The organism is Nocardioides sp., assembly GCF_050699375.1.
GTDB lineage: Bacteria > Actinomycetota > Actinomycetes > Propionibacteriales > Nocardioidaceae > Nocardioides.
Genome location: NZ_JBOHDN010000103.1, coordinates 1 through 51,868 on the forward strand (window position 1 = coordinate 1; position 51,868 = coordinate 51,868).

44 protein-coding genes, 1 pseudogene and 1 riboswitch are annotated in these 51,868 nt (G+C 68.7%); of the genes and pseudogenes, 29 read left to right on the plus strand and 16 right to left on the minus strand.

What is annotated here, in order from left to right:
- The first annotated feature begins 203 nt into the window (after positions 1-203).
- The 3 genes from ACRDPS_RS07145 to ACRDPS_RS07155 all read left to right on the plus strand — a co-directional run bounded on the left by ACRDPS_RS07145 (position 204) and on the right by ACRDPS_RS07155 (position 3,194).
- Positions 204-1,187 (plus strand): carbohydrate kinase family protein, encoded by a 984-nt coding sequence (locus ACRDPS_RS07145; protein WP_431500931.1) that lies wholly within the window; start codon positions 204-206, stop codon positions 1,185-1,187.
- A 120-nt stretch (positions 1,188-1,307) separates the two neighbouring features.
- Positions 1,308-2,300 (plus strand): helix-turn-helix domain-containing protein, encoded by a 993-nt coding sequence (locus tag ACRDPS_RS07150; protein ID WP_431500932.1) that lies wholly within the window; start codon positions 1,308-1,310, stop codon positions 2,298-2,300.
- Positions 2,301-2,381: 81 nt separating this feature from the next.
- Positions 2,382-3,194 carry a class I SAM-dependent methyltransferase gene (locus ACRDPS_RS07155; protein WP_431500933.1) on the plus strand — a complete coding sequence of 271 codons (813 nt, stop codon included), beginning with the start codon at positions 2,382-2,384 and terminating at the stop codon, positions 3,192-3,194.
- On the opposite strand, the gene ACRDPS_RS07160 is transcribed toward ACRDPS_RS07155, so the two are convergent.
- The gene (locus tag ACRDPS_RS07160) at positions 3,191-3,436 is read right to left on the minus strand and encodes a sulfurtransferase TusA family protein (protein ID WP_431500934.1); all 246 of its coding nucleotides are present in this window, start codon (positions 3,434-3,436) and stop codon (positions 3,191-3,193) included. The two genes, ACRDPS_RS07155 and ACRDPS_RS07160, sit on opposite strands and share 4 nt — an antisense overlap.
- Positions 3,433-4,554 carry a cysteine desulfurase family protein gene (locus ACRDPS_RS07165; RefSeq protein ID WP_431500935.1) on the minus strand — a complete coding sequence of 374 codons (1,122 nt, stop codon included), beginning with the start codon at positions 4,552-4,554 and terminating at the stop codon, positions 3,433-3,435. The genes ACRDPS_RS07160 and ACRDPS_RS07165 overlap by 4 nt, the downstream gene beginning before the upstream one ends.
- A 175-nt stretch (positions 4,555-4,729) precedes the next feature.
- On the opposite strand from ACRDPS_RS07165, the gene ctaC reads away from it, so the two are divergent.
- The 10 genes from ctaC (at position 4,730) to ACRDPS_RS07215 (ending at position 14,589) form a co-directional block, all read left to right on the plus strand.
- Positions 4,730-5,623 carry an aa3-type cytochrome oxidase subunit II gene (gene ctaC, locus ACRDPS_RS07170; protein ID WP_431500936.1) on the plus strand — a complete coding sequence of 298 codons (894 nt, stop codon included), beginning with the start codon at positions 4,730-4,732 and terminating at the stop codon, positions 5,621-5,623.
- Positions 5,620-7,302, plus strand: coding sequence for an aa3-type cytochrome oxidase subunit I (ctaD, locus tag ACRDPS_RS07175; RefSeq protein ID WP_431500937.1), 1,683 nt, complete (start codon positions 5,620-5,622; stop codon positions 7,300-7,302). The genes ctaC and ctaD overlap by 4 nt, the downstream gene beginning before the upstream one ends.
- A 5-nt stretch (positions 7,303-7,307) precedes the next feature.
- The gene (locus tag ACRDPS_RS07180; protein ID WP_431500938.1) at positions 7,308-7,724 is read left to right on the plus strand and encodes a cytochrome c oxidase subunit 4; all 417 of its coding nucleotides are present in this window, start codon (positions 7,308-7,310) and stop codon (positions 7,722-7,724) included.
- 137 nt (positions 7,725-7,861) lie between these two features.
- A complete protein-coding gene (locus ACRDPS_RS07185) occupies positions 7,862-9,076 on the plus strand; it encodes an Ig-like domain-containing protein (protein WP_431500939.1) in 1,215 nt (404 codons plus the stop codon).
- A 230-nt stretch (positions 9,077-9,306) separates the two neighbouring features.
- Positions 9,307-10,050: an HAD family hydrolase gene (locus tag ACRDPS_RS07190; RefSeq protein ID WP_431500940.1), complete on the plus strand. Its 744-nt coding sequence runs from the start codon at positions 9,307-9,309 to the stop codon at positions 10,048-10,050.
- The gene (gene phnD, locus ACRDPS_RS07195; RefSeq protein WP_431500941.1) at positions 10,044-11,021 is read left to right on the plus strand and encodes a phosphate/phosphite/phosphonate ABC transporter substrate-binding protein; all 978 of its coding nucleotides are present in this window, start codon (positions 10,044-10,046) and stop codon (positions 11,019-11,021) included. The genes ACRDPS_RS07190 and phnD overlap by 7 nt, the downstream gene beginning before the upstream one ends.
- Positions 11,018-11,956 carry a phosphonate ABC transporter ATP-binding protein gene (gene phnC / locus ACRDPS_RS07200; RefSeq protein ID WP_431500942.1) on the plus strand — a complete coding sequence of 313 codons (939 nt, stop codon included), beginning with the start codon at positions 11,018-11,020 and terminating at the stop codon, positions 11,954-11,956. The genes phnD and phnC overlap by 4 nt, the downstream gene beginning before the upstream one ends.
- Positions 11,953-12,783: a phosphonate ABC transporter, permease protein PhnE gene (phnE, locus tag ACRDPS_RS07205; RefSeq protein WP_431500943.1), complete on the plus strand. Its 831-nt coding sequence runs from the start codon at positions 11,953-11,955 to the stop codon at positions 12,781-12,783. The genes phnC and phnE (ACRDPS_RS07205) overlap by 4 nt, the downstream gene beginning before the upstream one ends.
- Positions 12,780-13,661 carry a phosphonate ABC transporter, permease protein PhnE gene (gene phnE, locus ACRDPS_RS07210; RefSeq protein ID WP_431500944.1) on the plus strand — a complete coding sequence of 294 codons (882 nt, stop codon included), beginning with the start codon at positions 12,780-12,782 and terminating at the stop codon, positions 13,659-13,661. The genes phnE (ACRDPS_RS07205) and phnE (ACRDPS_RS07210) overlap by 4 nt, the downstream gene beginning before the upstream one ends.
- A 76-nt stretch (positions 13,662-13,737) precedes the next feature.
- Complete coding sequence (locus tag ACRDPS_RS07215; protein WP_431500945.1) at positions 13,738-14,589, plus strand: MurR/RpiR family transcriptional regulator; 852 nt, start codon at positions 13,738-13,740, stop codon at positions 14,587-14,589.
- A 143-nt stretch (positions 14,590-14,732) separates the two neighbouring features.
- Here ACRDPS_RS07215 and ACRDPS_RS07220 read toward each other — a convergent pair whose 3' ends face one another.
- From ACRDPS_RS07220 to ctaE, 5 genes are all read right to left on the minus strand, one after another.
- Positions 14,733-15,083 (minus strand): hypothetical protein, encoded by a 351-nt coding sequence (locus ACRDPS_RS07220; RefSeq protein WP_431500946.1) that lies wholly within the window; start codon positions 15,081-15,083, stop codon positions 14,733-14,735.
- Between the two features lie 112 nt (positions 15,084-15,195).
- On the minus strand, positions 15,196-16,923 hold the full coding sequence (gene qcrB, locus ACRDPS_RS07225; RefSeq protein WP_431500947.1) for a cytochrome bc1 complex cytochrome b subunit: 1,728 nt from the start codon (positions 16,921-16,923) through the stop codon (positions 15,196-15,198).
- Positions 16,920-18,083 carry a cytochrome bc1 complex Rieske iron-sulfur subunit gene (qcrA, locus tag ACRDPS_RS07230; protein ID WP_431500948.1) on the minus strand — a complete coding sequence of 388 codons (1,164 nt, stop codon included), beginning with the start codon at positions 18,081-18,083 and terminating at the stop codon, positions 16,920-16,922. Before qcrA ends, qcrB begins: the two co-directional genes overlap by 4 nt.
- Positions 18,080-18,961 (minus strand): cytochrome bc1 complex diheme cytochrome c subunit, encoded by an 882-nt coding sequence (qcrC, locus tag ACRDPS_RS07235; RefSeq protein ID WP_431500949.1) that lies wholly within the window; start codon positions 18,959-18,961, stop codon positions 18,080-18,082. Before qcrC ends, qcrA begins: the two co-directional genes overlap by 4 nt.
- 13 nt (positions 18,962-18,974) lie before the next feature.
- Positions 18,975-19,640 (minus strand): aa3-type cytochrome oxidase subunit III, encoded by a 666-nt coding sequence (ctaE, locus tag ACRDPS_RS07240; protein WP_431500950.1) that lies wholly within the window; start codon positions 19,638-19,640, stop codon positions 18,975-18,977.
- A gap of 139 nt (positions 19,641-19,779) precedes the next feature.
- On the opposite strand from ctaE, the gene ACRDPS_RS07245 reads away from it, so the two are divergent.
- Positions 19,780-20,190, plus strand: a complete 411-nt coding sequence (locus ACRDPS_RS07245; RefSeq protein ID WP_431500951.1) for a hypothetical protein — start codon at positions 19,780-19,782, stop codon at positions 20,188-20,190.
- A complete protein-coding gene (gene trpD / locus ACRDPS_RS07250; protein WP_431500952.1) occupies positions 20,187-21,224 on the plus strand; it encodes an anthranilate phosphoribosyltransferase in 1,038 nt (345 codons plus the stop codon). The genes ACRDPS_RS07245 and trpD overlap by 4 nt, the downstream gene beginning before the upstream one ends.
- Before the next feature lie 127 nt (positions 21,225-21,351).
- Here trpD and ACRDPS_RS07255 read toward each other — a convergent pair whose 3' ends face one another.
- The 3 genes from ACRDPS_RS07255 to ACRDPS_RS07265 form a co-directional block, all read right to left on the minus strand.
- Positions 21,352-21,630: an Lrp/AsnC family transcriptional regulator gene (locus tag ACRDPS_RS07255; protein WP_431500953.1), complete on the minus strand. Its 279-nt coding sequence runs from the start codon at positions 21,628-21,630 to the stop codon at positions 21,352-21,354.
- A gap of 5 nt (positions 21,631-21,635) precedes the next feature.
- Complete coding sequence (locus tag ACRDPS_RS07260; RefSeq protein WP_431500954.1) at positions 21,636-23,417, minus strand: DEDD exonuclease domain-containing protein; 1,782 nt, start codon at positions 23,415-23,417, stop codon at positions 21,636-21,638.
- Positions 23,418-23,517: 100 nt separating this feature from the next.
- Positions 23,518-24,789, minus strand: coding sequence for an NYN domain-containing protein (locus ACRDPS_RS07265; RefSeq protein WP_431500955.1), 1,272 nt, complete (start codon positions 24,787-24,789; stop codon positions 23,518-23,520).
- Positions 24,790-24,912: 123 nt separating this feature from the next.
- Here ACRDPS_RS07265 and ACRDPS_RS07270 point away from each other — a divergent pair, with 123 nt between their 5' ends.
- The 4 genes from ACRDPS_RS07270 (at position 24,913) to ACRDPS_RS07285 (ending at position 29,013) form a co-directional block, all read left to right on the plus strand.
- Positions 24,913-25,173, plus strand: a complete 261-nt coding sequence (locus ACRDPS_RS07270) for a hypothetical protein (protein ID WP_431500956.1) — start codon at positions 24,913-24,915, stop codon at positions 25,171-25,173.
- 119 nt (positions 25,174-25,292) lie between these two features.
- Positions 25,293-25,482, plus strand: a riboswitch (cyclic di-AMP (ydaO/yuaA leader).
- A gap of 15 nt (positions 25,483-25,497) precedes the next feature.
- Entirely contained in the window at positions 25,498-26,484 is a 987-nt protein-coding gene (locus ACRDPS_RS07275; RefSeq protein WP_431500957.1) for an NlpC/P60 family protein, read from the plus strand.
- Between the two features lie 61 nt (positions 26,485-26,545).
- Positions 26,546-27,748 carry a hypothetical protein gene (locus tag ACRDPS_RS07280; RefSeq protein WP_431500958.1) on the plus strand — a complete coding sequence of 401 codons (1,203 nt, stop codon included), beginning with the start codon at positions 26,546-26,548 and terminating at the stop codon, positions 27,746-27,748.
- Complete coding sequence (locus tag ACRDPS_RS07285) at positions 27,745-29,013, plus strand: M48 family metallopeptidase (RefSeq protein WP_431500959.1); 1,269 nt, start codon at positions 27,745-27,747, stop codon at positions 29,011-29,013. Before ACRDPS_RS07280 ends, ACRDPS_RS07285 begins: the two co-directional genes overlap by 4 nt.
- 152 nt (positions 29,014-29,165) lie before the next feature.
- On the opposite strand, the gene aceE is transcribed toward ACRDPS_RS07285, so the two are convergent.
- Entirely contained in the window at positions 29,166-31,901 is a 2,736-nt protein-coding gene (aceE, locus tag ACRDPS_RS07290) for a pyruvate dehydrogenase (acetyl-transferring), homodimeric type (RefSeq protein ID WP_431500973.1), read from the minus strand.
- Between the two features lie 189 nt (positions 31,902-32,090).
- On the opposite strand from aceE, the gene ACRDPS_RS07295 reads away from it, so the two are divergent.
- Positions 32,091-32,990 (plus strand): carbohydrate kinase family protein, encoded by a 900-nt coding sequence (locus ACRDPS_RS07295; RefSeq protein ID WP_431500960.1) that lies wholly within the window; start codon positions 32,091-32,093, stop codon positions 32,988-32,990.
- 9 nt (positions 32,991-32,999) lie between these two features.
- On the opposite strand, the gene ACRDPS_RS07300 is transcribed toward ACRDPS_RS07295, so the two are convergent.
- Both ACRDPS_RS07300 and ACRDPS_RS07305 read right to left on the minus strand, forming a co-directional pair.
- A complete protein-coding gene (locus ACRDPS_RS07300) occupies positions 33,000-33,950 on the minus strand; it encodes an NAD(P)/FAD-dependent oxidoreductase (RefSeq protein WP_431500961.1) in 951 nt (316 codons plus the stop codon).
- Positions 33,947-35,062: a glutamate-cysteine ligase family protein gene (locus ACRDPS_RS07305; protein ID WP_431500962.1), complete on the minus strand. Its 1,116-nt coding sequence runs from the start codon at positions 35,060-35,062 to the stop codon at positions 33,947-33,949. Before ACRDPS_RS07305 ends, ACRDPS_RS07300 begins: the two co-directional genes overlap by 4 nt.
- Positions 35,063-35,130: 68 nt before the next feature.
- Here ACRDPS_RS07305 and ACRDPS_RS07310 point away from each other — a divergent pair, with 68 nt between their 5' ends.
- Complete coding sequence (locus ACRDPS_RS07310; RefSeq protein ID WP_431500963.1) at positions 35,131-35,916, plus strand: siderophore-interacting protein; 786 nt, start codon at positions 35,131-35,133, stop codon at positions 35,914-35,916.
- A 118-nt stretch (positions 35,917-36,034) separates the two neighbouring features.
- Here ACRDPS_RS07310 and ACRDPS_RS07315 read toward each other — a convergent pair whose 3' ends face one another.
- The gene (locus ACRDPS_RS07315) at positions 36,035-37,234 is read right to left on the minus strand and encodes a glycoside hydrolase 5 family protein (RefSeq protein ID WP_431500964.1); all 1,200 of its coding nucleotides are present in this window, start codon (positions 37,232-37,234) and stop codon (positions 36,035-36,037) included.
- A gap of 48 nt (positions 37,235-37,282) precedes the next feature.
- A complete protein-coding gene (locus ACRDPS_RS07320; protein WP_431500965.1) occupies positions 37,283-38,305 on the minus strand; it encodes a LacI family DNA-binding transcriptional regulator in 1,023 nt (340 codons plus the stop codon).
- A gap of 151 nt (positions 38,306-38,456) precedes the next feature.
- Between ACRDPS_RS07320 and ACRDPS_RS07325 the strand changes: the two genes are divergently transcribed.
- The 8 genes from ACRDPS_RS07325 (at position 38,457) to ACRDPS_RS07360 (ending at position 51,603) form a co-directional block, all read left to right on the plus strand.
- Complete coding sequence (locus tag ACRDPS_RS07325; RefSeq protein ID WP_431500966.1) at positions 38,457-39,728, plus strand: ABC transporter substrate-binding protein; 1,272 nt, start codon at positions 38,457-38,459, stop codon at positions 39,726-39,728.
- Positions 39,728-40,669, plus strand: a complete 942-nt coding sequence (locus ACRDPS_RS07330) for a carbohydrate ABC transporter permease (RefSeq protein ID WP_431500967.1) — start codon at positions 39,728-39,730, stop codon at positions 40,667-40,669. The genes ACRDPS_RS07325 and ACRDPS_RS07330 overlap by 1 nt, the downstream gene beginning before the upstream one ends.
- Positions 40,669-41,532: a carbohydrate ABC transporter permease gene (locus ACRDPS_RS07335; RefSeq protein ID WP_431500968.1), complete on the plus strand. Its 864-nt coding sequence runs from the start codon at positions 40,669-40,671 to the stop codon at positions 41,530-41,532. Before ACRDPS_RS07330 ends, ACRDPS_RS07335 begins: the two co-directional genes overlap by 1 nt.
- Positions 41,529-42,797 (plus strand): AGE family epimerase/isomerase, encoded by a 1,269-nt coding sequence (locus tag ACRDPS_RS07340; RefSeq protein ID WP_431500969.1) that lies wholly within the window; start codon positions 41,529-41,531, stop codon positions 42,795-42,797. Before ACRDPS_RS07335 ends, ACRDPS_RS07340 begins: the two co-directional genes overlap by 4 nt.
- Positions 42,794-45,955, plus strand: a complete 3,162-nt coding sequence (locus ACRDPS_RS07345; RefSeq protein WP_431500970.1) for a GH92 family glycosyl hydrolase — start codon at positions 42,794-42,796, stop codon at positions 45,953-45,955. Before ACRDPS_RS07340 ends, ACRDPS_RS07345 begins: the two co-directional genes overlap by 4 nt.
- Entirely contained in the window at positions 45,955-48,915 is a 2,961-nt protein-coding gene (locus ACRDPS_RS07350; protein ID WP_431500971.1) for an alpha-mannosidase, read from the plus strand. The genes ACRDPS_RS07345 and ACRDPS_RS07350 overlap by 1 nt, the downstream gene beginning before the upstream one ends.
- Positions 48,916-49,079: 164 nt before the next feature.
- A complete protein-coding gene (locus tag ACRDPS_RS07355; RefSeq protein WP_431500974.1) occupies positions 49,080-49,859 on the plus strand; it encodes an endo-beta-N-acetylglucosaminidase H in 780 nt (259 codons plus the stop codon).
- Positions 49,860-50,244: 385 nt separating this feature from the next.
- Positions 50,245-51,603 (plus strand): hypothetical protein, encoded by a 1,359-nt coding sequence (locus tag ACRDPS_RS07360; protein WP_431500972.1) that lies wholly within the window; start codon positions 50,245-50,247, stop codon positions 51,601-51,603.
- A 10-nt stretch (positions 51,604-51,613) separates the two neighbouring features.
- On the opposite strand, the pseudogene ACRDPS_RS07365 reads toward ACRDPS_RS07360, so the two are convergent.
- Positions 51,614-51,868: pseudogene (locus tag ACRDPS_RS07365) on the minus strand (NADPH:quinone oxidoreductase family protein); the annotation flags it as partial.

Consider the following 51,868-nt stretch of genomic DNA (forward strand, 5'->3'; position numbering starts at 1 on the left):
CAGCGCGCTGTCGGCGGCGGCGCAGTCGGCGCAGAGCTGTGCCGGGCTGTCGGGGTCGTCGTAAGGCACGCGCAGTTCGGTCATGCAAACGACGCTAAGCACTACCAACCAGTAGCAGAAGGCCGACTCAGCGGTAATATTTCATCTGTTGTCCATGGCCGGTGCTTAGCCGTGCCCGACGTCTCGCCGGTAGGGTTCCGCGCATGTCCGGTTCACTCCTGATCGCAGGCTCCATCGCCACTGACCACCTGATGAGCTTCGGCGGCAAGTTCGCCGACTCGCTGGTCGCCGACCAGCTCGACAAGCTCTCGGTGAGCTTCCTGGTCAACGACCTCGAGATCCGTCGCGGAGGCGTCGGCGCCAACATCTCCTTCGGCCTCGCAAACCTCGGCCTCGCCCCGGTGCTCGTGGGTGCGGTCGGCGAGGACTTCGCCGACTACCGCTCCTGGCTCGAGCGCCACGGCGTCAACTGTGACCACCTTCGGGTCTCAGAGACGCTGCACACCGCGCGGTTCGTGTGCACCACCGACACCGCGATGGCCCAGTTCGCGAGCTTCTACCCGGGTGCGATGGCCGAGGCGCGCGAGATCGAGCTCGGCCCGATCGCGGAGAAGGTCGGCGACCCGTCCTTCGTGCTGATCGCGCCGGACGACCCCGACGCGATGAGGCGCCACACCGCAGAGGCCCGCCAGCGCGGCTACACCTTCATCTCCGACCCCAGCCAGCAGCTCGCCTTCGGCGACGGAGACCTGATCCGTGATCTCGTCGACGGCGCCGCCTACCTGTTCACCAACGAGTACGAGTCCCACGTGCTCGAGCAGAAGACCGGCTGGTCCGCGGACGAGGTCCTCGCCCGCGTCGGCACCCAGATCACCACCCTCGGCAAGGACGGTGCCCGCATCCAGCGCAAGGGTGAGGACCCGATCGAGCTGCCGGCGGCGAAGAACGTGAACGCCGTCGAGCCCACTGGTGTCGGTGACGCCTTCCGCGCCGGCTTCCTGGCCGCGCTGGCCTGGGGCTGCGAGCTGGAGCAGGCCGCCGAGGTCGGCTGCGTCCTGGCCGCCTACTGTGTCGAGACCGTCGGCCCGCAGGAATACTCCTTCACCGCCGAGGAGTTCGTCGCCCGGGTCCGCGAGTCCTACGGCGACACCGCAGCAGACCAGATCGCGCCGCACATCAAGAACTGAAGCAGCGGTCGAGGACGGCCTCCCCGAACCATCGGCAAGTCGTCCTCGACCATTCGCATCGCCGGGGTCTGCCGCTATCGGTACAGTGACGGAGATGCCAACGGGGCCGCGGGACTCGTGATGGGCGAGATCATCGACAGTGCGATGGTCCCGCCATCGGTTCGTCGTGATTTCGTACGTGAGGTCGCAGCAGCCCACTGGGTGACGATGGACGTCACGACAGACAGCGGCGAGGACTGTCTGCGGGCACACCGCGGCGACCTTGGTGTGATGAGTTTGGCGATGTTGAGCGCCGGTGAGCCGGTCAGCTCTCACCGTCCCCAACGGCTGATCGATCAGGACGACCGTGACCTCGTCGAGGTCCTGCTCCCGTGCGGGCCGGCAACCTCCGCGTACGTCGAGCAGTGTGGGAAGCAGACGAGCCTGTCCCCTGGGGACATGACTGTGGTCGACCTCCGGAGGCCCAGCTCGATCCGGGTCGCCGCGGGAGCGGGGCGCTCGACGGTCTTCTTGACGCTGATGATCCCGGCATCACTGCTTCCTGTCGCACGGTCGCGACATGAAGGTCTCTTCGGCGCCCGGATCCCTGCCTCGGCAGGGATCGGAGACCTGACGACGCAGTTCCTGATGCGGCTGGTCGGGAGCATGGACCATATTACCCGGCCGGAGTCGGTGCGCCTGTCGACCGTCGCGCTCGAGGTTCTTGGCACACGGCTGGCCCGGATTCCGGATCGCCCGGACCGCGGGGCGGGGGAGAGCCACCGGTACGCCGATCTCACCGCCGCGCAGAGCTTCATCCTGAAGCACCTGGGCAGCGCCGACCTGACGCCGTCGGCGATCGCAGCTGTCTGCCATGTGTCGCTGCGACACCTCCAACAGGTGTTCCACGACGAAGGTCTGACCGTGGCGGGATGGATCAGGGACAGGCGCTTGGCGGCGTGCCGTGACGAGCTCGCCGACCCGGACCAGACACAGCGGCCGATCTCCGCCGTGGCCGCGCGCTGGGGATTCGTTGACCGGAGCCACTTCAGTCGCGCGTTCCGGGCTGCGTACGGTCTGGCGCCCGGAGAGTTCCGCCGGTCAGCGCTGCTGGACAACAGGACTGCGCGCTGAGTCACCCGCTCAGGTCCTCGCGCGGTGCAGGCTCGGACCGGGCGTCGGCAGGCGCTCGATCCCGCCGATCGGAGGACGCAGATGACGTACGTATTCGAGGATCGAGAGACCGAGCACCAGCGTCTTCTCGCGCAAGGCCAGTTCCTGGACCCGCTGACCCGCCGCCTGCTTCACGAGGCGGGGCTGGAGAGTGGGATGTCCGTGCTAGACCTCGGCAGTGGAGCCGGTAACGTCAGTCGCCTGGCCGCCGAGGTGGTTGGACCGACAGGCACCGTGGTTGGGGTCGACGCCAGTGCGGAGGCGGTCGAGCTCGCCACCTGCCAGACCGATGCCACGAATGTGGTCTATCGCGTCGGGGACGTTCAGGAGTTGGCAACGATCACCGAGCGCTTTGACGCAGTCGTCGGCAGGCTGGTCCTCGCGTATGTGCCAGATCCGGTAGCGGTGCTGCGCGAAGCCGCATCTTTGGTGCGGCCCGGAGGCCTGGTCTGTCTGCACGAGGGCGACTTCTCCTACCGCTGGACCGATCCGCCGGCGATGCCGCTGTTCGCGCAGTCGAGGGAGTGGGCCCTGGAGGCGATGCGGAAGGCGGGAGTTGAGCTCGATATGGGTGCTCGCCTCCACTCCACCTTCTGCGCGGCGGGGCTTCACTCGCCGCACATGGCGGTCGAGGCGGCCGTAGAGAGCGGTCCGGACCTACGCGTGTGGGCATGGGCCAACGTCGTCCTGGGCGCCGTCCCGCTGATGGATCGCATGGGAGTCGTTTCCCCGGCGGAGGTGGTGCCGGCGACCCTCGAGGATCGGCTGTCTGCAGAGGTGAGGACCCATGGCGCATGTTTGATCGGCCCACTGATGACGCGGGCCTGGGCGAGGGTCCCCGAGCGGAGCGTCTAGCTCAGACGGCGTATCCGATAGACGGGTACGCCGTCTTCTGCTGCCACCTCGCCGACGAACTCCTGTCCGCGCATCCGGGCCCAGGCGGGCACGTCATGGTGGGCCGCGACGTCGTCGGCGGCGACGGCGATGACCTCGCCGACCTCGACGTCGACCAGATGTCTGCCGAGCTCGATGATCGGCCTCGGGCAGGCCTGGCCTCGGCAGTCGAGGGTGACGCTCGGCCCGCTCGGCGCGCTCACAGCCCCGCCTCGGCTCGCAGGTCCTTGACGATCCCGGGCAATGCGTCGAGCACGCGCTCCACATCCTCTCGCGTCGTGTCGCGGGTCACAGAGAGACGTACGTTACCGTGCGTCAGCGCTCCCATGGCAGCAAGCACCCGAGACGGTTCGCGGGTGTCGGAGGTGCACGCCGAGCCGCTCGCCACACCGGCGCCGAGACGGTCCAGGGCGGTCACCAGAGCCTCCCCGTCGACGTACAGGGCCGAGAACGTCACCAGGTGGGGAAGTCGTTCCTCGGCGGGCCCGGCCACGTCCACGTCCGGGATCTCGGCCCTGACCCGTTCCCTGACCAGGGAGATCAGCTCGTGCTGGCGCGGGTTGACCTCGGCGCGCTCGGCGACGACGGCCTGCAGGGCCGCGGCGGCGGCCAGGGCACCCGCGATGTTGGTGAACCCCAGGTCGGTGCGCGCCCACGGGTCGCCCGGGAACGGGTTGCGCCACGACGCCCGCTTCCGGACGACGAGCACGCCGACACCACCCGGGCCGCCCCACTTGCGCGCGGAGCCCGCGATCACGTCCCCGGCCGCCGGGAGCGGCAGCCGCCCCATCGATGCGCCGGCGTCGATGAAGAGACGTACGTCGCCACCGCTCCCGTCGACGGCGGCCTGGACGTCCTGGAGCGGCTGAAGGGTGCCGACCTCGTGGTTGGCCTGCTGCACGGCGACGACGTCGACCGCGCCGCCGCGGACGGCGTCACGGACGGCTTCGGGGACGACCCGCGCGTCGCTGTCGACCGTCAGCTCGAGCACGGGGGAGCGCGCCGCCCACAGGACGGCGTCGATGACCGCCTGGTGCTCGACCGCGCTGTAAGCGATGCCACCGGAGCCGAGCCCCAGCAGGCCGGCGTGCACGGCGGCGGTCCCCGAGGATGTGAAAAGCACCTCATCGCGGCGTACGCCCAACGCCTCCGCGGCCACCTCGCGGGCGTTCTCGAGCAGCAGCCCCGCGTTTCGGGCGGGCCGGTGGAGACGGCGCGGGTCGGCGTACCCCTGCTCCGCCGCGGAAAGCAGCACATCCCGGGCGGCGGGATGGAGCGGTTCGGCCGATGCGGCGTCGAGGTAGGTGAAGCGGTCGGTCACAGAACCCAACGTTAGCCACACGCGACATGAGGAACCCCTGAAGATGAATCCGGAGCCGCTCGCGATAGTCTGCCGACATCTGAGTGTTCGCATGAGAGAGAGGCTCGTAGTGGGTCTGCACTTGCCAAGGGCCGGATCGACTCCGTCCCACGCCCGCGCCCGACGTGGTGCGCTGGTGGCGACGCTGACGGCCGGCGCCCTCCTGCTGAGTGGCTGTTCGGACGAGGCGGCGCGTTTCGGCTTCCCCGAGCCACGTTCTGAGCAGGGGGAGCACAACCTTGCTCTGTGGCAGGGTGCGTGGATCGCCGCGTTGATCACGGGGGTCCTGACCTGGGGGCTCATCTTCTGGGCGATCTGGCGCTACCGGCGGCGCAGCGACGCCGACGTCCCCGTCCAGACGCGTTACAACCTGCCGTTGGAGATCTTCTACACGATCGCCCCGGTCCTGATGGTGATCGTCTTCTTCGACCACACCGTCAAGGTGCAGAACGAGATGCTGGACGACGGCAACCCGACCAACGTGATCGAGGTGACCGGCCAGCAGTGGCAGTGGACCTTCAACCACGGCATCGGTGAGCCCGACGTGAGCGCGGACGAGGACCTCGTCGACGACGAGTATCCCTACGACAAGTACGGCTACGTCGTCGGCACCGGGTCGCACATCCCGACGCTGGTCCTCCCCGAGAAGACCACGACGCGGTTCAACCTGCGCTCTGCCGACGTCATCCACAACTTCGGTGTCCCGGAGTTCGGTATGAAGATGGACGTCGTCCCGGGTCGGGTGAACCACTACTCGATCACCACGAAGGAGGCCACGGCCACCTTCGACGCGAACGGCGAGGACCTCATCGAGGGCAAGACGTTCCGCGGGGCCTGCTACGAGCTGTGCGGCGTCTACCACGCCCGGATGATCTTCAAGGTCGCGATCCTCTCCGAGGGCGACTACAAGTCCTATGTCGACACGTTGGCGCAGAAGGGCTTCGAGGCCGAGCGCCCGCTGCTCGGTGGTGGCAAGTCCACCCGCAACGCTGACGACACCGGCACTCACAACGAGGAGGAGGGCGAGTGACCGCCACCGCTGCGCGCCCGGTCACCGGGGGCCCCAAGCCGCTCGGCAAGCAGATCTACCAGCTGCTGACCACGACCGATCACAAGCTGATCGGCAAGATGTACCTGGTCACGTCCTTCTTCTGGTTCCTCGTCGGTGGCCTGATGGCGCTGTTGATGCGCTCGGAGCTGGCGTTCCCCGGACAGCAGGTCGTCAACGACGAGCTGTTCAACCAGCTGTTCACGATGCACGGCACGATCATGCTGCTGCTGTTCGCGACGCCGCTGTTCTTCGGCTTCTCCAACGTGATCATGCCGCTGCAGATCGGCGCGCCCGACGTCGCCTTCCCGCGGCTGAACATGTTCAGCTACTGGCTCTACCTCTTCGGCAGCCTGATCGCGGCCAGCGGGTTCCTCACCCCGACCGGTGCGGCCGACTTCGGCTGGTTCGCCTACACCCCGCTCTCCAGCGCGCAGTACTCGCCGGGTGCTGGTGGCGATCTGTGGATCATGGGCCTCTACATGGCGGGTCTGGGCACGATCCTCGGATCGGTCAACTTCATCACCACGATCATCTGCATGCGTGCGCCGGGCATGACCATGTTCCGGATGCCGATCTTCACGTGGAACACCCTGATCACCGCACTGCTCGCGCTGATCGCGTTCCCGATCCTCGCCGCCGCGCTGCTGATGCTCGAGTCCGACCGGCAGTTCGGGTCTCATGTCTTCGACGCCGCCCACGGCGGTCCGATCCTGTGGCAGCACCTGTTCTGGTTCTTCGGTCACCCCGAGGTCTACATCATCGCGCTGCCGTTCTTCGGCATCATCTCCGAGATCCTCCCGGTCTTCAGCCGCAAGCCGATCTTCGGCTACGTCGGCCTGGTGGCCGCCACGCTGGGCATCGCGATCCTCTCGGTGGCCGTCTGGGCGCACCACATGTTCGTCACCGGAGCGGTGAACCTACCGTTCTTCTCCGGCATGACGTTCCTGATCGCGGTCCCGACAGGTGTGAAGTTCTTCAACTGGATCGGCACGATGTGGGGCGGGTCGGTCAGTTTCGACACCCCGATGCTGTGGTCGATCGGCTTCTTGACGACCTTCCTCTTCGGTGGTCTGACCGGCATCATCCTGGCCAGCCCGCCGCTCGACTTCCAGGTCTCCGACTCCTACTTCGTGGTCGCCCACTTCCACTACGTGGTCTTCGGCACCGTCGTGTTCGCGATGTTCGCCGGCTTCTACTTCTGGTGGCCGAAGATGACCGGACGGATGCTCGACGAGCGCCTCGGCAAGGTCCACTTCTGGCTGCTGTTCGTCGGCTTCCACGCGACCTTCCTGGTCCAGCACTGGCTCGGTGTCGAGGGCATGCAGCGGCGTATCGCCGACTACCTGCCCAGCGATGGGTTCACCTTCCTCAACCAGTTCTCGACGGTGGGCGCGTTCCTGCTGAGCCTGTCGATGCTGCCGTTCTTCTACAACCTGTACGTCTCCCGCAAGGCGCCGCTCGTCGAGGTCGATGACCCCTGGGGCTGGGGCCGCTCGCTGGAGTGGGCGACCGCCTGCCCGGCGCCGCGCCACAACTTCGTCTCCATCCCGAGGATCCGCTCGGAGTCCCCGGCCTTCGACCTCCACCACCCGGAGATCGCGGCGCTGGAGCACGATGAGGACGCTCTTGTCTCCACCAGCTCGAACAAGGAGGGCTGAGCCCGATGAAGTCTGAAGCCTGGATCTTCGTGGTCTGCAGTGTCTTCATGGTGCTGGTCACTCCGGCCTACTGGTTCATCACCGCGGCCTCCGAGGAGGGCGGCGACTGGACCGGCACCTCGGCGCTGGTGATGTGCACGCTGCTGTTCTTGATGATCACCGTCTACCTCGGCTTCCACGCCGCGAAGATGGACCCGAGGCCCGAGGACCGGGAGGATGGGGAGATCGCGGAGGGCGCCGGCGAGTACGGCTTCTTCCCTCCGTTCTCCTGGTGGCCGCTGTGGGCCGGTTTGACCTTCGGCCTCGTCGTCCTCGCTGTTGCGATGGCCGCCTGGTGGCTGCTCATCATCGCCGCCGTCCTCGGCATGCTCGCCACCGCCGGCTGGAACTTTGAGTACTACCGAGGCGAGTTCAAGCACTAGGCCCACCTAGTCAGCAGGGCCCGATCCACAAAGGACCGGGCTCTGCTGCGTCTGTTGGGGATGCCCGGTAGGGTTATGGCGCTTCCGTCCGCGACCCGGGTGGACGCCTAATCCTTCAGGTCTGGAGCAGCGCAACCGTGTCAACGCAGTCACAGTCTCACCGCAACCGCTCGTCCGTACGCCGCAGGATGCCGTTGACCGCCGTCGCGGCCGTCGTCGCGCTCGTCCTCAGCGCCTGCGGCGGTGGCGGCGGCACCGACCCCGAGGCGAAGAAGGCCGAGGAGAAGCCGGTCGTCCAGATCACGCCCAACATCGAGAACGACGCCACCGACGTCGCCATCGACAAGGTCGTCAAGGTCAACGTCGCCAAGGGTCGCCTGGACGAGGTGATGCTGACCGGTGCCAAGGGCACCAAGGTGCGCGGCACCATGTCCGAGGACGGCCTGGTGTGGAGCGCCGGCGATGTGCTCGAGCCGACCGCCGCGTACACGCTCTCGGTCACCGCCACCGGCAACGACGGCAAGCAGCTCGAGAGCCAGACGAAGTTCTCCACCGAGGACCTCGGCCTGGACCGCCAGACCTACCCCTCGATCGCACCGCTGGACGGTGAGACCGTCGGCGTGGGGATGCCGATCATCGTGACGTACGACCTGCCGGTGAAGAACAAGGCCGCCTTCGAGAAGAAGATGAAGGTCAACGCGACCCCGAAGCAGGAGGGGTCGTGGTACTGGGTGAACGACAAGGAAGCGCACTACCGCCCGCGCACCTACTGGCAGGCCAACTCCACGATCGACGTGAAGCTCAACATCAACTCCGTCCCCGCCGGCGGTGGCATCTTCGGCCAGAAGAACCGCCAGATCACCTTCAAGACCGGCGACAAGCACGTCTACCGTGCCAACACCCAGACCCACCAGATGGACGTCTTCAAGAACGATCAGAAGATCAAGACGATCCCGATCACCACCGGCAAGGAAGGGTTCATCACCCGAAGCGGCGTCAAGGTGATCATCGAGAAGTTCGAGCGCAAGACCATGAACTCCGAGACCATCGGGATCAACGAGGGCGACCGGGAGTACTACAACATGGAGGGGGTGAAGTGGGCCATGCGCCTGACGTTCTCCGGCGAGTTCATCCACGGTGCCCCGTGGTCGGTCTCACAGCAGGGCAACGCCAACGTCTCCCACGGATGCACCGGGATGAGCGACGCGAACGCCAAGTTCCTCTACGACATGACCCGCCGCGGTGACGTTGTCGAGACCGTCGGCTCCGACCGAGGGATGACCTTCAGCAACGGCTGGGGCGACTGGAACACCTCCTACGACGAGTATCAGGCGGGCTCCGCGCTCGCTTGAGCGTGTTGTACGACCCGAGCCGACGTCTCGCGTTGCAGACTGAGCCCATCACCTGCGATGCAGGCCGAACCCATTCCCTGCAGTGCAGGCTGAACCCATTCCCTGCACTGCAGGAAATACCGCGTGACATTCGGCGGTTGCTGCTTGCTTCCGGAAGTCGCGTTACCTACGTTCCCCCTATCACGTAATCGCGTTGCGCAGTCCGTGCGGACGGCGCAACGCCTGGAAGGGTGGATCCGTTGTCTCGGCCGGTGCTGGTCCTCGACCTCGACGGCACGGTGTGTCTGGGAGACACACCTGCCCTGCTGTACGCCGAGGGGGTGGCGAGCTTCACGGACGCCCCTGAGGCGCTCCTGGAGCTCAGTGAGGGCTTCCTGGCCAGACGGCTGCCCGAGAGTGCGCCGAAGGCGCTCACGGGCGCTCAGGACGGCTATGAGGCCGTCAGGATCCTGGGTGTCGCGGCCGGAGTCACCGACGAGCAGCTCAGCGCTGCGTACCTCTCGAGCAGGGCCGCGATCGGGGAGCACCCCGGCGACATCCGCACTCCTGAGGGGCTGGTCGACCTGCTCGGTGGGATCGACGCGCACCGGGTGATCCTCACCAACTCGCCCCGCGACGGCCTGGACGCGATCCTCGACCACCTCGGCGTACGTGACGTGATCGATGAGGTGCTCACCGACGCGCTCAAGCCGAGCCGGATGACGGCGCACCTCGACGGTTTCCTGGCGACGGCCGACGCCATCGACACGCCCGAGCGGCTGATGTCGGTCGGCGACATCTGGCGCAACGACCTTGCCCCCGCGGTTGAGCGTGGTTGTGTTGCTGCGTACGTTGACGTCTTCGACCGCCGGCAAGGGCCGGCCCATATTCGTGCAGAATCGCTCGTCGACCTGTACACCGCCATTTCGCAATGGTCACGTGACCCGTCGTCCTTCATCGAAGCCAACCCCTGCAAGGAGCCCGTCCGATGTTGAGAACCCCCAGGACCCAGCTGCTGGCCGTTGCCGCCGCCGCCTCGCTCGCCCTCTCGCTGGCCGCCTGCGGCGGCGGTGAGGATGGCGCCGCACCCGCGGAGGATCCCGAGGAGATCGTGCTGTCGCTGGTTCCCTCTGGCGACGTCGACTCGATCACCGAGAGCGCGAAGGGACTGGAGTCGTTCCTCAGCGAAAAGATCGGGATCCCCGTACGCGCCGAGGTGACCGAGAGCTATGCCGCAGCGATCGTGGCGATGAAGGCCGAGCAGGCCCAGGTCGCGATGCTCGGCCCGGTGGGCATGGTGCAGGCCCAGGACCAGGCCAGAGCGGTGCCGGTCCTGCAGTCGGTGCGTTTCGGCTCGGGGACCTACCACACCCAGTGGTTCACCAACGACCCCGAGACCTACTGCGCCGACGAGGTGAAGGTGGTCGAGGAGTTCAAGTACTGCAACGGCACCGATGCCGCCAAGACCGGTCCCGCCGGTGAGGAGGCGCTCGCCAAGCTCAAGCCGGGCACGTCGATCGCCTTCGTCGACCAGGGTTCGGCCTCGGGCTACTACTACCCGGCGACCCAGTGGGGCCGGGCCTCCGGCGGCGATCCGCTGGTCGACCTGGACGCGCAGTTCGCCGGCGATCACGACGCCGCGGTCCTGGCCGTGGCCCGCGGTGACTACCCGGTCGGGGTGAGCTTCGACGACGCTCGCGAGGAGGTCGCGGCCGACGAGCCGAAGGTCGCCTCCGACGTGGTGGTGTTCGCCTACTCGACCGAGATCCCCAACGACGGCATCGTCGTCTCCAGCGGCATCTCCAAGGACCTGCGTAGCAAGATCACCGACGCCTTCACCGCGATGGCGAAGGACCCCAAGGGACTCAAGACGCTCGAGGCGGTCTACGAGATCGAGGGCCTCGAGCCGGTCGACATGGCCGCCCTGAAGAAGGCGAAGGCCGTGGAGGAGAAGTTCGGCGAATGAGCCCCTCGGATCCAGACGCGCCCGATGACGCGCCCGATGACGCGCCCGATGACGGGCCCGAGGACGGTCCCAGAGGCGGTCGAAGCATCGTCTTCGACGAGGTCTCCGTGGTCTACCCGAACGGGACCCGCGGCCTCGACCAGGTCTCCCTGAACATCCCGGCAGGGGAGTTCGTCGTCGTCGTCGGGCTCTCGGGCGCCGGTAAGTCGACGCTCATCCGCACGATCAACGGTCTGGTTCCGGTCTCCGCGGGGAAGCTGTCGGTGGGTGAGGCCGATGTGACCTCGGCGCGCGGCCGCCGGCTGCGGCGGCTGCGCGCCGAGATCGGGATGATCTTCCAGGGGTTCAACCTGGTGACCCGTCGCTCGGTCATGGGCAACGTGCTCACCGGTCGGCTGCACGCTCAGTCGGTGTGGCGGTCGGCCTTCGGCGTACACACGAAGGCCGACAAGGAGATCGCCTTCGAGGCGCTGGAGCGGGTCGGGATCGTCGAGAAGGCGTGGGTACGCGCGGCCGAGCTCTCCGGCGGACAGCAGCAGCGAGTGGCGATCGCCCGTGCCCTCGCGCAGCAGCCCTCCGTCGTGCTCGCCGACGAGCCGGTCGCCTCGCTCGACCCGCCCACGGCAAACTTGGTCATGCGTGACCTGCAACGGATCAACCGCGATCTCGGTATCACTACCGTGGTCAACCTGCATTTCCTCGATCTCGCTCGGCGCTACGCCGACCGGATCATCGGCATGCGCGCGGGACAGGTGGTCTTCGACGGCACCGCGGCCGAGGCCGACGACGCCGTCTTCGAGCGGATCTACGGACGCTCGCTGACCGCCGAGGACGTCTCGGACGACGCTCGCGTCTCCGTCACCCGGGCCGCCGCTGGGGAGAGCGCTGATGAGAGCGCGGGGGAGACCCCCGCCGAAGAGGCCGCCTCGGAATGACCCAGGCCACCCTCGAACGCCACCCCGACGGTCCGTACGGGAGCCCACCTCGTCCTGCTCAGCCGCCACCGAGCCCGCTGCTCATCGGCGGGATCATCGGCGCGGTCGCCGTCACCGTCGTCGCCGGCTGGACGATCGACTTCTCGCTCGCGCCGGTCCTCGACCAGTGGCCGATGCTGACGATGATCCTCGAAGAGGTGGTCCATCCCGAGTGGGCGGAGATCACCGACCCGTCCTCGCGGCTGTGGGTCGCGCTGAAGGAGACCGCGGCCATCGCGGTCATCGCGACCTTCGTCGGCTCCATGATCGCCCTCGGGGTGGCCCTGCTGGGGTCCAAGGTGAGCGCTCCGCCCGCGATCTACCGGGTGACCAAGTCGGTGATGTCGGCGATCCGGTCGCTGCCCGACATGGCCTACGCGCTGGTCTTCGTCGCCGTCGTCACCGGTCCGCTCCCGGGGATCCTGGCGCTCACGATCTTCAACATCGGCATCGTCGCCAAGCTGACCGCGGAGAGCATCGACGCCGTCGATCCCGGCCCGCTGGAGGCGCTCGATGCCGCCGGGGCCACCCGCTGGCAGCGGGCCCGGGCGGCGATCGTGCCGCAGGTGCTGCCCAACTACGCCTCGTACGTCCTCTATGTCTTCGAGCTCAACATCCGCGCCTCGGTCGTGCTGGGCGCGGTCGGGGCCGGCGGCGTCGGGCAGCTGATCATGCTCTACTTCAACCGGGCCGACTATCCCCGGCTCGCCTCGGTCGTGATCGTGATCTTCGTGGTCGTCATCGCGATCGACCTGTTCTCCCAGTTTCTGCGCAGGAGGCTGGTATGACCTCCGACGCCGCGCCGCGGCCCGAGCAGCCGCCGAAGTGGCCCTACACCGCGGCCGGCCTGGCGCTGGTCGGGGTCGTGCTGTTCGCCGGTTGGTCGCTGGAGGACGCCAGGTGGGAGCGGCTGCCGCAGTTCCCCGGCGAGATCCTGCAGTACGCCGGCCAGATGCTCGACGGCGTGCTCACCTGGCCGGGAGCGCATCCCGACGGTCAGGCCGATCCCGGTCTCACCTACGGCGACTGGTGGTTGCAGGCCCTGGAGCTGATGGGGGAGTCGGTGGCGCTGGCCTGGATAGGCACCTGCGTCGGGGCGCTGTTCTCCTTCCCGCTGGCCTTCCTGGCCGCCTCCAACACCGCACCCTGGTTCGTACGCGTGCCGGTGCGCACCTTCTTCAACGCCATCCGCGCCGTGCCGGAGATCCTGCTCGCGGTGATCGTGATGCTGCCGCTGTTCGGGCTCAACCCGATGGCCGGCGCGATGGCTATCGGCATCCACTCGATCGGCTCGCTCGGCAAGCTGACGCTGGAGAACATCGAGGCGGTCGATCAGCGCCCCGTCGAAGCGGTCACGGCGGCCGGTGCGTCGTGGTGGCAACGCGTCCGTACGGCGGTGGTGCCGCAGATGCTGCCGGAGACGGTGGCGTTCTGGCTCTACCGCTTCGAGGTGAACATCAGGGCAAGCGCAATTCTCGGCGTCGTGAGCGCCGGTGGAATTGGTGCCCTTCTAAACCGTGTCCTTCGAGGGCGAGAATGGGAATGGGGTGGAATCATGCTCGCTGTGATCATCATCGTGACGATCCTGGTAGACCAGATCTCCGCAGGTCTGCGTCACCGGATCCTGCACGGCACCGAGACTCCCATGGTGGAGGCGGCGGCATGAGCGAGCGCAAGCGAGCGACCATGAGGGTCAGGCCGCCGGTTCCGTATTCTCTGAACTTCGTGACGGAGGCGGCGGCATGACGAGTGCGCCTGTACTCCCAGCCATCCGAGCGGCGATGCCGCGGCTCAATCCGTCCGAGCGTGCCGTGGCCGAGGTGGTGCTGACCCGCTCGGAGTGGGCGATCGAGGCCACCACGGCCGAGGTCGCCGCCGAGGCGTCCGTCTCGACCGCGACGGTGGTCAGAGCCTCACAGAGACTCGGGTTCCGAGGCTTCCCGCACCTGAAGGTGCTGCTGGCGCGTGACCTCGGCACCGCGAAGGCGGAGACGGCGGTGGGCACCAGCCCGTTGACGGTCGTACGCTCCTTCTTCGCCGACGTCGCCGACTCGGCCTCCGACATGGTCGGGCTGCTCTCCGAGGAGCAGGTCACCCGTGCGGTCGAGCTGCTCGCCGGGGCCGGCGCGATCCTGGTGGCGGGCACCGGCGTCTCCTCGCCGGTGGCCAAGGACATCGCCATGCGGCTCGCCTCTCAGGGGCTGATCACGGTCGCTCCCGGCGACCACCTCGACCAGCTCATCCGCGCCCGTCTGCTTCGGCAGGGAGACGTGTGCGTGGTCGTCAGCGGCACCGGTGCCACCGCGCCCACGATCCAGGTCGCACAGGCCGCCGTCGCCGCGGGTGCGGCCGTCATCGCGCTGACCTCGTTCACCGGGACCCAGCTGACCAAGCTCGCCGAGGTCGAGCTGATCACCCCGCAGGGTGGCCGCGCCGGGTTCCGGCAGGAGCTCGACTCGATCAGCCGGATCCCACAGATCATCCTCGGCAACGCCCTGGTCGCCGCGGTCGCCGCCCGGGACCCCGAGGCCGCCGCCAACGTGCGTGCCCGGGTGCTCGAGGTCGTAGGCGGAGAGCTCGACCCGCAGGGTTAGGGCGTGTCTCCTAAAGACACGGCGGCCGCGAGCGGCGTTTCGGGCCGATCTGGCAAGGCGGCGCCGCGAAGGCGTCCTGGATGTTGTCGAGCGACGTCAACGCAGCCAGATCGGATGCGAAACGTCGCGCAGCGGGCGTGGATTTAGACGTACGCAGCGAGCAGCTCCGCCTCGGCGCGGAGCTGTGCTGCCTTCTCGGTGGCGCCGTGGGACTCCAGGTCCGCTGCCGCGGCGTGCCGCTCGCTCTGCTCACCGGAGATGATCGTGCGGACGTCGTCGTCGGTGAGCTCGCGCCGGGTCGCCTCGGTCGCGCCGACGCCGATCGCGGCACCCGCGATCGGACCCTCGGCGGCGAGCGAGGCCTCCTCCACCGGCTGGGCCTCGGCGTTCGAGACCGCGGCCAGGGTCGAGCGCAGCACCGCTGTCGCTGCGGTGTCGCGGGCCTTGCGGGCGGTGAGGAGGTCGGCTCGGAGGCGAGCCTGGAGGTCGGTCATGTGCTGGACCCTAGGTGTCGGCGTGGTCGGCGACAACCAGGTTTCGGCCGGGCAGAACGCACGTGGCGCCGTCCCCCGGAGGGAACGGCGCCACGCGCGTACTTGCTGTGGATCAGTGGCTGAGGGGCTCCTCGACCGCCGAGTGACGGTGGTCGTCGAAGTCGTGCCCGTCTACGGCGTGACCCTCGTGGGCGGCCAGCTCGTGAGCCTCGTGCTCGGCGTGGTGGTGTGCCTCGCTGAGCTCCTCGGTGGTCGGCTTGTCCACGTCGTGGTCGTAGTAGAAGGCCCGCAGCTTCGCGCGGAACGACTGCTTGCCGTTCTTCTTCAGCTCCGGCTCCTCGCCGGCCCGCCCGCGGTCGCGGACGCCCATGGCGTAGGCCTCGTCCTGGTGAACCGGCAGGTGCTTCTCGTGGTAGGCACCCTCCGGCGTACGGATGACCGTGCCGGTCTCGTAGCCGTGCAGCATCTTCTCGTTGTCCTTGCGCTGCAGCGAGATGCACCAACGACGCGTGATCATGAACGCCGCGATCGGCCCCAGGAACACGAACGCCCGAAGGAAGTAGGTGATCTGGTTGATCGAGAGGTCGAACTTGATCGCGATGATGTCGTTGCCGCCCGCGGCCCAGAAGCCCGCGTAGAACGTCATCAGCGCGACGAACGTGGCGGTGCGGGTCGGAGCGTTGCGCGGGCGCTGGAGCAGGTGGTGCTCGCGCTTGTCCCCGGTGATCCAGGCCTCGATGAACGGGAGGACCAGCACGACCATCCAGGCCGCCATCGGCAGCACGATGACCGGGAAGAAGATGTTCCAGGACCAGGTCGAGCCCCAGAAGTGCGACTCCCAGCCCGGCATGATCCGCAGCGCGCCGTCGGGCCAGCCCATGTACCAGTCGGGCTGGGATCCGGCGGTGACCTTGGTCGGGTCGTACGGCCCGAACTTCCACACCGGGTTGAGCGAGAAGAACGCGCCGAGCAGGGCGGTCACACCGAAGGTGATGAAGAAGAAGCCGGTCATCTTGGAGATGTAGTTCGGCACCATCGGGTAGCCGACGACGTTCTTCTCGGTGCGTCCGGGCCCAGGCCACTGGGTGTGCTTGTGGTAGATCAGCAGGATCAGGTGGGCCCCGATCAGCGCCAGCAGCAGCGCCGGGATCAACAGCACGTGGATCGTGAACAGGCGTGGAATGATGTCATCGCCTGGGAACTCCCCGCCGAACAGGAAGAACGAGACGTACGTCCCCACGATGGGGATCGCCATCATGAACCCGTCCGCGGCCCGGACGCCGGTGCCGGAGAGCAGGTCGTCGGGCAGCGAGTATCCGGTGAAGCCCTCGAGCGTGCCGAGCAGCAGCAGCGTGGCGCCGATGACCCAGTTGATCTCGCGCGGCTTGCGGTGCGCGCCGGTGAAGAAGACGCGCATCATGTGGATCATCATCGAGGCGATGAACAGCATCGCCGACCAGTGGTGGACCTGGCGCAGCAGCAGGCCGCCGCGTACGTCGAAGGAGATGTCCAGCGTCGAGGCCATCGCCTCGGACATGTCGATGCCGCGCAGCGGCGCGTAGGAGCCCTGGTAGGTGATCTCGGCCATCGAGGGCTTGAACCACAGGGTGAGGAACGTGCCGGTGACCAGCAGGACCACGAAGCTCCACAGCGCGATCTCACCCAGCATGAACGACCAGTGGTCGGGGAAGATCTTTCGGGAGAGGAACTTGCTCAGGCCGCCGACGCCGAGGCGCTCGTCGGCCCAGTTGGCGGCCGCTCCGGCCTTGGTCGGCTTGCCCGCCGGGGCAGCGGCTTCGGTGCCGTTGCTGGCGGCAACCTTGGACGTGTCGGTGCTCACTGGCCGCCCTCCTTGTAGCCGTACTGCTCAGCGTCGGCGGCGTGGTCCTTGGACCAGTCGTCGAAGATCTCGTCGATGTCGTAGGTGTTGCGCTCCCAGTAGCTGACGCCCACGGGCTCAGGGTAGTCCGAGAGGGCAACGAGGAAGCCGTCGGAGTCGACGCCCAGGGGCAGCTGCGGGAGGTGCCGGCCGGCCGGGCCGAAGAGGACCTTGCCGTGGTCGGCCAGGTCGAAGGTCGACTGGTGGCAGGGGCACAGCAGGTGATGCGTGGTGCGCTCGTTCAGCGAGATCGGGCAACCGACGTGGGTGCAGATCTTGGAGTAGGCCACGATCCCCTCGACGGACCAGTTGCGGGTCACGTCGTGGGCGATGTCGGTCGGGTCCATGCGGAGCAGGACAGTCGCTGCCTTCGACTTGGCGATCTGCAGCGGCGCGCCGTGGAGGCTGCCGTCGAAGATCGTCGAGGGCTCGGCGTTGACCAGGTCACCGATCTCCAGGTCGCCCGGGCGGATCGGGGTGCCGACCACGTCGCGTACGACCCTGACGCCCGCGTCCCAGACCGTGTGCTCGAGGCCGGCGCCGGGGTAGGGCTGCTCCTCGGTGATCTGGGCGTTGGTCTGGCCCAGGTCCTTGAGCATGACGATCGCGGGCAGACCGAGCAGGGCGGCCGAGCCGATCATCGCGTTGCGGATGAAGGGGCGCCGAGCCATTCCGGACTCGTGGAGCGCGGCCTTGAGCTCGGCGACGGCGACCTCGCGAGTGGCGGGGGAGGAAGCGGCCGAGTGGCGCTCCTCGGAGACCTCGACGTCGATGACGAGCTTGCGGGCCCACTGGATGACGCCGATGCCGAGGAAGAGGAGGGCGAAGCCCAGGGTCGTTCCCAGCGCCAGGTTGGAGGCGCCGTAGCCGGCCCAGACGTCACCGTCGTAGCCCGGCTTGACCGTGAAGTAGGCCACCACGAACAGCACCGAGCAGAGCGCGGAGAGACCGAGGAACAGGCTCACCTGCCGCTCGGCCCGCTTCTCCGCCTTGGGATCGACGTCGGTAGGACGCCAGTGATGCTCGTGCATGCCCGGATCGGGCAGCAGCGCGTCGGTGTGCGCGTTGAGCTCGGTGTGCGAGTCGTCGTGCTTCTCGATCTCGCTCAGGTCGCTGCTCACTTGGCAGATCCCTTCTTGGTCTGGTTGGTGCGCGTGCTGTGCGCGGCGATCCACACGGCGAAGGCCACCAGGACGCCGAGACCGACGACCCAGGCGACGATGCCCTCGGTCACCGGACCGAGCGAGCCGTTGTTGAAGCCGCCGTAGTCGGGCTGCTCCTTCATCGACTCGACGTAGGCGATGACCGCCTTCTTCTCCTCCGGGCTGATGTTGCCGTCGGAGAAGGTGTCCATGGACTGCGGACCGGTCAGCATCGCCTGGTAGATGTGCTTCGGGTCGGTCTCGAGGATGCTGGGCGCCTCGCCGCCGCGCGGCATGGCGCCGCCGGCACCGGTGAAGTTGTGGCAGGCGGTGCAGTTGGTCAGGAAGATCTGGCCACCGAGGGCGACCGCCTCCTCCTTCTCCTTCTCGGAGCCATAGGTCTCGGGGTCGTACTGCTCACGGTCCGGGACGGCAGGGCCGGGGGCGAGACTGGCGACGTACGCGGCCAGGGCGTCGATCTCGTCCTGGTTGAAGCTCGGGTCCTTGGCCTCGACCTGCGCGCCCGGCTGGGCCATCGGCATCCGGCCGGTGCCGACCTGGAAGTCGACGGAGGCGGCGCCGACACCGATCAGGGACGGGCCGTAGAGCTTGCCGTTCTGGGTCGTGATGCCCTCACCGTTGGAGCCGTGGCAGGTGGAGCAGTTGACCATGAAGAGCTTTTTGCCCTCGGCGACGAGAGCGGCGTTGTCCTTCTCCACCTCGGCCTGGGAGGCAGGAGAGAAGGCGGCGTAGAGCCCGCCGGTGCTCAGCAGAGCGACCAGGAGCACAGCGGCACCGGCCAACGGGCGGCGACGGTGCCGCGACAGTCGACCGACGGAGCGGTTCAGGAGACGCACATTCAGTCCTTGGTCACTTGAGGAGGTAGATGGTCGCGAACAGGCCGATCCACACCACGTCGACGAAGTGCCAGTAGTAGGACACGACGATCGCGGAGACGGCCTGCTCGTGGGTGAATCGCTTGGCGACGTACGTCCGGCCGAGCACGAACAGGAAGGCGATCAGGCCACCGGTGACGTGCAGGCCGTGGAAGCCCGTGGTCAGGTAGAAGACCGAGCCGTAGGGGTCGTCGGGGCCGGTGATGCCGCGGTTGAGGGCGATGCCCTCCTGGACCAGGGCGGCGTACTCCGTCGCCTGACCGGCGATGAAGACCGCGCCCATGAGGTAGGTGAGGATGAACCACTCACGCAGGCCCCACAGTCGCACCGCGAGCAGGGATCCCTTGCGTCCGACCTGGCCACGCTCGGCGGCGAACACACCGAACTGGCAGGTGAACGACGACAGCACGAGGATCGTCGTGTTCACCGCCGCGAACGGGATGTTGAGCCCCGCGGTGTTGGCCTCCCACACCTCAGGACTGACCGCCCGGATCGTGAAGTAGGCCGCGAACAGCGCCGCGAAGAACATCAGCTCGCTGGAGAGCCAGATGATGGTCCCCACGCTGACCATGCTCGGACGGTCGTGATGCCCGTGCAGGCGGGCTGTTGGAAGAGTCGATACTGTCGCCACGCCCGCCATTATGTCCTGCCCCTTTCCCGGAGTCTTCTTGGGACCCTGTGTGTCGTGTTTGAGGCTGGTGTTACAAGCATGAGACACCGCTCAGCTTCGGTGTGTGACATGTGGCCGGGGGCCATGGTGATGGCGCTAGCATCAGGGTGTGACCGACACCACCTCGAACCCTTTGAAGATCCTCGTCTACAGCGATGACGTCGACGTACGCAAGCAGGTGATCCTCGCTCTGGGGCGCCGTCCGCACCCATCTCTTCCGGAGGTGGAGTACGTCGAGGTGGCCACCGAGCCCGCCGTCCGGGCCCAGCTCGACGCCGGTGGTCTCGCGCTCGCCGTGCTCGACGGGGAGACCGCCCCGGCCGGTGGGCTGGGGATCGCGAAGGCGGTCAAGGACGAGGTCGAGGACGCTCCGCCGATCGTGGTCCTCATCGGTCGGCCGCAGGATGCGTGGCTGGGCACCTGGTCGCGTGCGGAAGCCACCGTGGCGCACCCGGTCGACCCGTTCGACCTGGCCCGGACGGTGGTCGGGCTGTTGCGCCCCGTTAACGTTGGCCCATGACTTCCGCCCCGCACTCCTGGCCTGAGGTCCTCACCACGCTGGTCGCGCGGCAGTCGCTGTCCGCGCACCAGGCGGCGTGGGCGATGGGCCAGATCCTGGCCGGCGAGGCGGCCGACTCGCAGATCGCCGCGTTCGCGGTCGCGCTGCGTGCCAAGGGCGAGACCGTCGACGAGCTCGCCGGTGTCGCCGACGGCATGCTCGCCAAGGCCAACCCGATCTTCGTGCCCGGGCGCGTCCTGGACATCGTCGGCACCGGCGGCGACCGCTCCTTCTCGGTCAACATCTCCACGATGTCGGCGATCGTCGCGGCCGGGGCCGGGGCGAAGGTCGTCAAGCACGGAAACCGGTCGGCCTCCTCCAAGTCGGGCTCGGCCGACGTGCTCGAGGCGCTCGGCATCCGGCTCGACCTCGATGTCGAGCGCGTACGTGTCGTGGCCGAGGAGGCGGGGATCACCTTCCTGTTCGCCGCGGCCTTCCACCCCGCGATGCGTCATGCCGCCGCCGCGCGGCGTGAGATCGGCATCGCGACCGTCTTCAACCTGCTCGGGCCGCTGACCAACCCGGCGCGTCCCGCGGCCTCCGCGATCGGCTGTGCCGATGTGGCCGCCGCTCCGGTCATGGCCGGCGTCTTCGCCCGCCGCGGTGCGGACGCCTGGGTCTTCCGGGGCGACGACGGCCTCGACGAGCTCACCACCACCACGACCTCCCACGTGTGGACCGTCTCGCGCGGAGTCGTCACCGAGGCCACCATCGAGCCCTTGGACCACGGCATCGCCCGGGCCACCACCGAGGACCTGCGCGGCGGCGACGCCGCCTACAACGCAGAGGTCGTCCGGCGCCTGCTCGCCGGGGAGAAGGGCGCCGTACGCGACGCGGTCGTGCTCAACGCCGGCGCCGCCCTAGCGGTCCACGACGGCGGCTCCGGCACCATCGACGAGTCTCTGTCCGGCGGCATGGCCCGTGCCGCTGAGGCCATCGACTCGGGCGCGGCGCAGCGCGTCCTCGACCTGTGGGTGGCGGCTACCGCTCGCTGAGGCTGCTTGCTCGGGGCGATCTAGATGATTACGCGCCGAGTCGGCGCAACCGCACGCCTCGCTCGCTTCGCTCCAAAGCGTGCAGTTGCGCCGACTCGGCTACACCAGGACTCGGCTACGCCGAGTCTCAGTCCAGGCCGATGGAGAAGGCGGCTTCCAGGTCGACCTGGGAGTAGGTGCGGAAGGCGATGTGGGTCTCGGTCTCGAGCACGCCGGGGACCTTGTTGACCTTGTCGGCCACGACCGCGGCCACATCCTCGTGGGCCTGGACGCGCACCAGGGCGATGAGGTCGATCTGGCCGGTGACGGAGTAGACCTCGCTGACCCCGTCGATGGCGGCGACGGCCTCGGCCACCTCGGGGATCTGGGAGACCTCGGCATTGATGAAGACGATCGCTGTGATCACGCAGGTCACGTTAGCCGATCGACCTGAAGGTGCGATGCCTGCCGGCCCGCACCGGCGATCGGGCAGGTCCACTCGCCCTCGACGTGGGCGAGGCGTACGCCTGGGGACTCCAGCCAGCGCAGCACCAGCTCGGTCTCCTCGGCGGTGGCGGCCGGCACCGGACCGGGCGCGTCGAGGACGGTCTCGGCGCTGAGCTGGAGATCGGCGACGTACGCATGTGCGTTGGCCTCCCGCGGGATCACCCCGGCCGCGGCGAGCCGCCCGTGACGGACCACGTGGACCGCCCAGCGGCCGCTGTCCTCGCGCCGGATCGCGGTGAGGTCGGACAGTCGCGCAATCGAGGTGAGCCGCTGGGTGCGGGCGGCGGCGCGCAGGTAGGAGGTCAGCCGGTCGCGGTGGACCGCCGCCTCCTCGAAGCGTTCCTGCTCGGCCAGGCCGGTGAGGCGCTCGGTGACCGCGTCGACCACCTCGTGGGGCCGGTGTCGCAGCGCCTCACGCACCCGGCCGACGAGGTCGGCGTACGTCTCGGTGGTGATGCTCTGGTCGCACGGGCTCAGACAGCGGTGCAGCTCGGCGAGGACGCACGGTGTCTTCGTGGGGAGCAGCGGGAGGCGGTCGGCGCACTGCCGGATCGGGAAGGTGTCGTGCAGCGCCTGGAGTGCCTTCTCGGCGACCTTCTTGGAGCCGAACGGGCCGAGATAGTCCGCGTCGTCGTCGAGCACCCGCTTGACCAGCGACAGCCTCGGCCACGGCTCCCGGGTGAGCTTGATGAAGTGCATCTTCTCCGGGCGTCGCGAGCGGCGGTTGTAGGGCGGCTTGTGCTCGGCGATCAGGCGCAGCTCGCGTACGCCGGCCTCCAGCGCGGTCGCGCACTCGATGCCCTGCACGGTCGCGGCCAACCCGACCATCTCGCCCATCCTGGAGCGGGTCTCGGAGGCGGTGAAGTAGGTGCGGACGCGGGTGCGCAGATCCTTGGAGGTGCCGATGTAGAGCACCCGGTCCTGGGCGTCCTTGAACAGGTAGACGCCGGGGGCGTGGGGGAGATCCTCGGCGAGGTGGCGCTTCTTGCGCTGGGCGGTGGTGACCTTGGCCGAGAAGGCGGCCAGGTCCTCGATGGTGAGCACGCCGAGGTTGCCGAGGCGCTCCATCATTCCGTGGAGCACGTCGACGGTCGCGCGGGCGTCGTGGAGGGCGCGGTGGTCGGGGGTCGTGGGGGAGCCGAAGACGCGGGCGAGCGAGCCGAGCTTGTGGTTGGGCGTCTCGTCGCGGGTGATCACCCGGCGGGCGACCTTGACGGTGTCGAGCACCTCGAAGCGCGGCCACGGCCGCTCCTGCTTGGCGGCGAAGTGCTTGAGGAAGCCGACGTCGAAGGGCGCGTTGTGCGCGACCAGCACGCAGCCCTCGGCGAACTCCAGGAACGCCGGCAGCACCGACTCGATCGTGGGGGAGGAGGCGACCATCGAGTTGGTGATGCCGGTCAGCACCGCGATCTGCGGCGGGATCCCGGTGTGTGGGTTGACCAGCGTCTGGAACTCGCCCAGGACCTCGCCGCCGCGCACCTTCACCGCGCCGACCTCGGTGATCATGCCGCCGTTGTCGGGGCTGTTGCCGGTGGTCTCCAGGTCGACCACGCAGAAGGTGAGGTCCCGCAGCGGTCTGCCGAGCTCGTCGAAGCCCCGCTGAGCCTCCCAGGGTCCGTCGGTGGTCGAGACGGCGGCCTGGTGCCGCCGGGCCACGGCACGGGCGCGCATCTCCTTGCGCGCCTCGCGCACCGCCGCAGTGCTCATGTCGGCTCCGTAGGGCAGGGCGACCTGAGGCCCACGGTCACTCGCCGGCGCTCGCTCATGTTCGAACACACTAGCGGAGAGGTCCGACAACCAGACCTGTCTACGCGAGCAGCGGCGAGAGCGAGGAGAGCGGGACGGTGCGGGCGCCGGCGCGGCGTACGTCCTTGACGATCTCGGCGTCGTCGGTGGCCACCAGGATGACCCGGCCGGCGGGCTCGGCGTCGACGAGGTCGCGGATGACGTCGTCGGCGATGACGCCTTCGGGCGAGAAGAGGACCTTGACGCCGCGAGGAGGCACGGCGGTGGGGCGTACGGAGGCCGAGTGGGCGTCGAAGACGACGGTCGTCTCGGCGCCGGTGCGAGCCGCGATCGGGGCGACCGCGCGGAGCAGGCGCAGCCGCTGGGCGTCGAGTGCCGAGTCGGGCCACAGCGCCTTCGAGACGTTGTAGCCGTCCACGATCAGCCGGACCCGGGGCATGGCCAGGAACTGCTCGAGGTGAGCGCTGCTGGTGACCCCGGTGCCGGCCGCGGTGGCAGCGGAGGCGAGCTCGGCCTCGATCCGCTCGCCCGGGGTGCCGGTGACCGGTGGCAGCGCCAGCTCGCGACGGAGCCCTCCGGCCGCGTCGAGCAGCGTGTCGAGCAGGAACCGGGCGCGCAGCGAGACCTCGTCACGGTCCGCCTTCGACGTACGCCGCTCGGCGGCCGCCTCACGCTCCAGCTTGTCGATCTGGCTGCGGAGCTGGCGCAGCTGTCGGTCGCGGGAGGCGATCTCGTCCTCGGCGCGCGCAAGGGCGTCACGGGCCGCGGTCAGTGCCTCGTCCAGGCCCGTGCCGGCATCGCGCGCGGCGGCCCGGGCCTCGCCGAGCTTGCGTCGCAGGGTGGCGTTGTCGGCCTTGAGGTCGTCGAGGCGGGCCTTGCGGTCGGCGCGCACATCGCGAACGTCCTCCTCGGCCGCGGCGAGCTTGCCTCGCAGCCGGGCGACCTCGGCGTCGACGGCCGGCGCCGCGGCGGCCTCCAGCCTGTCCAGAGCCTCCTTGAGCGAGACCTCCCAGCCGTCCGGGCGGACCAGCCAGGAGACGGCAGCGGCCTCGGCCGGGTCCTCGGGCAGGACGATGTCGTCGGTGGTCTCGGCCGCCTCGTCGACGTACGCCCGGCGCAGCTGGTTCCCGACCGATCCGCGCACCTCGTCGTCGTTCTCGAGCACCGAGGCGATCATCGCGCCGCCGGCCTTGGCGCGCCGGGCGGGGGCGAAGTCGGCGATCCGCTTGAGGGAGGGAGGCAGGCGTACGACGTCGGGAAGCACCCCGGCCGTGAGCGCGACGATGCGTCCCCGGACGGTGTCGGGGAGCGTCGCGTACGCGGAGAACTCCATGCCTCAAGTGTAGGGACCCGGGGAGCGATCTCCTCCTCGAATACCGCCGTGCGATGGTGGTGACACGCCGGAGGCATCCGTACGGAAGCAAAATTGTCGGTGCTCGGTGAGACCGTCGCAGACATGACGACGAGAATCGACTGTGACACCTGCCTCGTGCGGGGACTGGCGTGCCACGACTGCGTGGTCACCGTGCTCCTGGGCCCACCCCCGGAGCTGATCATCGAGGACGAGGAGCGCCGTGCGCTCGACGTCCTGTCGGATGGCGGGCTGGTCCCGCCGCTGCGGATGGTCGAGGTGACCGATCCGGTCCCGGTCGGCGACGACCTGTCCGCGGGTTCACCCACGCGTTCAGGGCACGGCGACGGCCTCGCTTTCGGGTAACCGGACTTGTAGACCAACTTTTGGGCGTGGGTGGTTGGCAGTGGGGGGATCGCGTCGGTTAGTGTGCGCTGGAACCTGACATTCGTGACAGTGGGTCAACCGGCTCACGCGGGTGTCGCGCTTAGTCCGGGCCCGCTTCGGGGTGGGCCAGGAACCGGGGAACCACACCGGTCGTACGCCTCCATCGGGTGCGATCACTGGGGTGAATCCGCCGCGAGAGCGACCTGGGAGACCAGGTCGGGGAGCGGTGGTAGGGCAGGTCGTGCCCGAATCCGTCAGCTCACCCGGTAGGCGTCAACGACTACACAAGGAGACCGTCCGCTCGTGACACGCGACCGGAAGCGACTCATTGCCGGAGCAGCCGGCATCGCCGCCATCGGAATCGCCGGGATCATTCCCGCCGCGACACCCGCCCAGGCAGACCCGGACATCGACGACGTTCGCAAGAAGGTCGACAAGCTCTACACGCAGGCCGAGGCTGCCAACGAGGACTACAGCAACGCCAAGCTGCGGCTGCAGGACCTCAAGGACCAGCTCAAGGACCTCAACGCCGACGAGAAGCGGCAGGGCAAGGACCTGGACAAGGTCCGTGCCGAGCTCCGTGACTCGGTGCTGCGCCAGTTCGAGGGCTCCGACGTCTCTGCCGTCGGCCAGGTGATCACCTCCGAGGACCCCCAGGAGTTCCTCGCCGGTCTGGCCACCGTCTCGTCCTACAACACGCTCCAGGCCGACCTGCTCGCCCGGTACAACACCGAGGCGGAGGCCCTCCACGTGCGCCGCGAGGCGACCGAGGAGCGCAAGGCCGAGATGGCCAAGGTCAAGACGACCATGCAGCAGAAGAAGAGCGAGATCGACGAGAAGTTCGACGCGGCCCAGGCCGAGCTCGACGAGCTCGAGGCCGATGAGCTGGAGGCCATCCAGTCCACCGACACCAGCATCCCGGGCAACCTGCCGCCGCCCTCGGGCCGCGCCAAGGCGGCGGTCGACTACGCCCTCGCCCAGGTCGGCGACGCCTACGTCTACGGCGCCACCGGCACCGAGTCGTGGGACTGCTCCGGTCTCACCATGGGTGCGTGGGGCCAGGCCGGCGTCTCGCTGCCGCACTCCTCCTCAGCGCAGTACAGCAGCGGGCCCCAGGTCTCGCGCGACCAGCTCGCCCCCGGTGACCTGGTCTTCTACTACAGCCCGATCAGCCACGTCGGTATGTACATCGGCAACGGCCAGATCGTGCACGCCTCCAACCCGAGCACCGGTGTGAAGGTCTCGCCGATGGACGAGATGCCCTACACGGGCGCCGTCCGCCCCGGCTGAGCCCCTCGACAGGCTCGGGAACCACTTGACCCAGCACCCCGAAGAGGCCGATCGTTCGCAGGTGCGAACGATCGGCTCTCTTCTATCTCGCCCGGTCCTGATCGGGGCCGCGCTCGTGCTGGTGATGCTGCTCGCCGGGTTCGTCGGGTGGCGGCTGACCGGCGGAGGCGAGTACGTCGCGCCGACCCCGACCACGGCACCTGTCGTGCGCGCCGACACCGCGGGTGCCCGCGCCTCCCTGGAGGAGCTGGTCGCCGGCGTACGAGAAGGTGCGGAGCCGGACGGCGAGGACGCCGCCTCGCTGGCGCTGCGCAACGCGCACGCCATCGGCATCGGGGAGGTCACCGCGAGGTACGTCGCCGAGGCCGGCAACGTCGATCCGGACGGCTCCTGGACGGCCGACGTCGAGATGTCGTGGCGTACCCCCGGCGACCCGGTGCTGAGCGAGGAGCTCAAGGTCGGCTTCGGACCCGAGGGAGAGATCACCGGCTTCTCGGCGGCTCAGGGCACCCGCATGCCGCTGTGGCTCAGCGGCCCGGTCGAGGTGCGCCGTACCAGTTCCACCCTGGTGGTCGTCCAGGCCTCCGCGGAGCAGGCCGATCGCTATGGCGAGCTGGCCACGACCGCCGTGGCGGAGGTCCGCAAGGTCGTCGACTGGAAGAATCCGCGCCTGGTCCTCGAGGTGCCCGCGACGGGGCTCGACGCCGCGCTCGGCGCCCAGCAGGGGACCTACTCCTCGGTCGCCGCGGTGACCGCGACCGTCGACGGCTCCACTAAGACAGGGACACCGCTGCACGTGTGGGTCAACCAGGGCGTCATCGGCAACCTGGACGCACCCGGCGCCCAGGTGGTCATCACCCACGAGGCCGCGCACGCGGCCACCGACGCTCCGACCAACCCCAACCGGCCGATGTGGCTGGTCGAGGGCTTCGCCGACTACGTCGCGCTGCGTGACACGAAGCTTCCGCTGAGCAAGACCGCCGGCCAGATCCTCGCCCAGGTGCGCGAGAACGGCGCCCCTGAGCACCTGCCGGGCAAGACCGAGTTCAACTCCCGCTCCGAGCACTTCGGGGCCGAGTACGAAGCGGCCTGGCTGGCCTGTGAGGTGCTGGCCGAGGCCGGCGGCGAGAAGGCCCTGGTCGATCTCTACGAGGAGACCGGGCGCGGCGTACCTCTCGAGAAGGCGCTCCAGGCGAGCTTCGGGTTCGGCGAGGACGAGCTGACCGCCCGGTGGCGTACGCATCTGTCAGACTCTGCTCGATGACTGGGGCGGAAGTGAGCACGCGGCGCGATGTCCCGAGCTTGTCGAGGGGTACGTCCTGGGTGGTTCTCGGCCTGGGGGCGATCGCCCTCGTGGTGCTCGCCTGGCTGCTGATCCCATGGCATCCCTTCCCGGGCGGGGCGCTGGACCTGCCCGACGAGCGTGAGGTCTTCGCGCCGCGGGAGCTGGAGCGAATGCTCGCCTACTCCGGTGCCGCGCGGTGGATCAGCCGGGCCGCGCTCCTCGTCTCGCTCGTGGTCGCCTGCCTGCTCGGGTTCACCTCGCTCGGCCGGCGCCTGGTGGCACGGCTGCGTGGGCCGTGGCTGCTGCGGGTGGTGCTCGCGGTCGCCGCGGTCACGCTCATCGGCTGGCTCGCGACGTTGCCGTTCTCGGTCGCGGCTCACCACCTGCGGATGCGCTACGGGCTCTCGAGGCAGGCGTGGATGCCCTGGCTGGGGGACTCGCTGCTGAACCAGGCCGTCGGGATCGTGATCACCTCCCTCGCGCTGCTCGCCCTCTTCGGCTGCATCCGCCTGAGCCGCCGCTGGTGGCCCGCCGTCGCCGGCGGCCTCGTCGCGGCGCTGGTGGTGCTCGGCTCCTTCGTCTACCCGGTCCTCGTCGAGCCGGTCTTCAACGACTTCGAGCCGCTGCCGCGCGGTCAGTTCCGCACGGAGGTGATGGCGATCGCCGAGCGCGAGGGGGTCGCGCTCGACGACGTCTTGGTGATCGACGCCTCGCGACGTACGACCTCCCTCAACGCATACGTCACCGGCTTCGGCTCCACCCGCCGAGTCGTCCTCTACGACAACCTCGTCGACGCACAGCGTGGTGCCGGTGCGCACGGGGCGGTCCTCTCCGTCGTCGCCCACGAGCTCGCCCACGCCAAGCACGACGACGTGCTCGTCGGCACCCTCATCGGCGCCTCCGGGGCCGTCGCGGCCATCGGCGCGCTGGGTCTCCTGCTCTCCTACCGGCGACAGGACCAGTACGCCACCCCCGAGGGCATCCCGATGCTGTTAGCCGTCTTCGCGCTGGCGAGCCTGCTCGCCATGCCCGTCGAGAACGGGCTGAGCCGTCAGGTCGAGACCCGCGCCGACGTCGACGCGCTCCATGCCACCGGCGACCTGAAGGCGTTCATCAGGCTTCAGCACGACCTCGGCGTACGCTCCCTCTCCGACCCGTCCCCGCAGACCTGGTCCCAGTGGTGGTTCGGCTCCCACCCCACCACCCTCCAGCGCATCGCGGTCGCCAACCGCATCCTCGACTGACGCCGAGTCGGCTCGTCTGCCCCAGAAAACCGGGCCGAGCCGGCGCAACTGTCTCAAGAACACAGGCCGAGTCGGCGCATCCGACCCCTCTCGCTCGCTTCGCTTCGCGAGGCACGGGGTCAGATGCGCCGACTCGGCGCCACGAGTTTTGCTCAGGCGTCTCCGCCCTCTTGCAGGATGCCCTTGGTCGCGGTCGGGTCGTCGATGCGGTAGGTGTCGAAGGCCTTCTTCACCAGCGCGGCGTCGATCTCGCCGGCCTCGGCCAGGGCCTGGAGGGCCTGGACGACGACGGACTCGGCGTCGATCTGGAAGAAGCGACGCGCGGCCGGGCGGGTGTCGGCGAAGCCGAACCCGTCGGCGCCGAGGACGCGGTAGTCGTCGGGCACCCAGCGGGCGATCTGCAGCGGGACGGCCCGCATGTAGTCCGAGACCGCGATGACGGGGCCGTTGGACGCCGAGAGCTTCTCGGTGACGTACGGCGTGCGCGGGGTCTCACCGGGGTGGTTGAGGCTCCACTGCTCGGCGTCGATGGCGTCGCGGGCGAGCTCGTTCCACGAGGTGACAGACCATGTGTCGGCCTTGACGCCCCAGTCCTCCTCGAGCAGGCGGGCAGCCTCCTCGACCCACGGGAACCCGACGCCGGAGGCGAGCAGGCGGACCTTCGGACCCTCGCCCTGGGCGGTGGAGACCTGGTGGATGCCCTTCAGGATGCCCTCGACGTCGACGCCCTCGGGCTCCTTCGGCTGGCTGACCGGCTCGTTGTAGACGGTCAGGTAGAAGATGACGTCCTCGCCGTGCGGGTGCTCCTCGGTCGAGCCGTACATCCGCTCGAGGCCGCTCTGCATGATGTGGGAGACCTCGTAGGCGAACGCCGGGTCGTAGTGCACGACCGCCGGGTTGGTCGCCGCGAGCAGCGGGGAGTGACCGTCGGCGTGCTGCAGGCCCTCACCGGTCAGCGTGGTGCGACCGGCGGTGGCACCGATCAGGAAGCCGCGGCCCATCATGTCGGCCATCGCCCAGATCGAGTCACCGGTGCGCTGGAACCCGAACATCGAGTAGAAGATGTAGAACGGGATCATCGGCTCGCCGTGGGTGGCGTACGCAGTGCCGGCAGCGGTCGCGGACGCCATCGCCCCCGCCTCGGAGATGCCCTCGTGCAGCAGCTGCCCCTGGACGGACTCCTTGTAGGAGAGCAACAACTTCCGGTCGACGCTCTCGTACTGCTGACCGCCGGGGTTGTAGACCTTCGCGCTCGGGAACATCGCGTCCATGCCGAAGGTGCGGTATTCATCAGGAGCGATCGGCACGATGCGCTTGCCGATCTCCGGGTCGCGCATCCAGTCCTTGAGGAGCCGGACGGTCGCCTGCGTGGAGGCGACCTTGTTCTTGCCCGAGCCCTGCTTGAGCTCGGAGTAGACCTTCTCGCCCGGCAGGGTGAGCTGCTTGAACTCGACCTTGCGCTGGGGGAGAGGACCACCGAGCTGCTTGCGGCGCTCCATCATGTATTCGATCTCGGCCGACTCCGGCCCCGGGTTGAAGAACGGCGCGGCACCGGTCTGCTCGTAGGTCGCCTCGAGCTCCTTGTCGGAGATCGGCAGCAGCAGCCGGTCGCGGAACTTCTTCAGGTCCGCCATCGTCAGCTTCTTCATCTGGTGGGTGGCGTTCTTGCCCTCCAGAGCGTCGATCGTCCAGCCCTTGATGGTGTGGGCCAGGATCACGGTCGGCTGCCCGGCGGTCTTGGTGGCCGCGTCGAAGGCTGCGTACACCTTCCGGTAGTCGTGGCCGCCGCGGGGGAGCTTGCGGATCTGCTCGTCGCTCATCTGCTCGACCATCTTGCGCAGGCGCGGGTCGGAGCCGAAGAAGTTCTCCCGGACGTACGCACCGGTCTCGACAGAGTAGGTCTGGAACTGGCCGTCGGGGGTGGAGTTCATCTTGTTGACGAGGGTGCCGTCGACGTCCTTGGCGAGCAGCTGGTCCCACTCGCGGCCCCAGATGACCTTGATGACGTTCCAGCCGGCACCGCGGAAGTTGGACTCCAGCTCCTGGATGACCTTGCCGTTGCCGGTCACCGGGCCGTCGAGCTGCTGCAGGTTGCAGTTGATCACCCAGACCAGGTTGTCGAGCTCCTCGCGGGCGGCGACCCGGATGGCGCCGAGCGACTCGGGCTCGCCCATCTCGCCGTCGCCGAGGAAGGCCCACACGCGCTGGTCGGAGGTGTCCTTGATGCCGCGGTTCTGCATGTAGCGGTTGAACCGCGCCTGGTAGATCGAATTGATCCCGGTCAGGCCCATCGAGACCGTCGGGAACTCCCAGAAGTCGGGCATCAGCCGCGGGTGCGGGTAGGACGAGATGCCCTTCCGTACGCCGTGCTGCACCTCCTGGCGGAAGCGGAACAGCTGCTCCTCGCTCATCCGGCCCTCGAGGAAGGCGCGTGCGTAGATGCCGGGGGAGGCGTGGCCCTGGATGAAGATCTGGTCGCCGCCGCCGGGGGCGTCCCTGCCGCGGAAGAAGTGGTTGAAGCCGACCTCGTAGAGGCTCGCGGAGGACTGGTAGGTGGCGATGTGGCCGCCCACCTCGAGGCCCTTGCGGTTGGCGGAGGAGACCATGACAGCGGCATTCCAGCGGATGAAGGCGCGGATGCGTCGCTCGATGTCCTCATCGCCCGGGAACCACGGCTCGCGGTCGGAGGGGATGGTGTTGATGTAGTCGGTGCTGCGCAGGGCCGGCACGCCGACGGACTTCTCCCGGGCTCGCTCCAGCAGACGCAGCATCATGTAGCGGGCCCGGTCGCGCCCGCTCGACTCGAGCATCGCGTCGAACGAGCCGAGCCACTCACTGGTCTCTTCGGGATCGATGTCCGGAAGCTGGGTCGGTAGACCCTCGTGGATAACGGTCGGCTGGGCGGGGGTACGGCCCTGCGGACCACCAGACGTCTCGGTGGATTCTTCGGTCACGCCCTCCATGTTCGCACGCGGTTCGAAGGGGTAGGACAATCGCGGTCGGTTACCCACGAGTAGCGGTTTACGCAGGTCAACCCGTAAGAAACAGTCGTACGCCGCGCTGCTAGCCTGCACGCCGTGGCTGGTCTCGATGTCAATGGTGTCGACGGTGTCGATGATGTCCTGGTGGTCGGAGAGGCGCTGGTGGATGTGGTCACCACCGCCGACGGGGAGACCCGCGACCACCCTGGTGGGAGCGGTGCCAACGTGGCCGTCGCGCTGGGTCGGCTGGGTCGTCCGGTGAGGTACGTCGCGTCCTACGCCGACGACGCCCGCGGTCGTGCGCTCGCCACCCACCTGAGCGATTCCGGGGTGCGGATGGCCTGCGACCCGCACGTGCTCTCACGGACCTCGACGGCACAGGCCACCATCGGGGCCGACGGATCGGCGACGTACGTCTTCGACCTGGAGTGGCGCCTCGGCGAGATCTCGGTCGGGACGCCCCGGTTCGTGCACGTCGGATCTCTCGCGCCGGTGCTCTCGCCCGGCGCCGAGACCGTCTTCGCGCTGCTCGACGGGCTCCCGGACGGCGTGCGCGTGCTCTACGACATCAACATGCGGCCCTCGCTGACCGGCACCGGCGAGGCCGTCACCGCGAACATCGAGCGGGCCGCTGCGTACGCCGACGTCGTGAAGGCGAGCGACGAGGACCTGGAGACGCTCTATCCCGGCGTCGGCCTGGAGAAGGCGGCCGCGCGGCTGCTCGAGATCGGTGCCGGCGCGGTCGCGGTGACCCGCGGTGGCGACGGTGCCAGCTGGATCACCGCTGACGGGCGCGTCGATGTGGGCGCCGCCTCGGTGACCGTCGTGGACACCATCGGAGCCGGTGACACCTTCTCCGCGGGCCTCGTCGACGCGCTCTGGGACGACTTCGACCGCGACCCCCGCGAGGTGCTCGCCCACGGCGTCAAGGCCGCGGCCATCACCGTCTCGAGGGCCGGGGCCAACCCGCCGACCCGGGCCGAGCTGGAGGGCTGAGCTGGAGGGCTAGGCGGCGAGGCGCTCGGCGAGCGTACGTCCCAGCCAGGCCGCGGAGCGGATGGCGCTCCCGCAGCTCGCGACGAGGACGCCAGGGCTCGGCTCGTCGACCACCAGGGTCTTCTGCGCCGTGTCTACGCCCCAGAGGATGTCGTCGACACCGGCATCGCGGAGCCAGGGGAGGGTCTCGGCGAGCCCGCGGTCGAGGATGGTCTTCCAGTGGTCGACGGGCCCCGAGGTGTCGGTGTCCTCGACGATGTCCTCCTGGCCGACCAGTACCTTCAGGCGGCCGTCGATGAGCTTGACGAAGACATAGCCGAAACCGTCGCCGACCGGCACGATCGTGTGGGGCATCTGCTCGCGTTCGGGTGGGACGGGAAGATCGAGCACGAAGAGCTGACGCTTCTCGGCTCCAGCGCTGACCTGGGGAAACACGGATGCGTTCGCAGCGCCCATCGCTCCGAGGACCCGGTTGGCGCGGATCGTGCCACGGGAGGTCTCGACGATGTGTCCGACGCCGTTCGGGCGGACGCCGGTGACGGCGGTGTCGTTGACGAGTCGCACCCCGACCTCCTGCGCCTGTTCGCGCAGCAGGCCGACCAGCCGTGTCGCGGAGACGTTGAGCGCGGGAATGAGCTCGCCTGTGTGCAGGAGGTGATAGCTGTTCTGGAGCATCGCCAGATCGGCGTCGGGCGCGAGGCCACGGATGAACTGCTCCGTCTGGGTCGTCATCTCGCGCTTGACCGGGTCGGGCCAGGTCCACCGGATGCTGCCCCCGGAGTAGCGGTAGGTCGCGAGGTGGGCGGGATCGTCGTCGGGCTCGAAGTTGATGACGACCACGCGTAGGTCTGTTCTGGCCAGGAAGTAGGCCGTCGCGGCGCCGATCGGGCCGGCCCCACAGATCACCACATCAGCCTCGGGGGGAAGGTCGGCGGTCAGGTCGGTGGGCAGGTCGGTCAACGAAGTCCTTCCGGGTGGAACATCAGGCCTGTGCGCGAATATGCGTCGAGAAGGCTATCGGCAGGGGTACGTCCCGCGCTGAGCAATGTGTCGAGAACCTCGAGGTGGCCGGCCTCGGGGCGCCCGGCGAGAGCCCGTCGCGCGGCGGCGAGCACATCGCGGGCGCCGGCGGCGATCTCCGGGTCGGTGAAGGCGGAGGTGGCCGCTCGCTGGTGCAGGTCGCGGCTGGGAGTGTCGGCGAGGCCGGGCAGGTCGTCGGCGAGGCAGACGCCGAGCGTCAGCGCCGCGCCGGCCAGCAGCAGGTCACGTGAGAGGAAGGCGTCAAAGGCCTTGAACTCGATGCGTCCCTCCTCGCGCGGGATCCGCGGCGGGTGGACGAGGGTCGTCTCGGCGCCGGCTGGCGGCGAGGAGACGAAGCAGCGCGTCGCCACCCGCCGCCAGGTGCGCTCGTAGGTGCGTTTGCTCGGGCCGCGCCACGGGCGGCCGGCGTGGAAGGGCGAGCTGAAGCTGAACGGGACCAGGAAGGGGCTGTAGTAGGTCAGCCTCTGCGCCAGCGCGACGACCTCGGCCGCCTCCAGGTCCGGGAAGGACAGGTTGATGTCGGGGCCATAGCTCAGGTTGGAGACCTCGGCGTGGTCGTACTCACGATGCTCGGTCCGCATCGCCTGCTCCCACTCGTTGAGCGGCGGGTCCAGGACGTACGCCTCGCGAACCGGGTTGAAGCCGACGATCCCCAGCCGCAGACCGAGCGGTGCGAGGCGCTTGGCGATGAGCTCCTGCAGGTCGAGGAGCCGGTCGGCGGCCTCGGTCGTGCTCGAGCAGATCGGGGTGCGGATCTCGACGCCCTTGACCAGCATGGTGTCGAAGGTGCCGTCGGGGGTGAACCGCTCGTCGCCCTCCAGATACCAGTAGCCGCTCTTGATACCGAGGTCACCGCGTACGAGATCCTCGTCGGAGGAACCGGAGCCGTCGGCGAGTGCCGCCTGCAGGGTCGTGAAGTCGAGGTCCCCGAAGTCGTGGAAGGTGCCGGCGTCGTGGGCGGTTCCCGTGCCGTCGGGGGAGGGCAGGGTCACCAGGGCATACTCGAACTCGAACCCGGCGGAGTAGAGCACGGGCCAACCCTAGGGGAGTCCGCGCGGCTGCATCTGGATTTCTGGAGAATTAGGTTAGGCTCCCCTTCATGTTTCGCGCGGTGAAGCCGGAGTCCAAGCCGGAGACGCGGGTCGTGGTCACCTCGACCCAGCGCCTCAGCGCTGGGATGACCCGTGTGCACTTTCGTGCCGAGGACCTCTCCGCGTTCGATGGCAGCGTGTGCACCGACCGGTTCGTGCGTCTGGAGATCCCGGTCGGCGACGGCTCGACCGTCTGCCGCACCTACACCGCGCTGGACCCCTCGGTCGCCGAGGGGACCCTGGCCGTCGATTTCGTGCACCACGGCGACGAGGGCTTCGCCGGCCGGTGGGCGACGTCGGCCGGTCCGGGTGACGTGCTCACCGTGCGTGGGCCGGGTGGGACGTACGCTCCGGACCCTGCCGCCGACTGGCACCTGCTCGTCGGTGACGAGTCCGGCCTGCCCGCGATCCGGGCGGCGCTGGCAGCGCTGGCGGCTGATGCCGTCGGCTACGCGGTGATCGAGGTGCCCTCCGCGGAGCATCTCCAGCAGGTCGAGGCGCCGGCCGGGGTCGAGGTGCGCTGGCTCGATGCCACCGTCGACCCGCCCCTGGAGGTCGTCGTCCGCGAGCTGCCCTGGCTGCTCGGCCGGGTGCACGCCTTCGTGCACGGCGAGGCCGAGGTCACGATGCAGCGGATCCGTCCCTACCTGCTGCGCGATCGCGGGGTGCCGCGCGGCGACCTGTCGATCTCCGGCTACTGGCGCCGTGGGAACACCGAGGAGAGCTTCCGTACGTGGAAGCGCAGCCAGGCTGCCGACCGCCAGGTGGCGTACGTCGGCCGGGCGCTGCGGTAACGCTTCGCCTTCGCCCGCGCCGGGGGAGCGGCGCTCGGCGGATACGACGGGACGTTCTTGTCGCTCTACCTGTCGGTAACGGACAGAAACGTCCCGCCGTATCGCCGGGGGACGCCGGTCACCTCGTGACCGACGGCGGGACGATCTCGACCGGCCCGTCGGCCCGGGCGGCGACCCAGGCGCGGTGGAAGTCGCTGCCGGGAGCGACCTCGGCGCGGCGCTCGGGTTCGCGGATCAGGTCGACGGGGCACTCGAGCCGCTGTCGTGGCGTGGGTGTGGGGCGGGGGCCGCGGTGCTCGGCGATCGCGGCCGCGAGTGCTTCGGCGACGGGCTTGCGCTGGTGGTCGACGGTGAAGAGGCCGAGGTCGTACTCGCGCTCGGGGAAGTCGACCAGGGACCTGTCCAGGTCGTGCGAGCACCACCAGGTGATGCCGAACAGCGCCGGGTTCTCCACGACGTGGCCGACGGTGCCCGCGACGAACTCGCGCACGCTCTCCGGACCGATCTCCGGCAGCGGCGCGCCGATCTCCTGGAGCCAGACCGGGCGGCCCGGGTCGACGGCGTACGCGGCGGCGAGCTCGACCAGGTAGTCGGCATGGGTCAACGTGGCCGGCCCCAGCGGCGCGTCGATCGCGCCGACGCCGTTGAAGACCCAGGAGTGGACGGTGCTGAGGTCGCCGAGCGTGGTGACGTCGGCGACGCCGAAGGGGTGGTCGGGGGCGTAGAAGGCGTCGTCGAAGAGCGAGTGGAGACTGAGCAGGCCGGGGGCGGCCTTGTGGGCGGTCTCGATGAGCTCCTGGGCCCAGGAGCGGGAGTCGGCGATGGTGGTCGGGTTGGACGGCCACAGATTGTTGACCTCGTTGCCGAGGGTCAGTGCGAAGACATTGTCCCGGGTCGCGACCGCGCCGGCGAGGGTGTCGACGTAGGTGCGTAGCCCGTCGCGCACCTCCGGGTGGCTGAACAGCGAGCGCTGATGGTGGGTGAGCACCCACGAGGGCAGGAAGTCGAAGCTGGAGAGGTGGCCCTGGACCAGGTCGACGCACACCTCGAGGCCGCGGGCCGCGGCCAGATCGATGGTGGTGAGCACGTCGTCGACCGCCGAGGAGCGGATCAGCGAGCGGTTGGGCTGGATCCAGGGCCAGACCGGGAAGATGCGTACGTGGTCGAGACCGAGCCCGGCGAGATCGTCGAAGTCACGCGCGATCTGGTCGGCATCGAAGTCGAGCCAGGAGTAGAACCAGCCCGATGAGGGCACATGGTTGGCGCCGAAGCGCAACGGAGGCCGAACGGTGGTCGAAGGTGTGGGGATTGCTGGCACTCGCGCAATCTAAACCGTTTCAGTAAAACTGGCAATCAGCCTCGGGGATCAACGCCCGATGGGCCGGGCGGTGCTTTCCCGGGGCACGAGCACCGGGGTGCTCGACTGGTGGCGCAGCGGCTGCGTCGGGTCCGCGATCAGCCGGAGCAGCTCGCGGGCGGCCTCGGCGGCCCAGCCCTGGGTGTCGCGCGTCAGCGCGGTCAGCGCCGGGTGCGTCAGCCGGGCCAGGAGCGAGTCGTCGAAGGAGAGGATCGAGAGCTCCTGCGGCACTCGTACGCCCATCTCCAGGGCGACACCCAGGCCGGCGACGGCCATCACGTCGCTGTCGTAGACGATCGCGGTCGGACGCTCGCGCCTGGACAGGACGCGGCGGGTGATCACGGCACCCTCCGAGTCGCTGTAGTCGGTCGGGATCGAGGTGACCTCGGCCAGCTCATGGCGTGCCTTGGCCTCGGCCAGCACCTTCATCCGGCGCTGGGTGTGCAGGAACTGGGGCATACCGGCGACATGGACGACATGGCGGTGGCCGAGGGCGGCGAGGTAGTCGACCGCCTCGTGCATGGCCTCAATGTCGTCGGCCCAGCTGAAGCTCAGCGACGTGCCTTCCAGCGGTCCGCCCATCACCATCACGGGCACGCCGAGCCGCTCGAGCTCAGGTAGCCGGGGGTCCTCGGCGAGTGGGTCGAGCAGCACGAAACCATCGACCCGCTGCTCCGCGGACCAGGTGCGATAGGCCGCCATCTCGGCCTCCGTGTCCCCGACCACGAGCAGCTGGAGGGCAGTGCCGTCCTCCGCGAGGCCGGCCTGCAGGCCGGACACGATCTGCCCGAAGAACGGCTCGACCCCGAGCGTACGTGCGGGGCGGGACAGGATCAGGCCGACAGCTCCGGCGCGGGAGTTGCCGAGCGACCTCGCCGCGCGGTGGGGGCGCCAGTTCATCTCGTCGGCCACGGCCAGGATGCGACGCCGCGTCTCCTCGCTGACCCCTGGACGCCCGTTGAGCGCGAACGAGACGGCGCCCTTGGAGACGCCGGAGCGCTCTGCGATGTCGGCGATCGTGGGTCGTGTCACCCGTGGTCCTTCCTCGGCGTGGATCAGGATCGTCCCGGCGATGAGGACATGTGGCGTCTCTCACACGGATGCCTTGACGACGAACCTGGTTCAGTGAATAGTACGGCCACAACTTAACCGCTTTATACAGGTTATCAACAAGGAGTCGAAGATGAGCGCACGTCGGTTGGTGGGAGTCGCCGCGGGGCTGGCCATGGGCATCACTGCGATGACGGGCTGCGGGGCCGGTGACGAGGCGTCCGCCGGCGACCTGGACGGCAAGATCGAGGGCAAGGTCTCGATCCAGACCTGGGCGCTGAAACCGAAGTTCACCGACTACGTCGAGGGTGTCATCGCCGACTTCGAGAAGGAGCACCCCGACGTCGAGGTGACCTGGCTCGACCAGCCGGGCGACGGCTATGACCAGAAGGTGCTCACCCAGGCGTCCTCGGGCGACCTCCCCGATGTCACCAACCTGCCCCCGGACTTCGCCCTCCCGCTCGCCCAGCAGGAGCAGCTCCTCGACCTCGAGGAGACCGACGTCGATCTGGAGAAGACCTTCGTCCCGGGTGGCCTGCAGGGCTACCAGTACGACGGCATCGAGGGCACCTACGGCTACCCGTGGTACCTCGGCACCGATGTGAACTACTGGAACAAGGACATGCTCGCCAAGAGCGGACTCGACCCGGCGAACCTGCCGACCGACCTCGACTCGCTGATCGAACAGGCCACGACGCTCGAGGAGAAGTCCGGCGGCAAGCTCTACCTGATGACCCGCAAGCCCGGGCTCAACGACCTGCAGCAGGCCGACGTCCCGATCTTCAACGAGGACGGCACCGAGCTGGCCTTCAACACCCCCGAGGCCGCCGCGCTGGTGCAGAAGTACGCCGACGCGTACAAGAAGGGGCTGCTGCCGAAGGACATCCTCACCGACAGCTTCCAGGGCAACGCCGAGCTCTACAACCAGGAGAAGGCCGCCTGGACCACCGGCAGCTCCAACATCTCCGGTCTCGAGGAGGCAAACCCGGCCCTCGCCGAGGGCACCGAGATCTCGCCGGCCTTCGGCGACGGCCCGCTGTACGTCCAGGGCCTCTCGGTCAACGCCAAGAGCAAGAACCTCGCGGCCGCGAACGCGCTGGCCCAGTTCGTGACCAACCCGGACAACCAGCGCGAGTTCGCGAAGCTGGCTCCCGGTGTCTACCCGAGCACCATCGCCTCCCAGGACGATCCCTACTTCACCGAGGACGACGGCTCCGTGGCCGCCAAGGCCAAGGTCACCGGTCTGAAGACCCTCACCACCGCCATCCCGAACAACCCGAAGGTCTCGCCGGCGATGACGACCATCCTCGATCAGCAGATCGCTCTGGCCATCAGCGGTGATGCCACACCGCAGGAAGCCCTCGACAAGGCCGTCGAGGAGTGCAACAAGCTGCTCGCGCAGTGATGAGCACTGACGTCCGAGACGCGCCCCCCGCAGCGATGACGCCGCCCGAGACGAAGACGAGCGGCCGGGTGCGTGAGCACAGATGGTTCACCCCGTGGCTGCTCGTCGCGCCCGCGACCCTGTGGCTGTGCGTGTTCAACCTCTACCCGGCGTTGAACACGGTCTACATGGCCTTCACGAACAAGAAGCCGCTCGGAGGAGGAGAGCTGGTCGGCCTCGTCAACTTCGAGCGGATGCTCGATGACGACCAGCTCGTCTACGCGCTGACCAACTCGATCCTCTACATGCTGGTCTGCGTACCCCTGCTGGCCATGCTGCCGCTGCTGCTGGCCGTTCTGGTGGAGAAGAAGCTGCCCGGTCTGACCTTCTTCCGGGTGGCCTTCTACACGCCGGTCGTCGCCTCGGCCGTGGTCGTCGCGCTGATCTGGAACTGGATGCTCGACGACCGCGGTGCCATCAACGCGATCCTGCAGGCCCTGCAGGTCATCACCGAGCCGGTGCCGTTCCTTACCGACCGCTGGCTGCTGCTCTTCAGCGCGATCAGCCTGACGGTCTGGAAGGGCCTGGGCTACTACATGATCATCTACCTCTCCGCGCTCGGGAACGTCGGCAAGGAGCTGCACGAGGCAGCCGCCGTCGACGGGGCCGGCCCGGTCCGCCGGTTCTGGAGCATCACCGTGCCCGGCGTACGCGGCACGATGCTGCTGATCACGATCCTGATCACCGTCTCGTCGCTGCGGATCTTCTCCGAGCTCTTCGTGATGACCGGTGGCACCGGCGGGCCCGGCGGACGGGTGAGCTCGGTGGTCATGCTGATCCAGATGTACTCCACCGGCTTCACCGGCCACCTCGGCTACGCCTCGGCGCTGAGCCTGCTGCTCTTCGCGCTCACGCTGGTGCCGATGGTGCTCCTGGCCCGCCTCAACAGGAAGGACGGCTGATGTCGGCGAAACGAAAACAGAGGTCGTACGCCTTCCACCGGATGTCCGTGGGCGAGATGGTGGTGCGCTACGCGCTGCTGGCGCTCGTGCTCGTGATCACGGTCCTGCCCTTCGTCTGGCAGCTGTCGACCTCGCTGAAGGGGATCGACGAGAACATCTACACCGCGACCCCGCGGTTCGTCCCGGAGGACCCGACCTTCGCCAACTACACCAAGGTCGCCGAGGTCGTTCCGGTCGTCGACTACGCGATGAACTCGGTCATCGTGGCGATCCTGGTCGTGGGCGGCAACATCATCGGGGCCACGTTGGCGGGCTATGCGCTGGCGAAGCTGCGCTTCCGAGGCGGCACGCTGGTGCTCGGCGCACTGCTGGCCACGTTGATCCTGCCGGGCGAGGCGACGATCATCGCCCAGTACGTCACCGTGCGCTCCCTCGGGCTCACCGACACCCTGCTGGGCGTCGCGCTTCCCGGGATGATCGGGATGATCAACGTCCTGCTGATGCGGGCCGCCTTCACCGCGATCCCGGACGAGCTGGAGATGGCGGCCAAGGTCGACGGCGCCAATGCCTGGCAGCGCCTGATCCACGTCAATCTCCCCGGCGTACGTGGCATGTTGAGCGTGATCTGCATCTTCGCCTTCATCGGCGCCTGGGATGACTTCCTGTGGCCGCTGATCGTGCTGACCGACCCGCAGAATCTGACGCTGACCGTCGGTCTGCAGTACCTGTCGGGCACATTCACCAACAACCCCCGCCTGATCGCGGCAGGCACGATGATCTCGTTCATCCCGATCGTGATCGTCTTCGCCGTCCTGCAGCGCTACTTCTTCCGCGGGGTCGAGGAAGGGGCGATCAAGGGATGACCGATGCCGACCTGACCGATGCCGAACTGACCGACGGACGGATCGAGGAGCTGACCGACGCGGAGACCGCTCGTTTCGAGGAGGAGGCGGCCCGGCTGCTCGCCTTCGCGCGCGCCTCCCGCCATGACAACGGCGGCTTCGGCTGGCTCGACGAGCGCGGGGTGCTCGATCCGTCGCGCCCCGTCGAGACCTGGATCACCTGCCGGATGACGCACGTCTTCGGGCTCGCCCAGCTGCGTGGTGACGCCTCGGCGGCGGCGTACGTCGACCATGGGGTCCAGGCACTGTCGGGCCTGCTCCACGACGCCGAGAACGGCGGCTGGCACTCCGCGGTCTCACCGGCCACCGGCGAGGTGGTGGGCGCCGTGAAGGAGGGTTATGCCCATGCCTTCGTCGTGCTCGCCGCCACCACGGCGTACGCCGCCGGCCACCCCGGCGCGAAGGCGCTGCTCGCCGACGCACTGAGCGTGATGGAGGAGCAGGTCTGGCTCGAGGAGGACGGGATGATCCTCGACGTGTGGAGCGCCGACTGGAGCCTGCCCGACTCCTACCGGGGCGTCAACGCGAACATGCATGCCGTGGAGGCGTTCCTCGCGGTTGCCGAGGTGACCGGGCGGCGGGTCTGGCTGGACCGGGCCATGCGGATCCTGGAGCGGGTCGTGCATGGTTTCGCGCGCGAGCACGACTGGCGTCTGCCGGAGCACTTCGACGTGGCGTGGACGGTCGAGCTGGACTACAACGTCGACGATCCGGGGCACCCGTTCCGGCCCTATGGCGTCACCATCGGGCATCTCTTCGAGTGGTCCCGGCTGGCGCTGCACGCCCGCACCCTGCTCGGTCCACAGGCGCCTTCGTGGCTGCTCGACGACGCTCGCTCGCTGTTCGTCGCGGCGACCGAGCGCGGCTGGGCGGTCGACGGCGCGGACGGGTTCGTCTACACCACCGACTTCGAGGATCGGCCGGTGGTCCGTGAGCGGATGCACTGGGTCGCCGCCGAGGCGGTCGGCGCTGCATGGACGCTATTTCGCGACACCGGATCGGCGGAGGCGCTGGCGGACGTACGCCGCTGGTGGGCCTACTGCGAGGAGAACCTGGTCGACCGTGAGAACGGCTCGTGGCACCACGAGCTCGACGCGGACAACCGGCCCTCGGCCACGGTCTGGCCCGGCAAGCCGGACGCCTATCACGCCTACCAGACGGTGATCCTGCCGTTGTTGCCCGCCGGTGCCAGCTTCGCCGGAGCCGCGGTGAAGGCGCGCGCGTGAGCCATCTACTCGGGAGCGGCCCCGCGGACCCGGTCAACGCCCGGGCCGGTGTCGGCTACTCGTCGCCGGAGGCCTGGTGCCTCGAGGTGGGTCCCGGATCCGGGATGGTCGAGGAGGACCTCCCGCTCCGTCAGCCGGTCGAGGTGAGAGAGGGGGACGAGCTGTCGTACGTGCTCCTTCCCGAGTCGGCCTGTTCCGACGAGAGGCGGTGGGACTCGACGTACGTCTGTCTCGACGCGGTCCTCGACGACGGCAGCCGGCTGAGCGGGCGGGGCCTCGTCGACCAGTACGGGCAGTCGCTCACCCCCGCCGCGCAGGGAGATGGCAAGCGGGCCTGGGTGGATCAGTGGAACCTGCGCCGCGTCGCCCTGACCGGACTGGCCGGGCGCCGGATCGAGCGGATCCTGGTCGTCGCCAGGGCCGGCGAGGTGCCGCTGCGGGTGTGGGGCGACGAGGTGGACGTACGTCCCGCGCGGCCGTTCCCGACGACGGCGCTCGACCAGGTCGACATTCGCCGTGGGACACATTCCAGCGACCGGTTCTCTCGCGGCAACAACGCGCCGCTCGTCGGTCTCCCGCACGGTGGCGTCTTCGGGCTGCCGATGACCGATGCCGCGGCCGGGAACTGGCCGTACGCCTGGCATGCGCACAACCGGGACACCGCCGGAGGGCCGAACCGGCCCGCGATCGAGGGGTTCGCGACATCGCACATACCGAGCCCGTGGATGGGCGACCATGGCGTGTTCCAGGTGATGCCGAGCGCGCAGGCCGAGCCGGACGAGGATCGCCGAGCCCGAGCGCTGGGATTCGACCACGCCGATGAGCAAGCCGGGCCGCACCGCTACGCGGTCACCCTCGATGGCGGCCTCACCGCCGAGCTCGTCACCGGCGTCTTCGCGCTCGGCATGCGGTTCACCGGCGCCCGCTCGCTCGTCCTCGACCACCACAGCGAGATCCGGTCGCTGACCTGCGCGAATGGTGGTGACGGTGATGGCGATGGGGGAGAGGTGGTCGTGCGCGCGCTCCTCGCCGACCGCGAGGGAAAGCCTGCCCAGCACATCCATCTGCGGGTCACGGGCGCCGTGGGCCACCTGAGTCTGGACGATGGCCGGCTCCGTGGCCACCTCGCGCTCAGCGGGACGGGTGCGGTCGACGTACGTCTCGGTCTCTCGACCGTCAGCGACGAGCAGGCCGCGGCCAACCTCGCGGCCGCCGGGACGTTCGACGAGATGGCTGCGCGGGCACGGGAGGCGTGGGAACGGGCGCTGGATACCGTCGAGATCGAAGGGGCGAGCGAGGACCAGCTGGTCTCGATCCGGTCCGGGCTCTACCGGGTCTTCCTCTACCCCAACCGCTACGGCGAGGGTCCCTCGCACGCCCATGTCTCGCCCTACGACCTGACCACGGTGCGGCATGCACCGATGACGGTCACCAACGGCTTCTGGGACACCTACCGCACGGCCTGGCCGCTGCTCGCGCTGCTCGACCCGGCCGGTGCCGGCGAGCTGGCCGAGGGCTTCGTCGAGCACTTCCGCGACCGTGGCTGGACGCCGCGCTGGAGTGCTCCGGCGGCCGAGGACTGCATGACCGGCACGACCTTCGACACAGTGCTGGGTGATCTGGCGCTGCGGGGCGTGCCCGGGATCGACCTCGAGACCGCCTACGCCTCGGCGCTGAGGAACGCGACCGTGCCGGCAGATGACGTACGCGTCGGGCGCAAGGGCCTGCGGAAGGCGATCTTTCGCGGATATGTGGACACCGAGACCCCCGAAGGCCTGTCCTGGACCCTCGACAACGCGATCAACGACTGGAGCATCTCCCGGCTGGCTCGGGCGCTGCGGTCGAGGGAGATACGACGGGACGTTCTTGTCGGTCTACCGACTGGTAACCGACAAGAACGTCCCGTCGTATCTGGGACGGCGGAGGATCTGGCGGCGGAGGAGGAGTATTTCGCCCGGAGGGCGCTCGGATATCGGAATGTGTTCGACACCGACCGAGGGTTCTTTATCGGGCGTACGGCTTCTGGTGACTGGCGGGACTGCTTCGACCCCGACGAGTGGGGGAACGACTACACCGAGACCAATGCGTGGGGGACCGCGTTCACCGCGCCTCATGACGGGGTCGGGCTGGCGGAGCTGCACGGCGGAGAGGCCGCGCTCGGGGCGAGGCTCGATGAGTTCTTCGCGCGTCCCGAGACCGGGGCGGCGTCGCTGAGCGGTCACTACGGGTTCGCGATCCACGAGATGAGCGAGGCCCGGGACGTACGCATGGGGATGCTCGGGCTCTCCAACCAGCCGGCCCACCACATCCCGTTCGTGTACATGTTCGCCGGGCGCCATGACGATGCCCACCGGATCGTGCGGGAGTGTGTCTCGCGCCTGTTCGTGGGCTCCGACCTCGGCCAGGGCTATCCGGGAGACGAGGACAACGGGGAGATGTCGGCGTGGTACGTCTTCGCCACGATCGGGCTCTATCCGCTGGTGCCGGGGTCCGCAACGTACGTGCTGGTCCCGCCCTCGGTGCGGCGGACCGTGCTGCGCCCTGCCGACGGCAAGGAGATCGTGATCGAGACGGTCGGGGAGGGCGACTACATCCGCGCGGTGAGGTTGGACGGGGAGCCGTGGGAGGAGATCTCGGTCCCGCACGCGCGCCTGGTCGAGGGGGCGCATCTGGTCATCGAGCTCTCCGAGCTGCCGTGCGGGTGGGCGAAGGACTCCCGGCCGCCATCGGCCTCGCGGATCGCGCCCGGGCGGCCGATCGCCGACGTGGGTCTCGACAGGCTCGACCACCGGGTCTCGGCACTTACGGACGACACCGGCGAGACCGAGGTGGCGCTGGCGGCCGGGGAGCAGGTCGAGGTTCCGCTCGTCGGGGAGCGGAGAGTGTCGCTCTACACCGTCACCGCCGCCGAGCGTGGCCGGATCGGCTGGGAGATGGAGTACCTCGATGCCGCCGGGACCACGGTGGCCCGCGAGGAGCGGGTGGCTGAGACGTACGTCTGGGCTGGTCAGACCCGGGTATTCCGGGTGAGGCGTGGGGAGGTGGTCACCGCGAGCGCCGTACGTTTCAGCGCGACGACCGGCTGCGTGCTCACGCAGCTGGAGTTCATCGAAGACGACCGAGAAATGACAGATCGAGTTAGGCAGGACGGGCACTGATGCACGACGACGTACACCTCACCGAGGGGCGGGTGAGCCGGGTGCTCAAGGAGCGCCTGTGGCCCGCGGTGCACACGATCTCAGCGCCTGCGAGCGTCGAGTGGCACGAGCTGGCCGGGGAGCCGATCGCTCCAGCCGAAGGGCTGGCGCTGGCGTACGAGCCCGTCGAGGTCGGTACCGACTGGGGCCCGGCGTGGGGGACGACCTGGTTCAAGATCAGCGGGACCGTGCCCGCGGCGTGGGCAGGAAGGCGCGTGGAGCTGGTCTGCGACCTCGGCTTCGACGTCAACATGCCGGGCTTCCAGTGCGAGGGGCTGGTCTACACACCCGATGGTGAGCCCCTCAAGAGCCTCAACCCGCGCAACCAGTGGGTGCTGGTGGCCGAGGAAGCGACGGGCGGCGAGCGGATCGAGCTGTTCCTGGAGGCCGCGGCCAACCCGGTGCTGCTCAACTACCACCCCTTCCTGCCCACTCAGGAAGGCGACATCGCGACCTCGTCGAAGAAGAAGCTCTACACGACGCGTCGGATCGAGCTCGCCGTCTTCGAGAAGGACGTCTTCGAGCTCTGTCTCGACCTGGAGACGCTCCACGAGCTGCAGGTCGAGCTGCCCGAGGGGCCGCGCAAGTTCCGGATCCTGCAGTCCATCGACGACGCGCTCGACCGGGTCGACCTGCAGCGGATCACGGAGACGGCGGCTTCGGCCCGCTCGGCCCTCACCGGGGTCCTCGAGGCGACCTCGCACGACTCCGCCCACCAGATCTCCGCGATCGGCCACGCCCACATCGACTCGGCCTGGCTGTGGCCGGTGCGCGAGACGATCCGCAAGGTCGCCCGGACGACCTCCTCGATGACCGAGCTGCTCGGCGAGGACCCCGACTTCCGCTACGGGATGTCGTCGGCCCAGCAGTACGCCTGGCTCAAGGAGCATCGTCCCGAGGTCTACGCCAAGGTGAAGGCCGCCGTCGCCGAGGGCCGGTTCATCCCGCTCGGCGGCATGTGGGTCGAGTCCGACACCACGATGCCGTCGGGGGAGTCGTTGGTGCGGCAGTTCCTCTACGGCCAGCGCTTCTTCCAGGAGGAGTTCGGGATCCGCTGCCGCGGCGTCTGGCTGCCGGACTCCTTCGGCTATTCGCCGGCGCTGCCGCAGCTGATGAAACGGGCCGGGTTCGAGTGGTTCTTCACCCAGAAGATCTCCTGGAACCAGGTCAACAAGTTCCCCCACCACACCTTCGAGTGGGAGGGCATCGACGGATCCCGCATCCTGAGCCACTTCCCGCCGATGGACACCTACAACTCCCGGCTCTCGGGCGAGGAGGTCGCCAAGGCCTCACGTCAGTTCCGCGAGAACCGGCTCGCCACCGGCTCGATCGCGCCGGTCGGCTGGGGCGACGGCGGTGGCGGCACCACTCGCGAGATGGCCGGCAAGGCCCGCCGGCTGCGCGATCTGGAGGGCTCCGCCCAGGTCTCCTGGCGCCACCCCGACGACTTCTTCGCCGAGGCTCGTGAGGAGCTGTCCGAGCCGCCGGTGTGGGTCGGTGAGCTCTATCTCGAGCTCCACCGCGCCACCCTCACCTCCCAGCACCTCACCAAGCAGGGCAACCGGCGCTGTGAGCACCTGCTCGTCGAGGCCGAGCTGTGGTCGGCGACCGCCGCTCTGCGCGGGCTGGCGGACTACTCCTACGAGGAGCTGGACGCGCTGTGGCAGCAGATCCTGCTCCAGCAGTTCCACGACATCCTGCCCGGCACCTCGATCGCCTGGGTGCACCGTGAGGCGGCCGCGCAGTACGCCCGGGTCGCGGAGGCCGCCACCGCCCTCATCGACCGGATGCTCACCGCCCTCGCCGGCGAGGGCACGGTCGCGCTGCGTGCCGACGGGCGCTCGGGTGCGATCACGGCGGCCGATCCCGAGGCGGCGGTCTCCGTGGTCGAGCAGGACGGGACGTACGTCTTGGGGAACGGTGTCGTCCAGGTCACCGTCTCCGCGGAGGGTCTGATCACCTCGGCGCTCGATCTGGCGACCGGGCGCGACGCGGTCCCGGCCGGGGCGGAAGCCAACCTGCTCCAGATCCACCAGGACTTCCCGAACATGTGGGACGCCTGGGACGTGGACCGGTTCTACCGCAACCGGGTCACCGACCTGCGCGAGGTCACCTCGATCTCGGTGACGCCCGACGGGCTGGTCATCGAGCGCCCGATCTCTGCCGACTCCTCGACCACGCAGGTGCTCTCGCTGGCTCCCGGCTCGCGGGTGCTCGACATCGCGCAGAGCACCGAGTGGCACGAGACCGAGAAGTTCCTCAAGGTCGCGTTCCCGCTCGACGTCCGGGCCGAGCAGACGCTCGCCGAGACGCAGTTCGGCTATCACCGCCGCCCGACCCACACCAACACCTCCTGGGAAGCGGCGAAGTTCGAGACCTCCATGCATCGCTGGGTGCTGGCTTCGGAACCTGGGTTCGGCGTCGCGCTGGTCAACGACTCGACGTACGGCTTCGACGTCACCCGTCCTTCCGCGCTGACCACGGAGGTGCGGCTCTCGCTGCTGCGCGCGCCACGCTTCCCCGACCCGGAGACCGACCAGGGTGTGCAGACCCACCGGTATGGGCTGGTCATCGGTGCCTCCGTCGCGGCCGCGACCGAGGCGGGCGCTGCGCTCAACACGCCGCCGCGTTCTGTCACGGGAGCCCGTCCGGTCGAGCCGCTGGTGACCGTCTCCGGCGAGGGTCTGGTGGTCTCGAGCGTGAAGCTCGCTGCCGACCGCTCCGGCGACCTGGTCGTGCGTGTCTACGAGTCCACCGGCGCGCGTACGCAGGGGGAGCTGCGCGTCGTGGAGAGCTTCGGGCGGGTCGATGAGATCTCGCTCGTGGAGGACCCGATCGCGGAGGTGAGCGCTGACGGCGGTGTCGTCGCGCTCAGCCTCGGTGCTTTCGAGGTCCGCACCCTGAGGTTCCACCGCAACTGAAGGCCCCACCAAAGGAGAGATCGACCATGTCAGTTCCCCACATGTCACGCAGACGCATGCTGCTCGGTGCCGGAGCGGCCGCCATCGGTGCGACCGGTGCCGCCACCGGCCTCGGCCTCGCCTCGTCGGCCAGCGCGGCCCGCCCGCTCGCGCCGCCGACGCTGATGACCGGCTATGTCGAGGTCAACAGCCACAGCGTCGGCAACGTCGCCAAGTACGAGCTCGAGGGAGGAGGCAACGTCTTCGACATCGGCCTGATCTTCGCCGCCAACATCAACTACGACGGCCAGCGGGCCTACCTCCACAACAACCCGCAGGTGCAGGCACAGCTCGACGCCGCCGACTCCCACATCCGTCCGGCCCAGGCCAAGGGCATCAAGATCCTGCTCTCGGTGCTCGGCAACCACCAGGGCGCGGGCTTCGCCAACTTCCCCGACCGGGCCGCGGCGGAGGCGTTCGCCGACCAGCTCGCCGACGTGGTGAACCGCTACGGCCTGGACGGGATCGACTTCGACGACGAGTGGGCGGACTACGGCGCCAACGGAACCGGCCAGCCCAACGACTTCTCCTTCGTCTACCTGGTCCAGGCGCTGCGCGAGCGGCTTCCCGACAAGCTGATCACGCTCTACTACATCGGCCCGAGCGCCGAGCGCCTCTCCTACGGCGGAGTCAACGCCGGCGACCTGCTCGACCACGCCTGGAACCCCTACTACGGCACCTGGGGCGTCCCGGACGTACCCGGTCTCGGCAAGCCTGAGCTCGCCCCCGCGGCGATCGACATCCAGGGCACCTCGTCCTCCACCGCCGCCAGCCTGGCCTCGCGCACCGTCTCCCAGGGCTACGGCGTCTTCAACACCTACAACCTCGGCGCAGCCGACGCGAGCGGCTATCTCTCCGACGTCACCCGCAACCTGTACGGCAAGGCGACCGTCTACGTCGGTTGAGCCTTTCCTGGAGGGGTTGGTGCCTTTCGCTGCCGCATACTTTGGCCGCCAACCCTTTCGGGAGGGTCTTCTCGATCGTCCCCGGAGTAAAGGCGATGTATCGAGCTTGTCGAGATGACGGCCTTCGGCCGCCGGCTTCGCCAGCCGCTTCGCGGTCCTTGACACCGGGGACGATCGAGAAAGGATTGGCTGGCTATCGGGTCGGCGGCCAGCCCTGTCCGGCTTCGATTTGCGTTGGTTGCCGGCGTTCGCCGGCGGGGGCTGGGCATGTTTGTGCGGCTGGCGTATCTGCGTCAATCGACTCCTCGGAAACTGACGCTAATATGCCATCTGACCTCGGGAAATATGTGATCATGAGTCGCTGAAACCTGGTAAAATGCGAGGCATGGAAGCACTCCTTGACCCAGACGACACCACCAGCGGTCTGCTGGCTGTGGTGCGTACGTCTCGGGCGGTCGCGGAGCAGGCTGACCGGGATGTGCTGATCGCTGCCGCACGGTTCGCGGCCCTGCATTCGGTCGACTCCATGGAGGAGTCCGCGCGACTGGATGTCGATTCGTTCGGGGATCGGATGCTGCCCTTGGCCGGGCCCGGGGCGCCGTTGGTGTCGGAGCCTGCGGCGGTGGAGTTCGCGGCTGTATGGGGTCGATCGACCCAGGCCGGGAAGAGGTTCCTCGGGGATGCAGTCGAGCTGCGCTACCGGCTCAAGCATGTCTGGGCGCGGATCCTGGACGGGTCCCTGCTGGCCTGGCGGGCCCGGCGGATCGCGGAGCTGACTCGGCACCTCGATCTCGAGGTCGCCACCTGGGTCGACAAGCAGATCGGGCCGCATGCCCACAAGATGGGACCAGTCCAGCTGGAGCGCGCGGTCACCCAGGCTGCTGCCCTGTTCGAGCCCGATGTTGCGGCCGCGGTCGCGGAGTCTGATGCGGTCGAGCGTCGCTCGGTCACCATCACCACCAACGAGACCACCCCGTTCGTCGGCACGGGTGCCGAACAGGGGCAGGCCGTCCTGGCGTTGGGGTATGTCGACGGGGTCCTCGACGCCGCCGACGCTCTGGATCTAGAACAGGCCGTCGCCGCGATCGCGCACGGGCTCCTCGATCACGACGACTATGCCGGGGCGAGTTTGGATGTGCGGCGGGCGGCCGCGCTCGGGGTCCTGGGGCGGGCCTACAACTCCGGGTCCATGGACGGTGTGCCCGGTGTTGCGCGCGTTGTGCAGCTGGTCATCCACACCGACCCCCGTGATCTGGCCGGAACCGGCTTGGTCCGCCTCGGAAACACCCGCGGACTCGCGACCATCGAACGCCTCGAGCAGTGGGCCACCACCCCGGGCACCGTGATCAAACCGATCATCGTGGTCGACCTGGCCGAAGACCCTTCGACAAGCTCAGGACATCGCATCGAAGCCGCCGGTTATGTCCCCACCACCCGGCAGCGCCGTCAGGCTGAGCTGCTCCACGAAAAGTGCAGTTTCCCCTACTGTCAGGCCCGCGCTGAACGCTGCGATCTCGACCACCGGCTCGCCTACGCTGACGGCGGCCGCACCAGCAGCCAGAATCTCACCCCGCTGTGCCGGCGACATCACCGGATGAAGACCCATCACGGCTGGCGCTATTACCGGATAGGAGCAGGTACCTACCGATGGCGCAGCCCCCACGGTTACGAATACGTCGTCAGTCCGGTCGGCACCATCGACGTCAGCAGCGACCTCGATCCACCCCTCACTCTCGCGGCGTAGGCGCGAGGGCTCAGGGCACCAGCGCGAGCTTGCCGATGGTGGCTCGCGCCTCGAGCTCGGCGAGCGCCTTCGGCCCGTCGGCCAGCCCATAGATCGTGGGGTGGCTGGTACCGAGCACCCCGGCCGCGATGAGTCCGTACATCTCGCCCATGACCTCGCCGAAGATCTGCGGGGCGGACTGGATCAGCACTCCGATATTGAGGCCGATGACATGGACCTGGTGCTGGTAGACGAGGTCCCAGTTGTTGATCGTCGCCTGGCCACC

Bases quoted from the DNA above. Each gene is read 5' to 3' on its own strand.
- ACRDPS_RS07145 (WP_431500931.1), top strand. From the start codon at position 204: ATGTCCGGTTCACTCCTGATCGCAGGCTCCATCGCCACTGACCACCTG.
- ACRDPS_RS07150 (WP_431500932.1), top strand. From the start codon at position 1,308: ATGGGCGAGATCATCGACAGTGCGATGGTCCCGCCATCGGTTCGTCGT.
- ACRDPS_RS07155 (WP_431500933.1), top strand. From the start codon at position 2,382: ATGACGTACGTATTCGAGGATCGAGAGACCGAGCACCAGCGTCTTCTC.
- ACRDPS_RS07180 (WP_431500938.1), top strand. From the start codon at position 7,308: ATGAAGTCTGAAGCCTGGATCTTCGTGGTCTGCAGTGTCTTCATGGTG.
- phnD (WP_431500941.1), top strand. From the start codon at position 10,044: ATGTTGAGAACCCCCAGGACCCAGCTGCTGGCCGTTGCCGCCGCCGCC.
- phnC (WP_431500942.1), top strand. From the start codon at position 11,018: ATGAGCCCCTCGGATCCAGACGCGCCCGATGACGCGCCCGATGACGCG.
- phnE (WP_431500943.1), top strand. From the start codon at position 11,953: ATGACCCAGGCCACCCTCGAACGCCACCCCGACGGTCCGTACGGGAGC.
- phnE (WP_431500944.1), top strand. From the start codon at position 12,780: ATGACCTCCGACGCCGCGCCGCGGCCCGAGCAGCCGCCGAAGTGGCCC.
- ACRDPS_RS07215 (WP_431500945.1), top strand. From the start codon at position 13,738: ATGACGAGTGCGCCTGTACTCCCAGCCATCCGAGCGGCGATGCCGCGG.
- ACRDPS_RS07220 (WP_431500946.1), bottom strand. From the start codon at position 15,083: ATGACCGACCTCCAGGCTCGCCTCCGAGCCGACCTCCTCACCGCCCGC.
- ctaE (WP_431500950.1), bottom strand. From the start codon at position 19,640: ATGGCGGGCGTGGCGACAGTATCGACTCTTCCAACAGCCCGCCTGCAC.
- trpD (WP_431500952.1), top strand. From the start codon at position 20,187: ATGACTTCCGCCCCGCACTCCTGGCCTGAGGTCCTCACCACGCTGGTC.
- ACRDPS_RS07260 (WP_431500954.1), bottom strand. From the start codon at position 23,417: ATGAGCACTGCGGCGGTGCGCGAGGCGCGCAAGGAGATGCGCGCCCGT.
- ACRDPS_RS07265 (WP_431500955.1), bottom strand. From the start codon at position 24,789: ATGGAGTTCTCCGCGTACGCGACGCTCCCCGACACCGTCCGGGGACGC.
- ACRDPS_RS07270 (WP_431500956.1), top strand. From the start codon at position 24,913: ATGACGACGAGAATCGACTGTGACACCTGCCTCGTGCGGGGACTGGCG.
- ACRDPS_RS07285 (WP_431500959.1), top strand. From the start codon at position 27,745: ATGACTGGGGCGGAAGTGAGCACGCGGCGCGATGTCCCGAGCTTGTCG.
- ACRDPS_RS07310 (WP_431500963.1), top strand. From the start codon at position 35,131: ATGTTTCGCGCGGTGAAGCCGGAGTCCAAGCCGGAGACGCGGGTCGTG.
- ACRDPS_RS07325 (WP_431500966.1), top strand. From the start codon at position 38,457: ATGAGCGCACGTCGGTTGGTGGGAGTCGCCGCGGGGCTGGCCATGGGC.
- ACRDPS_RS07330 (WP_431500967.1), top strand. From the start codon at position 39,728: ATGAGCACTGACGTCCGAGACGCGCCCCCCGCAGCGATGACGCCGCCC.
- ACRDPS_RS07335 (WP_431500968.1), top strand. From the start codon at position 40,669: ATGTCGGCGAAACGAAAACAGAGGTCGTACGCCTTCCACCGGATGTCC.
- ACRDPS_RS07340 (WP_431500969.1), top strand. From the start codon at position 41,529: ATGACCGATGCCGACCTGACCGATGCCGAACTGACCGACGGACGGATC.
- ACRDPS_RS07350 (WP_431500971.1), top strand. From the start codon at position 45,955: ATGCACGACGACGTACACCTCACCGAGGGGCGGGTGAGCCGGGTGCTC.
- ACRDPS_RS07355 (WP_431500974.1), top strand. From the start codon at position 49,080: ATGACCGGCTATGTCGAGGTCAACAGCCACAGCGTCGGCAACGTCGCC.
- ACRDPS_RS07360 (WP_431500972.1), top strand. From the start codon at position 50,245: ATGGAAGCACTCCTTGACCCAGACGACACCACCAGCGGTCTGCTGGCT.